Origin of the sequence: Chromobacterium alticapitis (genome assembly GCF_002924365.1) — a bacterium.
In the GTDB taxonomy this organism is placed as follows: Bacteria; Pseudomonadota; Gammaproteobacteria; order Burkholderiales; family Chromobacteriaceae; genus Chromobacterium; species Chromobacterium alticapitis.
In genome coordinates this window covers 1-56,749 of sequence record NZ_PQWB01000026.1, presented here as the reverse complement: position 1 = coordinate 56,749, position 56,749 = coordinate 1, and the positions used below count along the sequence as shown (strand labels likewise).

Sequence of the window (56,749 nt, the reverse complement as noted above, 5' to 3'; positions counted from 1 at the left end):
ACGGCCACTTCATCCGCGCGCGCAAGCTGTTCCTGAAGGCCGACGGCGACGAGGCCATAGACATCGGCCAGGTAGGCGAGATCGAGGCCATCGATCCGTCGCTGGTGTCGTTGCTGGACAGCCAGGACTTCATTCCGGTGGTGGCGCCCATCGGCGTCGGCGTGGACGGCGAGGCTTACAACATCAACGCCGACCTGGTGGCCGGCAAGCTGGCCGAGACGCTGAAGGCGGAAAAGCTGGTGTTGATGACCAATACGCCGGGCGTGCTGGACAAGCAGGGCCAGTTGCTGACCGGGCTGACCGCGCAGCGCATCGACGAGCTGTTCGCCGATGGCACCATTTCCGGCGGCATGCTGCCCAAGATCAGCTCTGCGCTGGACGCGGCCAAGAACGGCGTGCAGGCGGTCCATGTCATAGACGGCCGCGTCAAGCACGCATTGCTGCTGGAAATCCTCACCGCGGCGGGCGTCGGCACCATGATCCGCGCCTGATTCCCGGCTGTGGAGCCCCGCCGCGCGGTGATCTATATTGATGGCATGCCACGGCGCATGCCGCCATGCGGCGCGCCACGGCTCCAACGCACAAGGGGAGGGCAGCATGCAAACCGTAAGACAACTGCTGGACAGCAAGGCCAATCGATCACTGGTCTACGTCAGCCCGGACAACACTGTGTTCCAGGCGTTGCAGGTGATGGCGGAGAGCGACATCGGCGCGGTGCTGGTGATGGAGTCCGGCGACATCGTCGGCATTTTCTCCGAGCGCGACTACGCGCGCCGCATCGTGCTGCAGGGCCGCACTTCGGCCGGCACCAAGGTGCGGGACATCATGACCAGCCGCGTGGTCTACGTGACGCCGCAACAGACGCTGGATCAGTGCATGGCGCTGATGACGGAGAAGCGCATCCGCCACCTGCCGGTGATGGAAGACCAGACGGTGCTGGGCATCTTGTCCATCGGCGATCTGGTGCGGGCGACGATAGAAGAGCAGGAACAGGTGATCAATCACCTAGTCCATTACATCCAGTCCGCCTGAGCCCGCGGCAGCAAGTCACCAAGGCCCGCCGCGCGCGGGCTTTTTGTTTTTGCAGCCTATAGCGGCGCGAGGCGTTGGCGCAGCGCCAGCAGCGCCGGCGCCACTTGTTGCCGCATCGCGGCTTCGTTAAAGGCGAAGGCCGGGCCGCTGGCGTTCAGCGCCATTGCCGGCTGGCCGGGCAGCAGCGCCGGCAGATGCACGCCCACCGCCATCACGTCCGGTTCGTATTCGCCAAAGGATTCGGTATAGCCGCGCGCCGCGTAGTCCGCGCCGGACTGTTCCAGCCGCGCCTTGAGAGCAGGCCAATCCGAGCCGTAGCGCTCGGCCAGCAGCGGCAGCAAGGCGTCGCGTTCGGCCTGCGGCAGGCCAGCGAAATAAGCGCGGCCTATGGCCGTGGTAGCCAGCGGCACGCGGGAGCCGGTGAACAGTTGCACCGATACCCGGGCCTGGCTGCGGCAGCTTTCCAGGTAGACCATGTCGCTGCCGTCGCGCAGCGCCAGGCTGACCGACACGTTATTGGCCAGTGCGAACTCGCGCATCAGCGGCGCGGCGGCGGCGCGCGCGTCGTAGCCGGCCAGCGCCGTGGTGCCCAGCGCCAGCAGCGCCAAGCCCAGCCGGTAGGGGCCGCCGTCGCCCTCCGGCTGCAGATAGCCCAGCCGGGTCAATGTGTAGCTGAGCCGGGATACCGTGGACTTGGGCAGGCCGGTGCGGCGCGCCAGTTCCTGGTTGGACAGCGCGCCTTCGCCGGGGCGGAACGCCGCCAGCACTTCCAGCCCGCGCGCCAGGGCGGTGACGAATTGGCGGTCTTGTTGCATCGAGCTCCCCATTGAGACAAAGAAATTGCCGCATGACGAATAAATCGCTTTACAAGCAGGCGGCAGAGTGTTTAGTCTATTTTGCATGGTGAAATTAAATTCCGCAATGCGGAACTAAGTGGGAGAGGTCAGATGGCAGCAAACTCGCAGCGCGCCGCATTCGCTTGGGAAGATCCCTTGCTGTTGCTGGAGCAGTTGACCGACGAAGAGAAGCTGGCGCTGCAAAGCGCGCAAGAGTACTGCCAGGAGCGGCTGCTGCCGCGCGTGCTGACCGCCAATCGCGAAGAGCGTTTCGACCGCGAAATCATCACTGAAATGGGCGAGCTGGGCTTTCTCGGCTGCACCATAGAAGGCTACGGCTGCGCCGGCCTGTCCCACGTCGCTTACGGCCTGGTGGCGCGCGAAGTGGAGCGCGTGGATTCCGGCTACCGCTCGGCGATGAGCGTGCAATCGTCCCTGGTGATGCATCCGATCTGGGCCTACGGCTCCGACGCGCAAAAAGACAAATATCTGCCCAAGCTCGCCAGCGGCGAGTGGCTGGGCTGTTTCGGCCTGACCGAGCCCGATTCCGGCTCTGACCCGGCCAGCATGAAGACTCGGGCCCGCAAGGTGGACGGCGGCTATCTGCTGTCCGGCAGCAAGATGTGGATCACCAACAGCCCGGCCGCCGACGTGTTCGTGGTCTGGGCCAAGGACGACGAGGACGAAATCCGCGGTTTCATCCTGGAAAAAGGCATGCAAGGCCTGTCCGCTCCGGCCATCCACGGCAAGTTTTCCTTGCGCGCCTCCATCACCGGCGAAATCGTGATGGACGACGTGCTGGTGTCGGAAGAGCAGCTGCTGCCTGGCGTCAAGGGTTTGAAGGGGCCGTTCGGCTGTCTGAACAAGGCGCGCTACGGCATCGCCTGGGGCGCGATGGGCGCGGCGGAGTTCTGCTGGCAGGCCGCGCGCCAGTACACGCTGGACCGTCAGCAGTTTGGCCGGCCGCTGGCCGCCAACCAGCTGATCCAGCTGAAGCTGGCCAATATGCAGACCGAAATCGCGCTGGGCCTGCAGGCCGCGCTGCGCGTGGGCCGTCTGATGGACGAAGGCCGCGCCGCGCCGGAAATGATCTCGCTGATCAAGCGCAATAACTGCGGCAAGGCCCTGGACATCGCCCGAGTGGCCCGCGACATGCACGGCGGCAACGGCATCAGCGACGAATTCCATGTGATCCGCCACGTGATGAACTTGGAGGCGGTCAACACTTACGAGGGCACGCACGATGTGCACGCCCTGATTCTGGGCCGAGCCCAGACCGGTATTCAGGCATTTGCCTGATAAGCCGGCGCGGCCGGATGGCCGGCCGCGCCGTTGATTCCTGTCTGTCCTTTGTAGGCCCGGCTTGTCGCCGGGCCGCTTTTTTTAGCGGGACGACGGATGGCGAAGCGAACAGCTGCGAAGGAGAGCGCGATGGCGGGAGCGTTGGCGGGCATCAAGGTGGTGGATCTGAGCCGAGTGCTGGCGGGGCCGTGGGCCAGCCAGCTGTTGGCCGATCTGGGCGCGGACGTGATCAAGATAGAAAAGCCGGGCAGCGGCGACGACACGCGGCAGTGGGCGCCGCCCAGCCTGCCGGACGGCCGAGCGGCCTATTATCTGTGCGCCAACCGCGGCAAGCGCTCGCTGACCGTGGACATCGCGCAGCCGGCGGGGCAGGAGATCGTGCGCAGGCTGGTCGCCGACGCCGATGTGCTGCTGGAGAACTACAAGCTGGGCGGCTTGAAGAAGTACGGCCTGGATTACGACAGCCTGAAGGCGATCAATCCGCGGCTGGTGTATTGCTCGATCACCGGCTTCGGCCAGGATGGGCCCTATGCCAGCCTGGCCGGCTACGACTACATCGTGCAGGGCATGTCCGGATTGATGAGCATCACCGGTCCGTCCGACGGCGAGCCGCACAAGGTGGGCGTGGCGGTGTCCGACCTGTTCACCGGCCTCTACGCCGCCAACGCCGTGCAGGCGGCGCTGATCGCGCGCGCGCGCACCGGCGCCGGCCAGCATATCGACATGGCCTTGTTCGACTGCTCGCTGGCCATGCTGGCCAATGTGGCGTCCAACTGGCTGGTGGGGCGCAAAACGCCGCCTCGGTTGGGCAACGCCCATGCCAATATCGTGCCCTACCAGGTGTTCGCCGCGTCGGACGGCCATTTCATCCTGGCCTGCGGCAATGACAAGCAGTTCGCCGAGGTGTGCCGGCTGATCGGCCAGCCGCAGTGGGCGCGCGATACGCGCTACGTCAGCAATCCGCAGCGAGTGGCCAACCGCTCACAACTGGTGCCGCTGCTGGCCATGGCCTTCCGCCATCACCCGCGGGAGCATTGGCTGACGGCGCTGGACAAGGCCGGCGTGCCCTGCGGTCCGATCAACGACGTGGCCGAGGCTTTCGCCGACCCGCAGGCGCAGGCGCGCGGCATGGAGCTGGCGATGCGGGATGCCGAGGGACGCGAAGTGCCCATGGTGGGGTGTCCGATCAAACTATCCGGCACGCCAGTCGAGTACAATCTAGCTCCGCCCGATCTGGGCGAACATACTGAGCAGATCTTGCGCGCGCTGGGTTACGCCGAAGGGGACATTGTCGCATTGCGCCACAATGGCACCGTTTAAACGCTTGTTTGATTTTGACGTCTTGCCGTCTTCATAGCATGATGTCAATCAAATCAATAAGTCCCAGCGGGCGCAAAGGAGAAACGGTGCAACGCGAATACATGGAATACGACGTGGTGATCGTCGGCGGCGGCCCATCCGGCCTGTCCGCGGCGATCCGTCTGAAACAGCTGGCGGAGAAGCAGGGCCGCGACATCAGCGTCTGTCTGCTGGAGAAGGGTTCCGAAATCGGTGCCCACATCCTGTCCGGCGCGGTGATCGAAACCGGCGCGCTGACCGAACTGCTGCCCAACTGGAAGGAACTGGACGCGCCGCTGAACACGCCGGCCGTGTCCGACCGCTTCCTCTATCTGACCGAGACCGAATCCATCCAGCTGCCCACGCCGCCGCAGATGCACAACGAGGGCAACTACATCGTCAGCCTGGGCAATTTCTGTCGCTGGCTGGGCCAGCAGGCGGAGAGCCTGGGCGTGGAAATCTACCCAGGCTTCGCCGCGGCTGAAGTGCTGTACCACGCGGACGGCTCGGTCAAGGGCGTGGCCACCGGCGCCGTGGGCACCGGCAAGAACGGCGAGCTGGACGGCGAGCCGGGCATGGAGCTGTGGGCCAAGCAGACCCTCTTCGCCGAAGGCTGTAGAGGCTCGCTGACCAAGACGCTGTTCGAACGCTTCAAGCTGCGCAACGGCGCCGATCCGCAAACCTTCGGCATCGGCATCAAGGAATTATGGGAAGTGAAGCCGGAGCACCATCAGCCCGGCCATATCACCCACACCGTGGGTTGGCCGATGGACACCGCCACCTACGGCGGCTCCTTCCTCTACCATCTGGAAGACAATCTGGTGGCGGTGGGCTTCGTGGTGGGCCTGGATTACCAGAACCCCTATCTATCGCCGTTCGAGGAATTCCAGCGCTTCAAGACCCACCCGGCGATCAAGGGCGTGTTCGAAGGCGGCCGCCGCGTGTCCTATGGCGCGCGCGCGCTGGCCGAGGGCGGCCTGCAAAGCGTGCCCAAGCTGACCTTCCCCGGCGGCGTGCTGGTCGGCGACACCGCCGGCTTCCTCAACGTGCCCAAGATCAAGGGCACCCACACCGCGATGAAGTCCGCCATGCTGGCGGCCGAGGCGGTGTTCGAGCTGCTGGGCGACGAGGCGCAGGCCCAGGGCGGCGAGGCCACGGCGTATTCCGCCAAGTTCAAGCAGAGCTGGGTGCACGATGAGCTGTACAAAGTGCGCAACATCCGCCCGTCCTTCCGCTGGGGCCTGTGGCCGGCCATGATCTACTCGGCCTTGGACACCTTCTTGTTCCGCGGCCGCGCGCCGTGGACGCTGCGCCACAAGCACGCCGACAACGAGGCGCTGCGCCTGGCCAGCGAGTTCAGCCCCATCGCCTATCCGAAGCCGGATGGCGTGCTGACCTTTGACCGCCTGTCCTCGGTGTTCATTTCCAACGCCAACCACAGCGAAGATCAGCCGGCCCACCTGAAGCTGAAGGACGCTTCGGTGCCTGTGGCCATCAACCTGGCCAAGTACGACGCGCCGGAGCAACGCTACTGCCCGGCCGGCGTGTACGAGATCGTCGGCCAGGACGAAGGCAAGCCGCGCCTGCAGATCAACGCGCAAAACTGCGTGCACTGTAAGACCTGCGATATCAAGGATCCGACCCAGAACATCAACTGGGTGACGCCGGAAGGCGGCGGCGGGCCGAACTACCCGAATATGTAATCGAGTGTTTTTATCGCGCGAAGCCGGGTTTTCCCAAGGGGAAACCCGGCTTTTTGTCTTGAGCGCAGGCAAGTCTTGTGAAACAACGGCTTGACGGCGGCCCATATCGTTGGCAGCATGGCCTCATGCTCGAACGAACCGTCTTTTTCGCCCACGCCTATTATTGGTACCGCCCCTCCCGGCGGCGCCAGGGATAGGCTCGGCAAGACAGTACCGAGCGCATACCCGACCATGCCGCCGAATTACCGGCGGCATTTGTGTTTTCCGTTTTGCCAAGCACAAGGGTCTCCGGTAGCGGCCAGTTTTGAAGCCACAGGAGACTGCATCATGACCCCAGACAGAGAAGCCCTCACTCTCGCCCTCAGCGACCATCCGTTCCGCGCGGACCGGCCGCTGTATCCGGTTGCGCTAGCGACCGACGGCGAGTGGCTGGCTTATCGTCCGGGCTCGCCGCGAGGCGCGCCGGCCGATGGCAGCCTGCTGGAGTCCTTGCTGCCGGAAATCCGCCAGCTGGCGCTGCATCTGGCCTTGCGGCGCGGTTTGCCGCCGGGCGCCACGCCGGCCCGCATCGCGGATCCGGCCGATTGGCTGGCGGCCCGTCTGCTGCTGCTGGAGTGGAGGCAGCTGGCCGTGGGCTTGGATGAGCTGGCCTTGCTGGATGAGGCGAACCGTCGCGCCGCGAACTTTGTCGAAGCTGCGGGCTGGACGAGGCTGGCGACGTTGCCGGTATTGTCCGCTCCGGGGCTTGCGCCTGGCGTCTTGCAAGGCTGGAGCGAAACCGCCGCGCCGCAGGGCGGCGTCGTCGCCGGCAGCCGGGCCTTCCGCCGCATTGTGGCCGCGCGTTTGGCGGCCTTGTTCGCGCGTTGACCGATAAGGAGAAGCCGATGGAGCTGGAACTGTTGGACGAGAACGAGCGCAGGCTGAATAATCTGACGCTGACCGTTTACATCCTGCAGGCGGTGAGCCTGCTGGTGGGGGTGACCGGCATCGTCGCCGTGATCATCAACTATGTGAAGCGCGACGAAGTGCGCGGCACGCTGTACGAAAGCCATTTCGAATGGCAGATCCGCACTTTCTGGCTGGCGCTGCTGGGCTATGTGGTGGGCGCGGTGCTGACCTGGCTGCTGGTGGGCTTCGTGATTCTGTTCGCGGTGTGGGTGTGGTACATCTACCGCGTGGTCAAGGGTTTCCTGTACTTCAACGACCGCAAGCCCATGCCCTTGCAATGAAAAGGCGGGCGCCGAGGCGCCCGCAAACGGCTCTGCGCGAACCGGTAAAATGCGGCCGGGTGAGGCCCGGCCTGAATGTGTCTGCGGACATGCTACGCGCGGCGTCGCCGCGGCGCGCCAAAACCAGGCAAACGCTTGTTCCACGTCAAGCCTGGCAGCAAGCCGCCGGCTTTGGCACAATGCCCAACCTCCATCTATACCTGCCATCATGCAAGCCGAAGACCTGATCGCCCTGACGACCCGCGCCATGCCTTTCGGCAAGCACAAGGGCACGCTGATTTGCGAGCTGCCGGGCAATTACCTGAACTGGTTCGCCCGCGAGGGATTTCCGCCGGGCGAGATCGGCCGCTTGCTGCAACTGATGCAGGAACTGGACCACAACGGTCTGACTTATCTGCTGGACCCGATTAGAAAGCGTTAACAATGGCAATCCAATGGTTTCCCGGCCATATGAACAAGGCGCGCAAGGATGTCGCCGAGCGCCTGAAAGATATCGACGTCGTCATCGAGCTGCTGGACGCCCGTCTGCCGGCCTCCAGCGCCAATCCGATGCTGGCGCGCATGGCCAAGGGCAAGCCGCGGCTGATGATACTGAACAAGCAGGACCTGGCCGACCCGGCCGTCACCGAGCAATGGCTGGCCTGGTACCGCGCGCGCAAGCAGACCGAGGCGCTGGGCATGGACGCCGGCGAGCGCGCGCCGGCGCAGCGGCTGATCGCCGCCTGCCGCGCGCTGGCGCCGACCCGCGGCGGCCTGGAAAAGCCGCTGCGCGTGCTGATCTGCGGCATACCGAACGTCGGCAAGTCCACGCTGATCAACAGCATGTCCAGCCGAAAAATCGCCAAGACCGGCAATATGCCGGGCGTCACCAAGAACGAGCAGCGCATCATCCTGGCCGACGACTTCGAGCTGTACGACACCCCGGGCATGCTGTGGCCCAAGATCGAAGTGGAAGAGGGCGGCTATAACCTGGCTGCCAGCGGCGCGGTGGGCCGCAACGCGATGGACGAGGAAGAGGTGGCGCTGGAGCTGCTGAAATACCTGCTGGTCCATTACCGCGCCGAACTGGCCGCCCGCTACAAGTTCGATGTCGAGGCGCTGGACGGCGCGCAGGATTGGCAGGCGCTGGAGCTGATCGGCAAGCGCCGCGGCGCGGTGCTGTCCGGTGGCCGCATCAATATGCAGAAGGCTGCTGAAATCGTGCTGACCGATTTCCGCGACGGCCAGACCGGCCGCATCACGCTGGAGCGGCCGGAAGAATGGCTGGAATGGGAGAAGCGAGCCAAGATTCTCGCCGCCGAGCGGGCCATTCTGCGGGAAGAGAAGCTCAAGGAGAAAGAAGGCCGCAAGCAAGGCAGCCGCTGATGTTGAAGAGCCCGGAGCATCCGGGCTTTTTTCTTTGCGCGCGATGGATCAGGCGATGGTGTCGACGATGCTGCCGTTGAAGCTGTCCGCCACAGCTTCGCCGGCCAACGCCGGATTTTGTTTCAGAATGGTCGCCCAGTCGCCGTTCAGGTCGGAGCCGGCGCCGCTGGCGCCGCCCAGATTCTGCGATACGATCTGTTGATTGGTGCTGTCCTGGGCTGAGACGCCGCTGTCCGGCGACAGCGCGGCGCCTTGCAGCGTGCCGGCGCTGGCGAAGCTGTTCAATAGCCCCGTCGCGTCGTAAGTGGCGAAGTTGTCGCCGACGCCGCCGCCCAGCGTCACCACGGCGCTGGACTCCTGCGCCAGTTGCGCGGCTTCGCTGGCGAGGGCCGCGGTGGCGTTGCCGTTCTGCACCACCGGCGAAGGCACGGTGCCGCCGTTCAGCAGCGCGGCGCTGGCCAATGAAATCTGCGCAGTCTGGCTGATGCTCATGGCGGAACTCCAAGAAAAGCGACTCTATATCCTGCAGTATCGGCGCTTAGGCAGCCCGGCTCAATCGCTCTTAATGCTTGCTAACAAAACAAGGGTTTAGCGCGTCAATAGCCAGGCGCCGGCGGCGGCGAACAGCAGCATCAGCAGTTGCCCGGCCCGCACGCTCCAATGCGCGCCGGCTTCCAGGCAGGCCTGTTCCGGTTTGGCCGGGTTATAGCGCACCGGCACCGCCGCGCCGACGGGATAGCGGCCGGCGGTGTCGCGCGCCAGCGCTTCGCTGCTGCTGAAGCCCGCGTCCGGAATGCGAATCGCGCCGGAGCGGTAGGTTTGGCCGCTGACTTTATATTGATAGCGCACGTCGGCGCGGTATTCGCGCTGCTCGTTGTGATCGCCGCCGCGGCGCAGCCGCCATTCCACCTGGCTGCGTTCGACTGTGCCCATTGTGGACGGCCAATCCTGCGCCGCATTGGCCAATTGGGCCTGGCGCCACAGCCAGCAGAAGCCGGCGACGCCGATGGCGATCAACAACAGGGCGGGAAGCTTGGCCGGCATCAGACCGCAGTGCCGGGCTGTTCGAACCAGCCGGCAAGGATGGCCTGGGCGGCTACTTGGTCTAGCGCCGGTTTCTGCTTGCGTCCCTTTTTGACGCCGGCTTCTTCCAGCAGCTGCTCAGCGATGACCGAGGTATAGCGCTCGTCCACCAGCCACACCGGCAGGCCGAAGCGGCCTTTCAGGCGGTTGGCGAAGCGGCGGGACAGCGCGGACAGCTCATGCTCCTCGCCATCCGGATGCATGGGCAGGCCCACCACCAGTTGTTTGGGCTGCCATTCCGCTATCAGTTTGGCGATGGCGGCGAAGCGCTCGTCGGTGATGGCTGTGTCTATGGTGGCCAGCGGGTGGGGAATGCCGAGCATGGCGTCGCCGACGGCGACGCCGATGCGGCGCTCGCCGAAATCAAAAGCCAATGCGCAACCTTCAAGCATGGCCGATATCCGATGACAGCAGGGCCGGGTCGAAGCCAAGCAGCGCCATGGCCGCGTCGTAGCGCGCCTCGCAGGGCAGTTCGAACAGGATGGACGGCTCGGCCGGCACCGTCAGCCAGCCGTTGTCGGTGATTTCCTGCTCCAGCTGGCCGGCGGACCAGCCGGCATAACCCAGCGAGATCAGCAGCTTCTCCGGCTTTTTGCCTTCCGACACCGCCGCCAGCACGTCTTTGGATGTGGTCAAGGCGATGTCGTCGGTCACCATCAGGCTGGATTGCCAATTGCCGGCCGGCTGATGCAGCACGAAGCCGCGGTCAGGCTGCACCGGTCCGCCGAAATAGACCAGGCCGGTGCGGGTGCCTTCATCGTCCAGCGGCAGGTCGATCTGGTCGAACAGCTGCGCCATGGCGATGCCGGACGGCTTGTTGATAATCAGGCCCATGGCGCCGTGCTCGCCGTGCTCGCATAGATACACCAGCGACTTGGCGAATAGCGGGTCGGCCATGCGGGGCATGGCGATCAGAAAGTGATTGGATAGCGATAGCGATTCCATACGGCCATTATGGCACAACTGGCATGCCCGCTGGCTAGCGGCATTTTGCCGGCGGGCCGCTCAAGCGCGGGCAGCGGCAGCCTGATAAAATGGCCAATTTGCCTTATCTAGCAGCGAGGACGTTTTGCGCCTGACCCATATCAAGCTCGCCGGTTTCAAGTCATTCGTCGACCCCACCAGCATCGCGGTGCCGGGCCAACTGGTGGCGGTGATCGGCCCCAACGGCTGCGGCAAGTCGAATGTGATCGACGCCGTGCGCTGGGTGCTGGGCGAGTCCTCGGCCAAGCAGCTGCGCGGCGAATCGATGCAGGACGTGATCTTCAACGGTTCGTCCAGCCGCAAGCCGGTGTCGCGCGCCTCGGTCGAGCTGGTGTTCGACAACGGCGACGGCCAGTTGACCGGGCCTTGGGGCCAGTACGCCGAAGTGGCGATCAAGCGGGTGCTGACGCGGCAGGGCGAATCCAGCTACTACATCAACAATCAGCAGGTGAGACGGCGCGACATCACCGATCTGTTCCTCGGCACCGGCGTCGGCGCGCGCGGCTACGCGGTGATCGAGCAGGGCATGATCTCGCGCATCATCGAGGCGCGGCCGGAAGAGCTGCGCGCCTATCTGGAAGAAGCGGCCGGCGTGTCCAAGTACAAGGAGCGCCGCCGCGAGACCGAAAACCGCCTGAGCGACACCCGCGCCAACCTGGAGCGCATCGCCGACTTGCAGCAGGAGCTGGAGCGGCAAGTGGAGCGCCTGTCCGAACAGGCCGAAGTGGCCGCGCAATACCACGACATGCGCGGCGCGCTGACCCATAAGCAAAACCTGCTGGCGCTGGCGCGGCGCGAGGAGGCCGCCCGCAATGAGGCGCATGCGCGCGGAGAACTGGCGCGCATCGAAACCGAAGAGGCGGCGCTGGAAGCGGCGGTCACCCACCTGGAAACCGAGCAGGAAACCGTGCGCGAGCAGCACTTCGCCGCCAGCGACGCGGTGCACGAGGCGCAGCAGCGTCTGTTCGAGGCCAATGCCCAGCTGGCGCGGTTGGAGGAAGCGCAGCGCCACCGCGAACAAAGCCGGCAGCGGCTGGAGCGCGACTTGCTGGCCGCCAGAAGCGAGCGGCAGCAGTTGGCCGACAATCGCCAGCAAGTGGAAGCGGAGCTGGACGATTGGCTGCCTAGGTTGGAAGAGGCGCAGCTGCGGCAGGAAGAGGCGCAGATGGCGCTGGAGGACGGCGTGGACGAGCTGCCCACCGCTGAGGCGGGCTTCCGCCAGCTGGATCAGCAGCAGGCGCAGCTGATCGCGCAGCAGGCCAATCTGACGCGCGAGCGCGATCTGTCGCGGCAGAAAATCGAACACTGGCAGCGCGGCATGCAGCAATTGTCCGGCCGCGACGCCGCGCTGACGCGAGAGCTGTCCGATCTGAATCTGCCCGAGCACCATGTGCTGGAGGCCGCGCGGCAAGAGGCGGACAAGGCCAAGGCCGCGTTGGACGCGGTGCGGGCGCGTCTGGTGGCCGACGAGGCCAAGCAGGCGGATTTGGCGGCCGAGCGTGAAAAACTGGACCAGCAACTGGCCGCCAAGCGCACCGAGCTGGCTCGCGCCGAGGCCGAAGCCGCCGCGCTGGCCGCGCTGTTGCAGCGCGAGGCGGCGGACGAGCAACTGGCTGGCTGGCTGGACAAGCAGGGCCTGGCCGACGCGCCGCAGCTGTGGCAGTCGCTGCAGGTGGACGCGCGCTGGCAAGCTGCGCTGGAGGCGGTATTGGGCGAGCGCTTGTCCGCCCGCGCGGCATCCTTGCCTGCAGGCCAGCCGCCGGCGGCGCTGGCCCTGGTGGACGGCAAGCGAGCCGCCGCCGGCGGGTTGCCCGAGCGGGCCTGGCCGGCGCTGCTGACTGAAGTGCGGGCGCAGGCGCCGTTCGACGCGGCCCTGGCGGACTGGCTGTCCGGGGTGTATCTGGCGGATTCGCTCGATGCCGCCTTGGCGCGCCGCGGCGAGCTGGCCGCCGGCGAATGCTGGCTGACGCCGGAAGGCCATCGCGTGGACGCCGTCAGCGTGCGTTTCCACGCCGAAGCCAGCGGCGACGGCCTGATGGCGCGCAAGCGCCAGCTGGACGAGGCCTCGGCCCGAGCCGAGTCGCTGCGGCCGGAAATCGACGCCATGCAGAAGAAGCGCGACAGCCTGCAGAGCATGGGCAATATGCTGGCCGAGGCGGTGCGCGGCCAGAAGGGTTCGCTGACCCGGCTGGAGGCGGAGCTGAACGCCGCCACGCTGGAACACGTCAAGCTGGACCAGGCGGCGCGTCAAGGCGCGGCGCGGCTGTCGGCGATCGAGGCCGAGCGCGGCCGCATCGCCGAGGAACGGCAACACGCCGATGACGGCATCGCCGAAGCCGAATTGATGGGCGAAGAGGCGGCGCTGACCTTGGAAGAGTTGGGCCTGCAACTGGAAGAGGTGAGGCTGGAGCGGCTCAATGCCGAAACCCGGCTGGAACTGGCGCGCAACAAGGCGCGCGACGCCGAGCGCATGCTGCACGAGATCAAGCTGGCCCTGAACAGCGCCGAGCAAAAAGTGGCCGAGCTGTCGCGCCGCGGCCGCGAGCTGGCGGATCGCGACGAGCAGTTGCAAGAGCGGCTGGAGGCTTTGGCCGGCGAGTCGGAAACGGTGGACGAGGCGGTGCCGGAGGAGGCGCTGCAAGAGGCGCTGTCCGAGCGCGAAACTCGCGAGGGCGAGCTGTCCGCCGCGCGTGACAGGCTGAACCAACTGACCGAGCGCATGCGCGAAATCAGCCAGCGGCAGCAGGAGGCCAACGCGGCGCTGCCGGCGCTGCGGGAGGCGCGCTCGGATTGGCTGCTCAAGCACCAGGAAGCGCGGCTGGCGATGGAGCGCTTCGCCGAGGAGCTGGCCCAGGCCGAGGCCGACGAGGCGGTGCTGCTGGCCGATTTGAACGAAGGCGTCAAGCCTAACGCGCTGGCGGCGGAAATCGCCCGGCTGGCGCGCGCGCTGGAAGGCCTGGGCGCGGTCAACCTGGCGGCGCTGCAGGAACTGGACGAGGCGAAGACGCGCGGCGAATACTTGCAGAACCAGTCTGCGGACTTGAATCAGGCGATGGCGACGCTGATCGAGGCCATCGCCAAGATAGACGGCGAAACCCGCGACATGCTGCAGGCCACTTACGACGCGGTGAACGCCAAGATGCGCGAATTCTTCCCCACGCTGTTCGGCGGCGGCCGCGCCGAGCTGGTGCTGACCGGCGAGGACTTGCTGGATGCCGGCGTGCAGATCATCGCCCAGCCGCCGGGCAAGAAGAACAGCACCATCCACCTGCTGTCCGGCGGCGAGAAGGCGCTGACCGCGATGAGCCTGGTGTTCTCGCTGTTCAGCCTGAACCCGGCGCCGTTCTGCCTGTTGGACGAGGTGGACGCGCCGCTGGACGACGCCAACACCAGCCGCTTCTGCGATCTGGTGAAGCAGATGTCCGAACGCACCCAGTTCCTCTATATTTCCCATAACCGCCTGACCATGGAGATGGCCGAGCAGCTGGTGGGCGTGACCATGCAGGAGCAGGGCGTCAGCCGCATTGTGGCGGTGGACATCGTCGAGGCGCTGAAGATGCGCGAAACCGCCTAGATATGGTGTTGACGCGGCGCAAGGTCGGCTGTCAGCCGCGAATGGCATACTGCGCCGCCTGAAGGTTGGGCGGTGGCCTGGTCTTGTCGGGCGTTCCGCCGTTCCTTTCGCATCTACTGGGCGGGACGGCGGACCTCCCCGCCAGCGGGGCATCCGCCTTACGGGCCGTCGCGTGCATGGAATGGATTCATGACTGTAAGCATCAAGCGTTGGGAGCCGGAAAATCCCATTTTCTGGCTCAGCCGGGGGCGGGCCATCGCCCGGAGAAATCTGTGGTTGTCCGTCTTCTCGCTGCATCTGAACTTCAACATCTGGATGATGTGGAGCATGGTGGTGGTCAATTTGCCGGCCGTCGGCTTCTTGATCTCCGGCCAGCAGCAATTCCTGCTGGTGTCCATCCCGCCGCTGGTCGGCGCCTTGATGCGCTTGATCTACTCCTGGGTCTGGAGCTGGGTGGGCGGCGGCCTGTGGCTGGGACTGTCGACGTTGCTGTTGCTGCTGCCGGCCTGGGGCGTAGGGCGGGTGGTGCAGGACATCGCCTCGCCATTCTGGCAGTTGCTGTTGGTGGCCGGCTTGTGCGGCATAGGCGGCGGCGCCAGCGCGTCCCACCTGTCCAATACCAGCTTTTTCTTTCCCCGTTCCGAGAAGGGCTTGGCGATGGGGCTCAACGCCGGGCTGGGTAACCTCGGCGTGTCCGCTGCGCAGCTGCTGATCCCGCTGTGCATACTCTATCCGCTGTTTGGCTACGCGGCCGGCGAGCCTCAGGTGTGGGGGCGCGGCGGGGAGGTGCATTTTGTTTGGTTGCAGAACGCCGCTTATGTCTGGCTGCCGCTGATCGCTCTGGTGGCTCTGGCCTGCCTGCTGTACGCGCATGACCTGCCCAAGTTGCGCATTACGCCGCATGATCAGCTGGACGCGATGCGAGCCAGCCATACCTGGTATATCTGTTTGCTGTACATGGGCAGCTACGGCACCTTCCTGGGGTTTTCCGCCGCTTTTCCGCTGCTGGTGCGCGTCATGTTTCCGCAGGTGGACGCCAGCCCCTATCTGTTCGTCGGTCCCATGGTGTGCGCATTGTCGCGGCCGCTGGGTGGCTGGATGGGCGACCGCGTCGGCGGCGGGGTGGCCACGGTGGCGAGCAATCTGCTGATGGCGCTTGGAACTGTCGGCGTCTATCTGAGCCTGCCATCGGCGGCCAGCGGCGGTTCCTTCTGGCTTTTCCTGGCTATGTTCCAGCTGATCTTCTTCGCCGCCGGCGTCGGCAACGGCTCGTCCTATCAGCTGGCGCCCAAGGTCTTCTTGATACAGGCGGGCCGCGATTCGCAGCGCACTGGCGAAAGCCTGCAGCAGGCCTATGCGAGAGGAGGGCGGCGCGGCGCGTCGGCGATGAATGTCAGCTCGGTGATGGCGGCCTTCGGCGGTTTCGTCATTCCCAAGGCCTTCGGCTCGGCGCTGGACTGGTTCGGCAGTTTCTTGCCGGCGTTCGCGATGTTTTTCGCTTTTTACTTGTTATGCACGGCGCTGGCCTGGTGGCATTACAGCCGGCCTGGCGCAGCGATGCGGTGTTGACGCGAGGACTTGGCCTGGGCTGGGCCTTGCTGTTGTCGGCGCTGGCGCATGGCTTGTTGTTGTGGCTGATGTTTGCGCAGCGCCCTCCCGCGCGTGCGCCGCTGCCGCAGTCCGTGGGCGTGACGCTGGCTTCTCCCCGGGCAGGCGGCGCGGAGGCGAAGATAGCCAGCGGCGGCCATCTGCCTGGGATGGCCAGGCAAGGTGCTCCAAGGGCTCGAGTCGCGACGGGGGCGCCTGAGGCCCAAGCAATGGACGCGCCGCGCGTGAGCGCGGCAATATCGATTGCGGGCGGCGCTGTGGCAGCCTCAGTACCGAAACAGCCACCCGCTTCGACGCATGGCGAGGCCCCAGCGCGAGCGGGAGAGGCTGTGAGCGGCGCGGCGGAATTACCGGGGACGCCGGCCGGCGAGCGGACGGGACATCCCACGGGGGCAAGCGGCGACCATGAGGCTTTATATGCGCCGGCGTATCTGGCCAACCCCAAGCCACCTTATCCGGAGCGCTCGCGGCAACTGGGCGAGGAGGGCGTGGTATGGCTCAATGTGCGGGTAGACGCCAACGGCCGCGCCTTATCGGTGGAGTTGGCGCGCAGCAGCGGTTTCCGCCGGCTGGATCAGGCCGCGCTGGACACCGTCTCCCGCTGGCGCTTCGAGCCGGCCAGGCGGGGCGGCGCGGCCGTAGCCTCCCGGCTATCGCTGCCCGTGCGCTTTGCCGTCGAGCGATAGGGCGGGAGTCAGGCCGTCGTTTCGCTGCCCTGTTGTTCCAGCGCCTGGCTGAAGCTGGCGCGCAGCCGGCCCAGTTCGTTGCAGAAGCTGGACAGGTCTTGTTCGCCGAATTGCTGGAAGGCGTTGTGCATATAGTCCAAGTGGGCAGGGAAGGCCTGGCTGAACAGCTCCTGGCCATATGGCGTGAGCGCCACATATACGCTGCGCCTGTCATTGGGCTGCATGCTGCGCACGACGATGCCTTTGTCCTCAAGGCGGTCCAGCACGCCGGTCAGCGTGCCCTTGGTGATCAGGGTGTGATCGGACAATTCCTTGCAATTCATGCCCTGATTGTTGCCCAGCGTGGTCACCACGTCGAATTGCGGCGGCGTCAGTCCCAGTCGGCGGATATTGAAGCTGGCGAACTGTTCAAAGGCCTGGTAGGTGCGCGACAGCTCGCGTACGACAGGCAGGAAACTGGCTTGAGCTGATTTTTTCATAAGAGTCCCCGTGCTGTTCTAAGCAGTGTTGTACAGGCTAGTACAGGCCTGTGGCAGAGTTACCTCCAATTCTGGCACGCTAAATGTATAAATTCGCCTGTCAGAAATGTCATGTTCATTCCATTCGAATAGGTACGGCTTCCAGGGCGCCAGCCTGGCCGAAAAGCGCATTTCGGGATGACAATGAATTGGAATGCGCTCTTGTCAAGCATTCATGCATTGCCAAATGGTGCGCGGAGACGGGCTTTCGTTATAATGAGCGGGAAATGCCCAAGCATGTCGGGCGGCCGTCTACCCCGGCAAGGGGGAGCGGCGACAGGATAATAGCGGGAAGCCGACTAGCGATAGCGTCCATGGGGACAGGAGTCGGCTTCGGGATTATTCGCCTTAATAGCGGACTGGCTGAATGAGCGAATTGCAGATTGGTGTGTTGATATTGGGCGGCGGCGTGATTGCCCTGGTGTTCGGCTTCAACGTGTTTCAGGAGTGGCGCTTCCGCAAGCGGACGCAGCAGGCCTTCGCGCGTCCGCAAGACGACGTGCTGCTGGACGTTCCCAAGAACAATGTCCGCGACGGCCGCCATGACCGCATGGAGCCGGTGCTGGTGGATGCTGACCTCGACGAGCGGGAGATCGAGCCCGAACCATTCGAGCCGCAGTTGCCCGAGCCGCCTCAGGCCAAGCCGGAGCCTGCGATGGCCGCGGCCTCTCGCCAGGAACCTACGCTGGCGATGCCGGAAGTGCCAGTGGTCGAAGAAGAGGACGAGGACGAGCTGGCGATGGACTCCGCCGATCACCAGGCGCTGGTGGTGGCGATGCTGGACCCGTCGCTGGATTTCATCGCGGAAGTGCTGTTCCACGAGCCGCATGAGTTGGCGGCGATGCCGCGCTTCAATGTGGGCAAGCGCACCCAACTGATAGGCCGCACCGAGCGCGGGCTGTGGAAGGTGGCCGAGGCGCTGCCCGGCACGCGCTACAAGCAGATCAATATCGGCATGCAGATGGTGGACCGCTCCGGCGCGGTGACCGAGCAGGAGCTGGCCTCCTTCTGCCAGCAGGTGTCGCGCTTCGCCGAGGATCACGACGCCGCCGTCAGCTTTCCGCAGCGTCAGCAAAAGCTGGTGGCCGCGCGCGAGCTGGATCGCTTCTGCGCCGACGTCGACGTGTTGATAGGCATCAATATCGTGCCGCAGGCGGCGATCGAGGGCGCGCGGCTGCGCAGCTTCGTCGAGGCCGCTGGCCTGCAACTGGAGCCGGACGGCGCCTTTCATTACCTGGCCGATTCCGGCAATACCCTGTATTCGCTGGTGGCGGCGGACCAGATGCCGTTCACTTACCACACGCTGCTGGACAAGAGCTTCCCGGCGCTGACGCTGCTGTTCGACGTGCCGCGCGTGGCCGGCGGCGTGGACGTGTTCGACCGCGCCGTGCATTTCGCCCATCATCTGGCGCAGGAGTTCGGCGCCCAACTGGTGGACGACAACCGCCGCGCATTGACCGATGCCGGGCTGTCGCGCATCCGCGAGCAGCTGCTGCACATTTACGGCAGCATGGACGACCGGGGCATCGCGCCGGGCAGCGTGGCCGCCTTGCGCTTGTTCGCCTGAGCGAGATAAACCATGATTGCGGGGCCGGCCATGCCGGCCCTTTTGCCGTTCGAGAGTTTCCCCATGACCGCATATGAACCGCGCGCGGCAGAGCTGCGCGAACTGCTGAACCGCTACGGCCGTGAATACTACGTGTTGGACGCGCCGACGGTGCCCGATGCCGAATACGACCGCCTGTTCCGCGAGCTGCAGGCGCTGGAAGAGGCGCATCCGGAGCTGGCAGGCGCCGACTCGCCGACCCGCCGCGTAGGCGGCGCGCCGCTGGCCGAGTTCGACAGCGTCACCCACGCGGTGCCCATGCTGTCCTTGTCCAACGCCTTTTCCGATATGCAGCTGGCCGATCCGGCCGAGCGCCATGCCGAGCTGATCCAGTTCGACGAGCGCGTGCGCAAGGGACTGGATGCGGCCGAGGTCGAATACGCCACCGAGCCCAAGTTCGACGGCCTGGCCATTTCCCTGCTGTACGAAAACGGCGTGCTGACGCGCGCCGCCACCCGCGGCGACGGCGTGGCCGGCGAGCAGGTGACCGAGAACGTGCGCACCATACGCGCCATCCCGCTGCGGCTGGACGGCGCCAATCCGCCGGCGCTGCTGGAAGTGCGCGGCGAAGTGCTGATGCTGAAGCGCGATTTCGAGCGCCTGAACGCGGACCAAGTTGCTCGCGGCGACAAGACCTTCGCCAACCCGCGCAACGCGGCCGCCGGCAGCCTGCGCCAGCTCGATTCGCGCATCACCGCGCAGCGCCGCTTGTCCTTTTTCGCCTACGCCATCGCCCAAGTGGAGGGCGCGGACTGGCCGGACTCCCATGCCGGCGAAATGGTCTGGCTGAAGCAGCTGGGCTTCCCGGTGGTGGAGGAAAGCCTGCGGCCCGTGGTCAAGGGCGTGGCCGGCTTGTCCGCTTACTACGAAGGCGTGCAGGCGCGCCGCGCCGGCCTGCCGTTCGAGATAGACGGGGTGGTGTACAAGGTGAACCGGCGCGTGTTGCAGGACGCGCTGGGCTTTGTCTCGCGCGCGCCGCGCTGGGCCATCGCCCATAAATTCCCGGCCGAAGAGGCGCTGACCGTGGTCGAGGCCATCGAGGAGCAGGTGGGCCGCACCGGCGCCATCACCCCGGTGGCGCGGCTGCAGCCGGTCTTCGTCGGCGGCGTCACCGTCACCAACGCCACCTTGCATAATGAGGACGAGGTGAGGCGCAAGGACGTGCGCGTCGGCGACACCGTGATCGTGCGCCGAGCCGGCGACGTGATCCCCGAGGTAGTGGCCGTGGTGCTGGAGCGGCGGCCTATGAAGCCGGCCGAAGGCGGAGATTTGTTCAGCGCCGGCGAGGCACCGCAATACCCGGCCTATCGCCTGCCGACGGCCTGCCCGGTTTGCGGCAGCCATGTGGCGCGCGAGGAGGGCGAGTCGATCGCCCGCTGCTCCGGCGGCCTGTCTTGCCGCGCCCAGCGCAGCCAGGCCATCCAGCATTTCGCCGGCCGCCGCATGATGGATATAGACGGCCTGGGCGAGCGCTACATCGACAAGCTGGTTGAATACGGCTATGTGAAAGGCGTGGCCGACCTGTACCGGCTGACGCTGGAAGACCTGCTGGAAATGAAGCGCCGCGCCGACGAGGACGAAGGCGTGACGCCGGAGACAGTCAAGGCCGGCAAGGTGGCCAGCAAGTGGGCGGAGAACCTGATCGCGGCGATAGACGCCAGCCGCGCGCCGTCGCTGGCTAGATTGCTGTTTGCGCTGGGCATACGCCATGTCGGCGAATCCACCGCCAAGACGCTGGCTGACTGGCTGGGCAATATGGCGCTGATCCGCCATTGCCCGGCGGCCCTGTTCGCCGCCTTGCCGGACATCGGCGGCGTGGTGGCCGATTCGCTGGCTGATTTTTTCGCCGAGGACAACAATGAAAAGGCGCTGGACGCCTTGCTGGCCGAAGTGAAGCCGGCCGACGAGCATGCACCGTCGCCCAAGCTGCGCGAGCGGCTGGAGGACGCGTCGCTGCTGGCGCGGCTGGGCATTCCCCGGCTGACCGAGGTGCGCAGCCAGCAGTTGGCCGCGCAGCGCAGCCTGGCCTGGCTGGCGCAGAGCGAGCGCCGCGCGCTGCTGGAGCTGGAGTTGCCGGCCGAGGTGGTCAACGCGCTGGCCGATTGGCTGGACGAGCCGGAGCGGCGCGCCGCACTGGGCCGGCTGGCCGGACTGCGCGACGACATCCTGGCCGGGCTGCCGGAAGCGGCCGAGACCGCCGCGCTGGCGCTGGACGGCAAGACCCTGGTGCTGACCGGCACCTTGCCGACCTTGAGCCGGGATCAGGCCAAGGCGCTGATTGAGGCGGCCGGCGGCAAGGTATCCGGCAGCGTGTCGAAGAAGACGCATTACGTGGTGGCTGGCGAGGAGGCGGGCAGCAAGCTCGCCAAAGCGCAGGAGCTGGGCGTCGCCGTGTTGGACGAGGCTGGCCTGCAGAGCTTGCTGGCAGGAAATCGAGGAGAGTGAGATGGCGCTGAAAGCGGTGGCGAAAGCCTGGATGGGGAAGGATTTCGACGAAGGCAACCGCTTGGTCGCCGCAGGCGATTTCCAGGGCGCGATCACAGCCTATGACCGTTGCCTGTTGCAGGATCCGCGCAACTGGCAGGCCCTGGTCAATCGGGCGAATCTGCGGCAGCAGCTTGGGGACTACTCCCGGGCATTGGATGATTACATGGCGGCAGCGGCGTTGAATCCGGCGTCGACGAATATCAAGAGCAATCTGGCAGTGCTGCTGAAAGAGCTGGGCGAGCTGGAGCTGGCCGGCCAGTTGCTGGAGGAGGCGCTGGCGGCGGAACCCAAGCATGTGGACGCCTGGGGCAATCTGGGCGTGGTGCGCCAGCACCAGCTGCGCTACCCGGACGCCATCACCTGTTTTCTGAAAGCGATCGAGCTGGGCGGGCCGACGCCGGCGCGCTGCAACAACCTTGGCAATGTCTGCACCAGCGCGCTCTTGCTGTCCGACGCCGTCGCCGTGCTGCAAAATGGCCTGGCGCAAGCGCCCGATGATGCGAATCTGCAATTCAGCCTGGCCATCGCCTTATTGCTGGCCGGCCGCTACGAGGAGGCCTGGCCTCTGTATGAGGCGCGCTGGCGCTGCATTCTGCAGCCTCGCCACGAAGGGGCGCGCTGGCAGGGCGAGGCCCTGGGCTCGCGCGCTTTGCTGTTGTGGTCCGAGCAGGGCCTGGGCGACAGCCTGCAGATGGCGCGTTTCCTGCCGCGAATTCGCGCTGCGCATCCGGACGCGCGCATCATGTTGGCCTGCCCGGAGACTTTTCATCGCTTGTTCGCCCAGTTCGACGGCATTGAATTGCTGCCGGCGGATGCCGCTCCGGATTACGACTGCCAGTTGCCGCTGATGTCCCTGCCCGGCGTGCTGGGCGTCACGCTGGACAATCTGCCCAGGGAGGTCTACTTGCGCGCTGTCCCGACGCAAACGGCGCAGCTGCCGGATAATGGCTGTCCACGCGTCGGGGTGGTATGGGAGAGCGGCCGCTGGGGCGTCGGCATTGCCGATGCCTGGCGTCAGCATAAGTCTGTGCCGCCGGCTTTGTTCGCCGAGATTTGCCGCGCGCCGGGGCTGGATTTTTATGCCCTGCAGCCGGGCGAACTGCCCGAAGCGCTGCAGGGTCTGGTAAGCCAGCCGGAGATAGGCGATTTCGCCGACACGGCGGCGCTGCTGGAACAGATGGATCTGGTGATTTGCGTCGATACCGCCATCCTGCATCTGGCCGGCGCGATGGGCAAGCCGGTCTGGGCTTTGCTGCGCGCGGAGAGAGGGCCGTTCTATCTGGCCGAGGCGGTCACCGCGCCGTGGTATCCGTCCGTCAGGTTGTGGCGTCAGCCGCAGCCGGGCGACTGGCAGCCGTTGATCCACGGGCTGGCGGAGGCGCTGTCGGTTAGACGGACATTTTGACCTGGAGCGAAGAAGGGCTAGAATGCGGCGCTGTCGATATTGCAAAACGCCATTTGAAGCGGAATCGAGATGAAAAAGATCACTAAAGCCGTGTTCCCGGTTGCAGGTCTGGGCACCCGCTTCCTGCCGGCCACCAAGGCTAGCCCTAAGGAAATGTTGCCCATCGTCGACAAGCCGCTGATCCAGTACGCGGTGGAAGAGGCCATCGCCGCCGGCATCACCGAGCTGATTTTCATCACCGGCCGCAACAAGCGTTCGATCGAAGACCATTTCGATAAAGCTTACGAGCTGGAGACCGAGCTCGAGTACAAGAACAAGCATAAGTTGCTGCAACTGGTGCAGGAAATCATTCCGCCCACGGTCAGCTGCATCTATATCCGCCAGACCGAGGCGCTGGGCCTGGGGCATGCCGTGCTGTGCGCGAGGCCGGTGGTCGGCAACGAGCCGTTCGCCGTGATCCTGGCGGATGACCTGATAGAAGGCGCGCCCAGCGCGATGGAGCAGATGGTGCGTCTGTTCGGCGAAACCCATTCGTCCATTCTGGGCGTGGAGACGGTGGCGCCGGAAGACACCGCTTCTTACGGCATCGTCCAGGTGGAGGCCAATGCCAAGGGCAACCAGCGCGTGCGCCACATCGTGGAAAAGCCGCGGCCGGAAGAGGCGCCATCCAATCTGGCGGTGGTGGGCCGCTACATTCTGACGCCGCGCATTTTCGACAAGCTGGTGAATACCCGCGCCGGCGCCGGCGGCGAGATCCAACTGACGGACGGCATCGCCGCGCTGATGAAGGACGAGCCGGTGCTGGCGCTGCCGTTCAAGGGTACGCGCTACGACTGCGGCTCCAAGCTGGGTTACCTGAAAGCCACCGTCAACTATGGTTTGAAGCATCACGAGGTGTCGGAGGAGTTCTCCGCCTTCCTCCGCGAGCTGAAAATCGACTGACCGTTTTTTCGATTGCGCCGCCCCAGCCGGCGGCGCCGCCTGTTCTGTTAAGGAGTCATCATGCCTAATATTGCCGAAGCCCGTGGTCTGATCAACAGCTCGGATGTGCTGTTCAGCGCGGAAGAAGTCAGCGCCGCCGTAGACCGCATGGCGGTGGAAATCACCGAAAAACTGGGCGAGGAATACCCGCTGGTGCTGTCCGTGATGGGCGGCGCCGTGGTGTTCACCGGCCAATTGCTGCCGCGCCTGGCCTTCCCGTTGGATTTCGACTACGTCCACGTTTCCCGCTACGGCGACAAGACCCACGGCGGCGAGCTGGTGTGGAAGCAGGCGCCGAAGGAAGACGTGCGCGACCGCGTGGTGCTGGTGCTGGACGACATTCTGGACGAGGGCCACACCATGGCCGCCATCCGCGACAAGGTGATGGAGATGGGCGCCAAGGCCTTCTACAGCGGCGTGTTCGCCAACAAGCTGATCAGCAAGGAAAAGCCGCTGCTGGCCGATTTCGTCGGCCTGGACGTGCCGGACCGTTATGTATTCGGCTACGGCATGGACGTGCGCGGTGCCTGGCGCAATCTGCCGGCCATCTATGCATTGAAGTAAGAACTGCCATGTCATAGGCCCGCGAGGCCTGGAAAAACAGCTCTGTCGGCGCATGCCGGCAGGGCTGTTTGTTTATGAGCCAACCCTCCTGTGGGTGTTAATTTGAATTCAAAATGTATTTGATTTGATATCATTTTATGCATTTGACAATTATTTTCCGCTGGTTATACTGACAAAACTTTCTTTTTGGTCAAGTAGAAAGACTCGCTTGCAGGCCAGGCAGCGAGGCTCGGCCAGGCCATTCTCTCGGGGAAAACCATGGGCTACCACTCAGTCACGACTACGATTGCCGAAGACAATTACGCTTTAGGCTGGATCGCGGGGGAGAGAGTCATCATCACGCAATCCTGCATTCTGGGCGAGGAGGGAAGCGAGTGGGAAGGCTCCCCAGTGTTCTGTAAAAGCTATCTGCTGCAACTGATCGCGCTGAGCGTGGAGCACGGCGTGATCGCGCCGGCGGAAATTTCCGCCGCCGTGGGCAGGCGTTGACGCGGACTTTGGCGTCAGGATGGTTCCGATGTGGCCGCGCCTAGCCTGGCCTGCAGCGTGGCGCGGCAAGCCCAGCCTGTTGACGCTGACCGACGTCGCGTTGCGGGATGGACTGATTCATTGCGCCTATCAATTGAAGTTGGCGACGCGCAATCATCACGCGCCGGCCTGGGACGTACTCAAAACGCCTGACGAATTGATGGCCTCTTTCGTGCACGGCTATCTGGGCCAGGCAGAGCGCGAGCTGCTGGCCGCCTGCGACGCATGCAACCAGGCGGTGCGGGCTTGCCGCGACAACGACGGCGGCGAGATCATCCGCATGGCCAGCGGCCAGCAACTGACGATCATGCTGCTCGGTCCGGATGGCTCGCCCCGGCAGTGTTTCACGCTGGGCGATCTGGCCCGCTTCACCGGTCTGTGTCGGCGCTACCGTTCGCCCGGCGAGGTGGAGCGCCTGTTGCAGGGCATTTTCGCCAAGGTGGCGCATGGCTGAGATCCGGCTGTATTCCTCCCCTTTTTCCACCAAGATCAATTACGTGCTGGATTGCCTGGGGCAACCGGCCATCCAGCATGGACGGTTGCGGGCGATAGAAGCCCTGACTCAGGAAAAGGAAAGCACAGTCAATAACTGGCTGTTCAACGGCAAGCTGCCGCGCGAGGGCAAGCGGCTGGCGATATCGGACGCCATCGGCGTGTCCTACGACTATCTATTCGATGACGAGGTGGCGATAGACTGCCCCGCCAAGCCGGAGATTTTCTGGGACGGCAGGCTGTATTGGGTGCCTTTCATCGAGACGGCAAGCGTGTTCGAGCTGCGCGGACGCGAGACTTTCCGCGTGGCGCGCCGCCTGCCCATCATGTTTCCCGGCTTCGACGACCTGGTGCGCAAATATGGCCGGCGGATCTATTTGACCACGCTGGAGGCTGGAGGCTTCGGCGCGTACGTCGAGGCCGGCGCCAGCGTGGTGTATTCGGAAAACCTGCTGTTGGAGCATTTTGGCCTGGTGCTGCATCGCGATGCCGACAGCGGCGAGATTTCCGCCAGGCGGGTGACGCTGCAGGAGGGGGGCGCCTGCCTGGAGTACATGGCGGAAAACGGGGAATTGCTCAGCCGGCCCTTGCGGGAGGGTGAGCAATTATTGTCTATCCTACTGACTTACTCGAGATGATATGTTCAATAAACAAACGCTGGATGTCGAGAAATTCAAGGAATACTGCTTGATCGTCGGCTATTTCGCATCATTGTTCAGTTCCACCTGTTTTTTCTTCGACGCCAAGAAAGTCGAGCTGCTCGGCTATGTGGTGCAGTTGCCGATAGGACTGACGTTCTTCCCGCTGACCTTCGCATTGTGCAATATCGTGCAAGACCGCTACGGCAAGCGCGCGGCCAACAGCCTGGTGGCCACCGCCTTCATCTTCGACACCCTGCTGGTGGCGGGCGGCACGCTGATGGCCTGGCTGGGCGACCGCCATGACTACTGGACCGTGTTCAAGGATCTGTACACCATCATGGCGGCGACCTGGTTCTTCCTGGTGGTCAGTTCGGCGTTCAATATCGCGCTGTACAACTACTTCAAGAAAAAAGACGCGCGGCGGATCTTCGACGTGCTGCTGCGCTTTTTCGTCACCATCACCGCCACCGAGCTGCTGACCTCGCTGATGTCCATGCCTTTGATGTTCTACAAGCACGGTCTGAGCGGCAGCATCGCCATGACCATTCTAGCGGTGGTGGTGTACAAGGTTTTTGCCAATATCGCCATCACCAGCGCTTACGGCGCCTATCACTCATATGCGAAATAGGCTGGTCAGCCCGCCGTCCAGCGGGATGTCCATTCCGGTCATGAAGGTGTTCTCTTCCAGCATGCGGACCACGGACAGCACATCGTCCACGCTGCCGCAGCCGCCGCTGGGGTAGACGCCGCTGTAGTCGCGCAGCTGGCCGCCGTATTTGCGCCGTATCATCGGCGTGTCTATGGTAGCCGGCGAGATCGTGTTGACCAGAATGCGGTCCGCCGCGTGCTCGATGGCGGCTACCTTGCTTAGATTCAGGATGGAGGCCTTGGCCGCGCCGTAGGCCGCGAAGTTCTTCATGCCGATATGGCCGGTGATGCTGGCGATATTGACGATGCGGCCGCCGCCGTGGCGGCGCATGATGTCGATTTCGCCGCGCATGGCGTTGAAGGCGGGCAGGACATTTTGTTGCCAGCATGATGTGAGGTCCGCCGCGTCGAAGTCCAGCAGAGGCTTGCGTTGGCTGGACACGCCGGCGCAGTTGACAGCCAGGTCTATCCGCTCGATGTCGGCGAAGGCCGCGCGGCAGGCGCGCTCATCGGCAAGATCGGCCAGCAGCCGGCTCGCGCCGGCGCAGTCCGCGATGGGTTCTACGTCCATGCCTATGGCTCGGTAGCCGTCGGCGGCGGCGTAGTGTTGCAGCAGTCGCCAACCGATGCCGGAAGCGGCGCCGGTGATCAACGCGGTTTTTGTCATCATCGCTCTCCATTTAAAATGTCATGGGAATGATAATGGCTGCGGCCTTGCCGCGTCAGCCCTCGCGATTTTCAGGCGGCGCGCGGCGGGATGGGGTGCCGCAGCCGCACCGGCCAGCGGTAGACCGCCAGCAATCTCTCCGGCGTCAACGCCGCGCGCGGCGCGCCCTCCGCCGCCAGCCTGCCGCTGTCCAGCAGGGCCACGCGGTCCGCGTATTCCGCCGCCAGCGCCAGATCATGCAGCACTTGCACCACGGTTTTGCCTTGGGCCGCCAATTCGCGCAGCAGCAGCTGCAGCTTGTGCTGGTGGCGCAGATCCAGGTGATTGGTGGGCTCGTCCAGCAGGATGAGCGGCGCCTGCTGCGCCAGGGCGCGGGCGATGGCGGCGCGTTGACGCTCGCCGCCGGACAGCGCATCCAGCCGCTTGGCGGCGTGCGGCTGCAGCTCCACCGTGGCCAGGGCCTCGGCCACTGCGGCGCGGTCCGCGGCGGCATGGCGGGCAAAAGCGCCGAGGTAGGGCATGCGGCCCAGCGCGACGAACTCGCTCACCGTCAGCGGAATGTCCGCCGGCAGATGCTGCGGCACCCAGGCGATGAGACGGGCGCGCTGCCGCGCGTCCATGCGGCTGACGCATTGGCCGTTCAGCCGCACCGCGCCATGGCTGGGCGCGGCCAGTCCGGCCAGCAGCCGCAGCAAGGTGGTTTTGCCCGCGCCGTTGGGGCCGAGCAGGACGCTGACCTGGCCGGCGGGCAGGTCAAGCCGGATGTCGCGCAGCAGTTCGCGGCCGGCTACGGCGTAGCCCAGCTCGCGCGCTTTCAGAGTCATGCGGTTAGCCATGGTTGGCGCTCCCTTGTTGGCGGCGGAACAGCCAGATGAAGAAAGGCGGGCCGGCGAAGGCGGCCATCAGGCCTACCGGCAGGTCCAGCGGCCAGGCGATGTTGCGGGCCAGGGTGTCCACCGCCAGCAGGAACAGCGCGCCGGCCCAGGCGGACAGCAGGATCAGTTTGCGGCGGCAGCCGCCCGCCAGCAGCGCCAGCGCGTTGGGTATCATCATGCCGACGAAGCCGATCACGCCGGACAGCGCCACCGCGCCGCCGGTGGCCAGCGCGGCGCCGGCCGCGGCGAGGCGGCGGGTGCGCGGAGTGTCCACGCCCAGCGAGCGGGCGGTTTCCTCGCCCAGCAGCAGGCAGTCCAGGTCGCGGCCGATGGCGCACAGCAGGGCTATCCCCAGGCCGGCCACCGCGAGGCAGGGCCACAGTTGCTCCGGCTGGGCGGCGCCCAGGTTGCCGGCCAGCCAGCTGCTGGCCGCGCGCAAGGTCAGGTCGTCGGACAGAAACAAAATCAGGCTGGACACCGCGCCGCAGAAGGCGCCGACCACCAGTCCCATCAGCAGCAGGCCGGCCAGGCCGCCCTTGGCCAGACGCGCCAGCATAAGGATCAGCCAAGTGGCGATGAGGCCGCCGCCGAAGGCCGCCAGCGGCAGGGACAGTCCGGCCAGGCCCAGCGCCAGCACGGCGATCACCGCCAGCGCCGCGCCGCCGGAGGTGCCGATCAGGCCAGGGTCGGCAAGCGGGTTGCGGAACAGCGCCTGCAACGCCGCGCCGCTGGCGGCCAGGGCCGCGCCCACGGTCAGGGCGGCGGCGATGCGCGGCAGCCGCAACTGCGTGACCAATGGGTCGGCCAGGTCCGGCCAGGCCAGATGGCCGGCGGAACTGGCCAGCGCCAGCCAGGGCAGGGCCAGGCTGGCAGCAATCAGACCGGCCAACAGCCAGCGCTGAGCGTTCACATCTTCACCATCTGGTCGACGACGACGGGGCTGCCCAGGCCCACCAGCATGGCTTGTTGAGGCTGCATCAGGTAGATGCGGCCCTGCTTGCCGGCCGGCGTGGCGGCGATTTCCGGCCGCTTGGCGAAAGCCTCCTTGCCGCCGTAGGCCGCCGCGGTATGGCTGCCCAGGATGATCACGTCCGGCTTCAACGCCAGCCAGGCGTCGCGGTTCAGCGGTTTGAAACCGGATAGGCCGGCTGCCGCGTTGACGCCGCCGGCGGCGCGGATCAGCGTGTCCGGGGCGGTGTCGCGGCCGGCCGCCAGCGTGCCGTCGTAGCTGACCAGATAGCGCACGGCTCGGCCCGGGCGCGGCTGCATCGCGCGCTGCCAGTCGGCGGCCAGCTTGTCGGCGGCGGCGTCGCGGCCCAGCAGCTTGCCCACCTTGCGGATGGCCTCGGCGAAGTCACGGCCGTCCTCGCGCGGGCTGACTTCCTCGGCGCGCAGCTTCAGCTGTTTCAACTGCGGCCACAGGGTCGGCGGCTGGGCGGCAGCGCTGCCCAGCACCAGGGTCGGCTTCAGGCCGGCGATGGTTTCGGCGTTCAGCGCGCGCGAAAAGCCCACCACCTGGGCATGGGCCAGCTCCGGCTCCTTGCTGCTGCGGTCGCGGCCCACCACCTGGCCGGCCGCGCCCAGCGCGACGACGATTTCGGCGATGTCCGGCGTCACCACCACCAGCCGCTCCGCCGCCAGGGCAGGCAGGGCGGACGCCGCCAGCAGCAGGCCGGCAAACCAGGATTTACGCGACATCGGCTTGCTCCAGCGTCGGCAGCTCGCCCAAGAGCTTCACCCATTCGGCGCGCTCGGCGCGGCCCGGCTTGCGTTCGCCGAAGAAGGTGGCCAGCGATTCGCCGGCCTCGTCGAACAGCTCCAGCGAAGTCACCACGCCGCTGTCGCCCGGCTTGCGGGTGATCCAGGCTTCGGCGATCAGGTCGGTGCGCAGATGCAGATTGAAGTCCGGGTCCAGCACATTCAGCCAGTCGCCCACCACCTGCACATTGCGCACGGCGCCGGTATGGATCTGGATCATGCCGCGGTTGCCGGCGAACACCATGATGGGCGTTTCGGTGGCGGCGGCGCGGCGCAGTAGTTGCTCCACGGCATCTTCGCGCACGCGCCAGGCCTGGCCGGCCGGCGCCAGGCGGAAGCCTTGGCGGCGCGAGACCTGCCAGCGGCGCAGGAAGGCGTGGAAGTGGTGCACGTCGTTCAGTTGCAGCCATTCGGCTTGGAAGGCCGCTAGGTCTATGGCTTCGTCCGCTTGCTCCGGCTCGGCCGGTGCGGCGGGCTCCAGCGCCAGCGCCCCCGCCGGCGCGGCGAAGCGCGCCACCAGCGCGTCGAAGGCGACGACATCGCTGTCTTCGGTCAGATAAACCTTGTGCACCGCTTCGCCGTGGCGGTCGAAGAACTGCAGGCTGCGCTGGATGCCGCGCGGAGTCTCGCTCACTACCGCGAAACCGTGGCGCCAGTGGAACAGGAACATGCGCAGGTCGATTACCGGGTTGAGCGCCAGGCCCACCTTGCCTTCAAACGACACATTGGCGTAGTCGCCCTTGGTTTCGTGGACGCAGGCGTGGTTGCGCGTCAGCGCCATCACGCGGCCCAGGGCGTGCAGTTCGCCCAGGATCTGCGGCCATTCGGGTCTGAGCGGCGTGGCGGCCGGGTCCGCGGCCACCAGTTCGCATTCGCTGACCTGCAGGGCGATGGCGGCGTCGCGCGCGCGCAGGCGCGGTTGGCTGGCTTTGAGCGACTGGTAGCGTTCCCATAGCTGGCTCATGAAATTCTCCTTGGAATGGTGTGATAAGGGTCAGAACTGGTATTCGACGCTGGCGCCGACATTGCGGCCACTCTGGGTGTAGCGGTCCAGCGTCGGGTCATTGGCGGCCATGCCGCGCACGTCGGCGGCTTTCCAGTACTTGCGGTCGAAGACATTGAACACGCCGGCGCGCACCACGGTCTGCTTGGCGGGCTTCCAGTAGGCGGTCAGGTCCAGGGTGGCGTAGCCCGGCGCTTCGAAACCGGCGGTCTGCGCGGAAGATGCGGGCGACAGGGCGACGGCGGCCACGCGCGTGTTGCGGACGGCGGCGCGCAGCAGCGCCTCGCCGCCGAAGCTGGCCTGGTCGTAGCGCAGCCCGGCCACGGCGGACAGCGGCGCGATGGAGGACAAGGACGTGTGGCTGTCCAGATCCTCGCCGTGGGCGTAGGCGATGGAGCCATTGAGCTGCCAGCCCGGGGCGAGGCGCCAGCCGGCGCGGGCCTCGGCGCCCTTGATGTCGACGCGGCCGATGTTTTGGTATTGATAGGTCAAGAGGCCCTGCTGCATACCCAGGCTTTGCTGTTCGATGAAGTCGCGGTAGCGGTTGGCGTAGGCCGTGAGGCCGAAGTCGAAGCGCTCCCACTTGCCCTTGAGGCCGAGTTCCACGCCGCGGCTGGTTTCGGACTTTAAGTTAGGGTTGGCGATCACCTGGTAGCCGTAGGCGCGGTTGACGAAGGCCATATTGGCGTCGTCGAACGGCGGCGCGCGGAAGCCGGACGACAGCTGGGCGAAGCCGGTGTAATGCTCGGCGAACGGGATGCTCAGGCCCAGCTTGGGCGAGAAGGCGCCGTCGCTGAACGAGGGTACGGCCTGGCCGCCGCTGTTGGCATAGGCCTGGTCCGGCTGGGTGCGCATCTTGTAGTGGTCCCAGCGCAGCGATGGCGACAGGGCGATGCCATTGGCGAACTTCATTTCGTCCTGGATGAACAGGCCGATGCGGTCGGACGTGCTGTCCGGGAAGGTCTTGCTGGGGAAGGTTTCGCCGCTGATGACGGTATTGCTCGAGCCGTTGGCCAGGTACTGGGTTTTCATGCGCGGCCGGCTGGTGTCGGTGCGCGACAGATCGACGCCCCATAGCAACTGGTGTTCGGCGGACCGCGCGGCGAAGCGGTGTTCGGCATCCAGGCTCAGACCGAAGATTTTCTGCTCGAAGCCGTAGTTGGAGGCGATGCTGCTGCCGTCGCCGTATCGCGCCAGGCTGTCGTCGGCGTTGTCCAGCTTCTGCTGGTACAGTTTGGCGGACAGACGCTCGAACGGACCCATTTGCTTGCCTTCCCAACCCAGCGACACGCGCTCGCGCTGGGTGCGGTCGGCCGCGGTCTGATTCTGCAATGCGGGCATTGGGCGGCCGCGGGACACATAAGCCGGATACAGCGTGTTCAGCAGATTGGTATCGGTGTCGCGGCGGAAATGCTCCAGCGTCAGCTCCAGCCTTTGCCGCGGGGCCAGCGTGTAGCCGAGCTTGGCCAGCGCGTTGTCGCTGTGCCAGTCCTGCGGATTGGGCGTGGTCCGCGCGACGGAGGCGCTGTCGTTGCGGCCCAGGTTGTCGGCCTGATGGCCGTTGCGGTGGGTGTAGATCAGCATCGCGTCGGCGCGCTCGCCCTTGACGCCGATGGCGGCGCTGCCGCCCCAGCTCTTGTCTGCGGTCGAACCGAAGCTCTTGACGCTGCCGCCGACGCCGGTTTCCTCCGGCACGAAATCGTCCACCGCCTTGGTGCGATAGCCGATGACGCCGCCTATGGCGTCCGAGCCGTACAGGCTGGAAGTGGGGCCTTTGACGATGTCGATGGCGCGCAGCGTTTCCAGTTCGACGAAGTCGCGGCCTGAAATGGCGCCGTTGCCGTTGCCGCCGCCGGCATAGGCTTCCGGCAGCCGCTCGCCGTCTATCAGCATCAGGACGCGGTTGCCGTCCATGCCGCGTATGGTCCAGCCGGCGTTGCCGCGGCGATTCGGGTCGGAGGCGACTTCCACGCCCGGCTCGTACTTGGCGGCATCTGAGATGTCGCGGATCAGCCTGTCGTCCAGTTTGTGGCGCGAGACCACGCTGGCGCTGGGCGCGGTTTCGGCCAGCGGTTTTTTGGTGCGATGGGCCGTCACCTGTACGGTTTCGAGCGATTGCGGAGCGTCTTCCGCGAAGGCCGGCCAGGCGGCTGCCAGGCTCAGCATCAAGGGGGTGGCGCGGAACAGGGCCATGGAAACTCCAGAGTGCTAGTCGTTTCCGCTGGCTGGCTGTCGGCTGGCTTGCGGGGGTTATTTGATCAGTATCAGTTTGCCGTTGCGCGTGAGCTGCAACCGGTACAACTCGCCCTGATGCTCGATCAAGATTTCGCGTCCGCCTCCAAACAGCTGGCGGCTGTGCAGCAGCGGCGCCGCCGGGGCGGGGTCGTTGCGTTCAGGAACAGGGGCGTGTTTTGCGTTCATTTGCTAATGATAACCATTATCATTTAATTGATCAAGATCAAGTCCGCCAGTTCGTGGAGCAGTCTTGCCGCATGGGTGGGCAAAGACCAGAAGCAAGCTCAAGGTAATGCTGCCATCTCGGCGCGCAGGCGCGGATTAGTTGTCCATTTCGGCGCGGATTCGGACATAATCAGGAAAAGCGGCTGGATATTGTCGAACGGTATGGACAAGCGCCATGCGGGAGCCGCTCAGAATGACAAAGGGGAGACGGATATGTTGGCAATCATCGGTGGAAGCGGGCTGGCGCAATTGCCGGTGCTGGAGGTGACGCATCGCCAAGTCGTGCGCACGCCATACGGCGACCCGTCCTGCGCCCTGACCTATGGCAAGCTGGCCGGGCAAAATGTAGTGTTCATCGCCCGCCACGGCTATGGCCATTCGCTGGCGCCGCATGAAATCAATTACCGCGCCAATCTGTGGGCGCTGCATAACCAAGGCGTCAAGGGCGTGATCGCCATCGGCACGGTGGGCGGCATTCGTCCGGACATGGCGCCGGGCCGGCTGGTGGTGCCGCATGACATCATCGATTACAGCTGGGGCCGCAAGCATACTTATTTCGAGGGGCCGGAGCGGCCGGTGGTCCATGCCGAGTTCACTTCTCCTTACGACCATGCCCTGCGCCAGCGTCTGCTGGATGCGATCAAGGCTACCGGCATCAGCGGCGTGCGCGACGGCGTCTACGCCTGCACCCAGGGGCCGCGGCTGGAAAGCGCGGCAGAGATTCTCAAGCTGGAGCGAGACGGCGCCGATATAGTCGGAATGACCGGCATGCCGGAGGCCGCGCTGGCGCGCGAGCTGGCGTTGCCTTATGCCCATCTTTGCCTGGTGAGCAATTGGGCGGCCGGCAAGGGACGCCAGACTCAAGTGGAGTTCGATCCTGCGGTGGCGGCCAAGAGCGTCGAGGCTTTGATGCGTACGCTGGAAGCCTGTTTCGCCGGGTGACGCGCTGAACAAAGGAAGGTTATGGAGTACCCAAAGTCGGATTATAAAGAGTATCCAAAAACGCTGGACCCGGACGACATTTGGGGACAAGTGAGGCGAACCGCCTATGGCAAGCCTATCCCCGAGGATCAGATCCTGCTGATGGTAGCGGCGATGAGATCCGGCTTGCAGCTGTCGTCGGGCGATACATTGCTGGACATCGGCTGCGGCAACGGCGCTTTGTCGCATTATTTGTTCGACGATTGCGCTGGATATTTGGGCATTGATTTCTCGGAATATCTGGTATCGGTGGGGCAGCGTAAATTCCATCGGGCTGGCTTCGATTTCCTTTTTTCCGACGCGTTGAGTTATCTGCGCGGCGAGCCTGACCCGGAGCGCTTCAATAAGGCTATGTGCTTTGCCGTGTTGTCATATATGGATGACAACACGGCAAGCGAAGTGTTGCGCACGCTGAGACAGCGTTTCGTCAACGTGACGCGGGTGTTTCTGGGCAATTTGCCGGACCGCGATTTGGCCATCCATTTCTACCCTTCCGGTATCGACTACAGCCATGACGTAGAGGATCCCGCCTCGCAGATCGGCCGCTGGCGCAATCCTGCGCAGATGGAGGCTTTGGCCGGCGCGGCGGGCTGGCGCCTGAGCGTCAGCCGCATGCCGGATCACTTCTACCAATCGCATTACCGCTATAACGCGGTGTTGGAAATTCTGGGATAGGGAGCAGGAATGCAGAAGCAGAAGGCGGACGATCTGGCCTGTTACGGTGGCCAGCCTTTGTTTGACAGCATACGGTCGATATCGAATCTGGTACGGCCGGACATTGAGACCTTTCTCGCTTACTCGAAGCAGTTTTTTGAGAATGGACAATTCACCGATCATGGCGTAGTCGAGGCCCTGCACGAGCGCCGGTTGGCGGAGTTTCACGGCGTGCGCCATTGCGTGTCGTTTTGCGGTGGTTTCTGGGGCCTGGTGATGACGATGAAAAGCCTGGCTTTGCCGGGGCGTCGCGAAGTGGTCATGCCATCGCTGACCTATCGTCGGCTGGCAGACATTGTGGCCTGGGCCGGGCTGACGCCGCATTTTTGTGAAGTGGATCCGGAACTGCTGTGCATCACGGCGGAAACCGCCGCGCCGCACATTAACGAGCATACCGCCCTGATCCTCGGCGTCCATCCCATCGTCAACTGCTGCGATGTGGATGGATTGGAAGCATTGTCCGAGCGCACAGGCGTTCCTCTGCTGTTCGACGCGGTGGAATCGGTGTACGAGTCGCACCGGGGGCGAAAAATAGGCGCTTGCGGCAGCGCGGAGTGTTTCTCCATGCAGTCGAGCAAGCTGTTTAACGCCTTTGAAGGCGGCTATGTCACGACCAATGACGACGCATTGGCTGAGCGCTTGCGCGCGCTGCGCGATTACGGAGTGGATGAGAGCGGGCAGATGACGATGCCAGGCCTGGGCGTCAGGCAAAACGAAATGCATGCGGCAATGGCGCTGGCGGCGTTGGACGATGTGGAGCGTCAAGTGGATGATAATCGGCGGCGCTATTATGCCTACCGCCGCGGCTTGTCAAGCGTGCCTGGCGTACGGCTGCGCGAGTTCGACGAGAGCGAGCGCTGCGGTTTCAAGAATATCCTGGTGGAATTGCTGGAGGACTGGCCTATCAGCCGTGACGATACAGTCAAACTGTTGAACTCGGAGAAAATGCTGTGCCGTGCCTATTATTCCCCGCCGCTGCATCAGAAAAAAACCGGCTATGACATGATTTTTGGCGATTTGTCGCAAACCGAGCGCCTAGCCCAGCGCTTCATGCTGCTGCCGTGCGGCTACTTCGTCAGCGAAGCGGATATCGAGCAGATCGTCGGCCTGTTGGCCTTCATTTATCAAAATGGGGCGGAAATCCGCGCTAGGGGAGTGCGATGAGCCAGATCGACACCGAACGCCAATTGGCTGTGTTGGGCGGCGCGCCGTTGACAGAGCAGAACGTGCCGTTGGGACAGCATAACTTCCCTGATTGGCATGCCTATGAGGCGGCTTTCCGGGACATCTTCAACCGCCAGTACTACACCAATCATGGTCCCTTGGCGCAGCGGCTGGAAGCCTCGCTGGCGGAATATTGCGGCGTGCGCCACGCGATGTGCACCACCAATGCAGAAATCGCCCTGGTGTTGGCGGCGCAGGCCCTGGGTTTGCGTGGCAAAGTGGTGGTTTCCGCACTGGGACATGCCTGGACGGCGCAGTCTTTGCTATGGGCGGATTGCGAGCCATTGTTCTGCGATGTGGACACGGCCACCGGCGGGCTGGATCTGGGGATGCTGGAGTCTATCCTGGCTGAGGACCGACCCGTCGCCATTCTGGCGATGAATGCCTGGGGCGGCGCGGACAACGCGGCAGCGTTGCGTGAATTGGCGGATCGTCATGGCGTTGCGTTGTATTTCGACTCCGCGCAGTCCTTGGGAGCGAGGACGAACAGTAGACGGTTGGGCGGCAATGGCGCGATGGAAGTATTTTCCTTGCATTCGGAGAATTTGCTGAGCGGGGCAGAGGGCGGAGTGATCTGTACCGACGATGACGCGTTGGCGGCCCATATTCGCAATATCCGCAGCAATTACGGCATGGGCAATGTGATCGTGCCGGTGGTGAAGACCAGCAATGGCCGGTTGTCTGAAGCCCAGGCCGCCGTCGCTCTGCATAATCTACAGCGCATAGACGAATATTTGGCGCGCAATCGCTCCCTGTTCGACAGCTATTCCGCAGCTTTGCGCGGCGTGCCCGGCGTGATGTTGTGGCAGCCGGGCGACGAGACAGCGGAGCCTACGCATCAGAATTTGTTGCTGCGTGTGGACGAGGCGGCATTTGGCTTGAGCGCCGCGGAGTTGGCGCTTGCGCTGCGCGCGGAAAACATCTCGGCCCGAACCGTGCCGGTTTGGCTGCGCAGCCCGGTGTATGCAGATGCCGCCCGCCGCCATTGTCAGGACGAGACGCAGGCAGAAAGATTGGCCCATAGTTTGGTGCAGTTGCCGCTGGGGGCGAGGGTGTCGGTACGGCAGGCCGAAGCCATAGGCCGAGCCATTGCCGCATTGCAGGCTCAAGCCGGCTCGGTGCGAGCGGCGCTGCGCAGGGGGTGAACATGAATGTTGCGATCATGCAGCCCTATTTCTTCCCGTACCTTGGGCACTTCGCCCTGATCGCGCAGGCGGAGAAGTGGGTGGTGTTTGATTTGACCCAATACACCCACAAGAGCTGGATGACCCGCAACCGCGTGTTGCATCCGTCAGGCGGCTGGAACTACATCGCAGTGCCGCTTGCCAATGGCTCCACCGCCATCCGTATCCATGAGGCCAGAGTGCAGGATTTGGCGGCAAGCAAGAATAGTCTGCTGGGCAAGCTTAGCCATTATCGGAAGCGGGCGCCGTTTTACCGTCAGACGGTGGCACTGATCGAGGAGGGCTTTGCCGCTGCGAATGGCAGCGACTCTCTGGTCAATCTGAACTTGCAGACGCTGAAGGCGACCTGTTCTTATCTGGGGCTGCCATTCCATCATGTAGTAGCATCGGCGCGGCATTATCCTGTGCCTGAGGATATGGGGCCGGGAGACTGGGCGCCGCTCATCGCTGAGCAGGAGGGCGCCACGCGCTACATCAATCCATTGGGGGGGCGGGAACTGTTCGAGCGGGCGGCGTTTGCTCGCCGCGGCATCGAGTTGAAGTTTCTGGATTTTCAGCCGATGCGGTATGCGACGGCAGACTTGGCTTTCGAGCCAGGGTTGTCGGTGTTGGACGCGCTGATGTGGAACGCGCCGGCGGAGGTGTTGAAAGCCTTGCGGGAGAATGCGTCGTTGATCGATGCTTGAGTTCAGTTCAGCGCGGCTCTCAGCGCCGCGATGACGCGGGCGATGTCGGCTTCGCCATAACGCTGGTCGCAGGGTAGGGCCAGCGTATGTTCAGCTAGCGCGGCTTCCGTTGCGCTGTCTGCAGCCAGCTCCAGGTCTGGCCAGTATTTGGCGACGAAGATGCGCTGCGCGGCCAATATTTCGCGCAGATCAGGTTTCTCGCAATACAGAGGATAGGCTAGAGGAGAGGCGCCGGCGGGAATCGGCAAGGGATTGAGGTCGCCGAAGGCGGTGTGGTATTGCGCGGCGTTCATTCGCCGTTGCGATCGGGCGCGGGGATAGTCGATGCTGGCCAGCAAGCGCTCCGTTAACTGCGACATGCGTTTGGGTTCCTGGTTTTTGAAAGTGCGACGGGCTTCAAGAATGTGCGGGTAGCCGGCCTCCGGCGAGTCTGCCAGCCGCGTGAGCAATGGTCGAAATCTTTCCAGCGACAGCGTTTCGGTTTCCGCTGGCTGAGGGATGTTCAAAGCGCTGCATAAGTAAGCGCCATCCGGCACCCCAAAAAACTTGCGCGGGGAGTAGATGGTCGCCAGGCAATCCGGAGGGGGCGAGAAGAAGGCTTGCGAAAAGTCCAGTACGACGCGCTCCTTCGGCACTCGTTGCAACAGCGACTCGATTTGTTCGTCGCAAATGCCGTAGTAGTTGACGTAAAGCAGCAACTCGCCGGGCGCGGGGGCTAAATCAATAGGAGGCCGGTAGTTATGGTCTATCGGGTAGAAGCATAGCGACACGCCTGAGCGACGAACCGGCTCCAGCATGGTTGGGCAGATGAAGCGGGGCAACCACAAACGGGAAGGGCGGAGTTGCCGCAGCAGCGCGAGAAGCGAGGCTCGCGCCGATTGCAGCCTCAAGGCGTCGGGATAGAGGTGGCCGAGAGCCGGCGGCAGTTCCAGCTCGAAATAACCGCCGATAGCCGGGAGCGGGCTGACAGACGATTCCATCAGGTCTCCTTTGTCCGGGGGGGATTGCGCACTAAGTTGATGATGAAGTCCTGTTGCTCGTCGCTGAGGTCGGGATAGATAGGCAGGCACAGCACCTGTTCCGCCTTGCGTTTGGCCACTGGCAAAGGCTGTAGCGCGGATGGCTCAGAGTGATAGATGGCGAAATCGCTGATCAGCGGGTAGAAATAACGCCGTGCGAGCACATCGACATCGCGGAAGGCCTGATACAGCCCGTCGCGGTCCAGCGGGTAGGGCGCGGTGATGTAGATTGGAAAATAGGCATAGTTCCACTCCACGTTGTTCGCCACTGGATGAAGAGCGATGCCGGGTACTTGGCTTAGCGCGGCGACATAGCGCTCATAGAGGCGGCGGCGGCGAATGGAGATTTCATCTATATATTGCAGCTGTAGCAGACCCATTGCCGATTGAATTTCGCTCATCTTGCCGTTGATGCCGGCCTCCACTACCGTAATTTCATCAACAAAGCCGAAGTTTTTCAGATGATCGATGTGCTGCTTCATTTCTGCGCTGTGGCAGACGATGGCGCCGCCCTCGAAGGTATTAAACACCTTGGTGGCGTGGAAGCTGAGAATGGAGAGGTCGCCGTCCAGCAGGATGGAGCGTCCGTCCTGCTTGACGCCAAAGCAGTGCGCCGCATCGTAGATTACTTGCAGGCCATGCCGGTCGGCAATTCGTTGGATCGCATCCATGTCGCACGGTGTTCCATAGACATGGACTGGCAGAATTGCGGTGGTGCGCTCAGTGATCAGGGCTTCTATCCGAGCAGGGTCGATATTGGCCGAGTTGGGGTCGATGTCTGCGAAGACCGGACGGATGCCGTTCCACATCAGCGCATGACTGGTGGCGACGAAACTGTATGGACTGGTGATGACCTCTCCTTTGATGCCTAGCGCTTGCAACGCGGTGATGAGCGCGATTGTGCCGTTGGCAAATAAGGAGATATATTCAACTCCGAGGTAGTCCGCAAGGCGGGCCTCAAGCTGGCGGTGGAAGGGGCCGTTGTTGCTCAGTTGTTTGCTGCTCCATATCTGCTCTAGATAGGGCAAGAATTCTTCCAGTGGGGGCAGGAAGGGCTGGGTAACGGGAAGGCGCGAGCCGGGAGATGACATCATGACTCTTCTCCGTGCCGAAAACCGGCGTTCGACTGATTGCTATTATAGTGTGACATACCAGTATATGAAAAGCGAACGTGAGTCATGATTAATAACCTAGTGGTTGATGATGAATTCTATGACTGTCACCTAAGAGCTGTCCACAATTGAATAAAAAAGTTTAGCACTTTTTTAGCGTGCTTTATTGCATGATATCGCTGATGACGTGCGGTTCTGCCTCTAGAGTCAATAAGCTCGGTTGTGCGGAAGTCAAGGAAGTGAATCGATCTGTAGCTCGATTTTTATAAGATGCCTATAGCGTGAGGTGGTCGTGGTTTAGGTTTTTAATATTGGATTTTTATTCCAATATTTCACAGCTTTTTTTATTTTAGCTCCTCCTGTCGAGGGTGTCATTGTATTCGTTTGGCCAGGCTAAGCCATGGGGGTAGTGTGTCTACGAAGAAAACTGTCTTGCAATCAGAAAAATATCCTTATTACATCATTGCACCAGGGTTCAGAGAAACCTCATCAGGTGTTCGAGTGTTGCATCAGCTATGCCATGAACTGAATGCCAGAGGATATGAGGCATATATCACTTCCCTCGAGGTGCGAGAGGGGATGAATACCCCGGCCTTGATGCAAGCTACAATGCGCCGTAATCGGAATAAAGGAATTGAGCCCATTGTCATTTACCCGGAAGTGGTGCATGGGAATCCTTTGAGTGGTGATGTGGTTGTACGCTATATACTAAATAAGCCTGGTTTTATAGGAGGTCCGACCCTATATGACGATGGTGATATATTGTTTGTTTATAATAAGGGTGATTTTCTTCCGCCAGGCATGGAAGCGGAGTTGATGCGCACCCCAGTTTTGGATATTGAAATATTTAATAATAAAAATAATGCGCACGATGCAGTGAGGAAGGGTAAATATGTATATGCTCATCGTTACTGTCAGCAGGGAGGTAACGTTGATGAGAAAATTTTGCAGGAGACCGAACGTCTGGATATGGCAAAGCCTCGCAGCTTGGTGGAACTAGCTGAGCTATTTAGAAAAGCGGAGTGTCTATATAGCTATGAAATGAGCGCGATTTGCACAGAGGCTATGTTGTGTGGTTGCCCAGTCATTTACATGCCAAGCGAGTACCTAACCAAGATTCCCAATCTTGATGCTTTTCATGGAGATGGCTCGGCTTGGGGAAATACACCTGAGCAGATTGAACACGCGAAGCGCTCGGTGGGGAAAGTGTATGAGCATTATGAAAAGCAAGTTCTGGAATTTCCCGAGCAACTAGAGCGCTTCATATCTATCACTCAGCGTGCTGCGGCAGAAAAAACGCATGAAAAAAGGGTGGAGAAGCTACGCCCACGCAGGCCGCGTATTGGCATATTAACTGGTGAATTATTAGACACGGCAAGCTATAACGTACGTCTGGGGGATCCTCTGGCGTTAATGTCACCGGTGTTGGATACTTATTTTTATAAAAATCAAGCTGCTTACAGCTATGAAGGTGAATTTCCTTTTCAGATAGATGGCGAGTTTGTTGAAGTTATGGATATGTTCGTCATCCATCATGGTTTTCCAATTGCTGAATTTCCGGATTTAATTGATCTGATAGTGGAGTCCGAAAAGCCAATTGTTTATGAGGCTGGTGACGGATCATTGATGGCGCGAGTAGAGCCGGCTACTCATTTTTCAGAAGGCGTATCGCGTAAAAACGAGGAGTGGTTATTGCAGCATTGTTCACTCGTCGTTGCGTCGACTGATGCGATGGCTGAGAAAATGCTTAATTATACGAAGAAAGCTATAGCATTTCCTGATTTGATTGCTCGCGATCGCCTTGTTGATCCAATGCCGCGTGGCGAGAAAGTTACAATTGGAATTTCTGGCGACTTCTTCCAAGAAAGTGATTGGGAGATTGTGTCGTCAGCATTGATGCGTATTGGCGAGCTTTATGGGGATGCAGTCAGAATTGTTTTGCTGGGCGATATTCCTCCTGGTTTCGTAAAGCCCAAAAATTGCCTGCAAGTTTCAGTATCAAAGCGCTATGGCGACTATTTAGTGGATATGGCCAAACTGAGTATTGATATTGCACTTGCTCCATTGGGAGGAGGGGATTTCAATGCCTTTAAGTCAGACGCTAAGTGGTTGGAATACTCGGTCATTGGCGCGGCTACGATCGCATCAGATGTACTGACTTATAGATGGTTAAAAGAAAAGGGACTGGCAACTCTGGTAGATGATACCGAAGCAGGCTGGGTTGATGGTGTCTGTAAGCTAATTGATAATCCTGAATTGCGCTCAGGTCAAGCCAATTCGGCGCGTCAATATGTATTGAATAATCGTTTGCTTGAAAATCGGCTGGGAGAGTTATTGGAGAAGTATCTGGAACTCTTGCCAGATCATTTGAAGCAGCTTCCGTTATTACAGCCTGGCCATGTAGTTACCCGTCGTTTGGCAGAAACTGATATCGATGGGTTGACGGCCTATAGAGAATGGCTAGCATCTCATGAGCTGCGAGCGGTGCATGCAGAACAACTGGCTGAGAGAATGGTGATGGCATGGGGCGTTGTGCCCATCTTCAATATTATCATGCTAGCTTCCGCCGGTCGTTTGGCAAGGCTATCGGAAAGTTTTGCTTCGATGGAAAAAATACTCTATCGAAACTGGCGGCTGATCGTGATTTCAGATGCGCCAGAGCCTGATCCTGTTTTTAGTAGTAGCGTCCAATTGGGGTGGTTGCAGCTGGATAGTTTGGAGAATGATCAATTGGTTGTCGATGCGATCAATGGGATCATTGCCGATGTGCCTTCAGATTGGAGCTTGTTGCTGCCTGCCGGAGCGCGTTTGCAGCCAAATGCGCTTGCACGGATAGGAGAGGAAATTAACGCGCATTCTGAATATGCGGCGATATATTTTGACCATGATGTTGTATCCCCAGTTGGACACAGGTTTTGCCCTGCCTTCTTGCCAGACTTTTCGCCAGAATACCTACGCTCCATGGATTATATTGGCTATGCGGTGGCATTCAAAACTGAAAATATTGCCATGCTGGGTGGATTTCAACCTTATCCCAAAGCTCATTGCTATGACGCTTTGCTAAGAGTGTTTGAGAGAGGTGGGGCGGAGTGCATAGGCCATATCGATGACCAACTCATTTCGATGCCATGGCAAGAGAGCAAGCTGGATGTACTAGGAAATGCATCTCGTCAGGTTGCGCTTGAGAATCATATTGTGCGCATGGGCTGCCCAGCTAGGGTCAGTGAAGGTTTTGTACCAGGGACATTCTTTTTTGATTTTCAATTACTAAGCACGCCACTGATATCCATTGTCATCCCTAATAATGGAAGTCTGAAAGACTTAGCAGCTTGTGTCGATAGTTTGTTTGAAGTTACCGGTTATCAGAATTTTGAAGTCCTCATTGTTGATAAAGGCATATCCAAGCCTGGGGCGTTAGAGTATTTCAATAAAATTCAAGATGCCTATCCTGGGCGCATTAAAATAGTTAACTGTGAGGCGACATCTAATCTGTCCATGCAGTGTAATATCGGTGCGCGCAATGCCGCTGGCGAATATTTGTTATTGTTGCGTCATGATTTTGAGATTGCGCAGGATAACTGGCTAGAACGCATGCTGGCAACGGCGCAGCAACCTGGAGTAGGCGCTGTCGGGCCGCGCATACAGGATGTGGAAACTGGCAGTGTGAAGCATGCAGGCTTTGTGCTCGGGATGCCTGGCGACTTGTATTCCGTGGCCGGTAGTGTATTTGAGGGGATGAGCAGTTCGTTGCCTGGTTATATAAACCGTAACGTGACGATGCAGAATTATTCTGCAATTTCCGGGGCGTGCCTGATTGTGGAAAAGAAAATTTATGACGCAGTCAGTGGGATGGATGAGAGTTTCTACGGAGACAGTTTGATCGATGTGGATTTTTGTCTGAAAATTGTCGCGGGTGGTCTGCGCAATATTTATAACCCGCATGTCGAATTGCTGGCTCATCTCGATCATGATGCTGGCGATGGGGCTGTGGAAGCTAAGCTTTCATCAGGACACTTAGCTCATCCATGTAAAGATGCCGAAGTGATGCTTGAACGTTGGGCACCAATTTTACGGCGTGATCCAGGGTATAATCGGCATTTGTCTTTGCGTAGTAAAAATATGGGGATAGAGTTAGATCAGACGGTTGCTTGGGATGTTGATTTACCTAACCGTGTTCGAGTGTTAGGGATCTCTGCTTTTGATGAAGGGACCGAGTATCGTTTGAGTCAGCCGCTTTCTATCTTGCGAGACAATGGAAAGCTTGATGGGGAAATACATCGGACCCTGAACGGTCTCCCATCCGTGGTTGAATTGTATAGGCAGTCACCCAACACCTTGTTGTTGAACGTAGGCATTCACGATGATATATATGAGGCTGTGGCGGCCTATCGTAAGCATCTTCCTGATCTACGCATCGTTTTTGGATTGGATGATTTGGGTAGCGGGACGGCTTGCTTATATGATTATTACGTGGGCCGCCATCCGGATGCCAAACAGCATCTGCAGCAAGTTTTGAAACTATGTGATGCGACGATAGTATCGACTCAGCCACTTGCTGATTTGCTCCAAGATATGGAAGTCGAGACCATTGTGATTCCAAGCAGGCTTTCTCGGGCGACTTGGGATGGGTTGGCGTCTGCGCGTCATCTCCGGGCTAAGCCTCGTGTGGGTTTGGTCGGCACTGGACTCTATGGCGATGACATCGCTTTGCTTGATGGGGTGATCCAAGCGACCTGCCAAGAAGTAGAGTGGGTGTTCTTGGGAAATTGCCCATCGGAACTTGCGCCCTATTTTTCAGAGATGCATCCAACGGCTCATTTTTCCGAGCATGCAAGAAAAATGGCGAGTTTGAATTTGGATCTGGCTGTAGCGCCATTGGAAATCAATCTATTCAATGTGGCCAGAAGTAATATTCGTTTATTGGAACATGGCGCTCTTGCTTGTCCTGTCGTATGCACAGATATCTATCCTTTCCAGACCAATAACGCTCCAGTTTGCCGAGTGTCTAATGATGCAGCGGCATGGATTCGAGCGATTCGCGAGAGAGCTCATGACTGGGCGCTTATGGAAAAAGAAGGCGATGCTCTCAAAAAGTGGGTCAGCGAGCACTATTGGTTGGAAGATCACTGTGATGATTGGTTGAGGACTCTACAAGGGAAGGATTAGGCTTAGCATGTAAGGTGAGGTGCGCGGGCTGATGAATGAATTTGGCTCGTGAATCGCCAGCGGTGTTATGGTCAGATCATGAAGGTCTGGATTAAAATAATTTATTCAGGCGGCTAGCAATTGTATTGTGCGTCAAGCTCTTTCAGTAATGAGCTTCCTTGTTGGATAAAACAAGGGTGTGCATATCGACTATTCGTACGCGTTGCCGATTTCGTTCGGATGCGAGGAGTGTTTTATGGGAAGCACTGTTGATGTCAGGGATGGGGGAGAGGTTTTGGAAGCGATAGAACGTAGAAAAGCGCGCGTTGGCATACTGACTCGTGATATGCCGGACATGGTGTGTTTCCGCTTGCGAGTGCTGGATCCCCTGCAACTGCTGGGAAATTATTTCGATTATCAGTTGCACGAGACTATGGCAGGCAAGGTGTATGAAGGCGAATATCCCTATGCTGACGATGATGCCTTCATCGCGGCCATGGACATGTTTGTGGTGCAACGTGCCTTTCCAATACTGCGCTGCCGGCCCTTGCTGGAGAAGATTGTCGCCTCCGGCAAGCCGATGATCTATGAGCTGGATGATTGGCTGCTGGGTTTGCCGGAGTCGCATAAACAGTTCGGCCTGTTCGAGCAATGTCTGCCGCACATTGAATGGATATTGGGTAAAGCGACCCTGGTGGTGGTGCCGAGCACGCATCTGGAGGAGAAGGTTAGAGCGTTCAATCCCAATGTGTACGTGTTTCCCAACGCGGTTAGCGCGGAGCGCTGGGTCGATCCGCTGCCGCGAAACGAGCAGGTAGTGATCGGCTTTGCCGGCACTTCTACCCGGCAGCGTGAAATGCGGATGATTAACGAGGCGCTATCGCGTATTCACAATGATTACGCGGGGCGTGTGAAGTTTGTGATGTGGGGAAATTGCCCGCCGGAATTGAAGGGCAAGCGCGATGTGCGGGAAGTGGATAGCTACGTTAGCTATGCCGAATATTTCGACAAGCTGGCTTCGTACAGGATAGACATAGGCCTGGCGCCGTTGGTGGCGGACGCGTTCAGCGAGAGCAAGTCTGATCTGAAATGGGTGGACTATGCGATCACTGGCGCGTGTACGGTGGCGTCTGACGTAGGAAGCTATTGCTGGCTGAAAGACAGTGGTATGGCCAGCGTGGTGCCCAACGATGCGGAGTCCTGGTATCAAGCCATCGCCAAGCTGATAGAGGAGCCGGAACTGCGCCGGCAGCAGTTGGAAGCCTCGCGCGAGTATTTGCGCAAGGAGCGCGTGCTGGAGCATGTTGTTGGCCAGTTATATCAAGAGTGGCGTCGCCTGCTGCCTGGAATGGGTTTGCCTGAGCGGCTTGAGCGCCTAGCCAAGCTGGACATGCGCCAGTTGAGTACTTTGTTTGTCGATGACGATAAGCCTTATCGACAATGGGTGGACGTGCACCAGATGCGGGAGGTCCATGCCGAGCAGTTGGCAGAGCGGATGATGACTGTTTGGCGCAAGCAGCCGGTTTTCAATCTGGTTATCTTGGCGCCGCAAGACAAGCTCAAGCATTTGTCCGAGAGCATGACGGCGATGCAGCGTCAGCTGTATCCGCATTGGCGGTTGATCGTGGTGGCGGACAGTCCAGTGCCTGACCCGATTTTCACCAGCGCGCCGCAATTGGGCTGGTTGCAATTGGATGATCTGAGTGATGCGGAAGCCGTCAGCGCGGCGTTGAACGGCATCATCGCCGAGGTGCCGGCTGACTGGGTCTGGTTGTTGCCGGCGGGATTCCGACTCTCGCCGGATGCATTGCTGCGCGTGTCCGAGGCGAGCGATCAACACCCGGATTGGCTGGCCATCTATTGCGACAGCGACGTGGTGTCGCCGATGGGCAGCCGCTTCCTGCCGGCTTTCCGGCCGGACTTCTCGCCAGAGTATCTTCGCTCCATGGATTACATCGGCCATGCCCTGGTGCTGTCGAGCGAGGCTGTGGCCAAACTGGGCGGCTATCAGCCGTATCCGGACGCCTATGGTTACGACATGCTGCTGCGGCTGGTGGAAAACTTTCCGTGCGAAGCGGTGGGCCATGTCGACGACGTGCTGCTGTCCCACCCCTGGGAGCGCGACAACGGCGGCGAGGTGCGTCTCGCTGCGCAGCAGGTGGCCTTGGAGAGCCACGCCAAGCGTTGTGGCTTCCCGGTGAAGATCGGTCCGGGATTGGCAAAAGGAACATTCCATTACGAATACCAGCTGCTGCAGTCCGCGCTGGTGTCGGTGATCATTCCCAATCGAGACAAATTGGAATATCTGGAGCCCTGCGTCGAAAGCCTGTTCGGCAAGACGGCCTACCAGAACTTCGAACTGATCATTGTCGACAATCGTTCGGAGCAGCCGGAAACGCGCGAGTATTATCAGGAAATCATGGCGCAGTGGCCGGGCCGGGTCCGCGTACTGGATTACGACGCGCCGTTCAATTTCTCGGCGCAGTGCAATCTGGGAGCGCAGGCTGCGCAAGGTGATTACATCCTGCTGCTGAACAACGATACCGAGATCGTGCAGCCGCAGTGGCTGGAGCGCATGCTGGCTTGCGCCCAGCAACCCGGCGTCGGCGTGGTGGGCGCGCGCCTGCTGTTTCCGGGCGCTATGCGCGTACAGCATGCTGGTATTGTGCTTGGCATGCCTGGGGGGCTGTACTCGGTGGCGGGACACGCTTTCGTCAATCAGCCTATGGAAGAAGCGGGTTATATGAACCGCATCCAGACCATGCAGAATTACTCCGCGGTGACAGCGGCCTGCGTGTTGGTGGAGAAGCAGATTTACGAGCTGGTGGGCGGCATGGACGAGACGGAGTTCCAGGTCTGCTTCAACGACGTGGACTTTTGCTTGAAAGTGCAAGCGCAAGGCCTGCGCAATGTCTACAACCCTTATGCCGTGGTCTGCCACCATCATGCGCGCAGCATCACGGTCAGCACCACCGATCCGCGGCTGGCGTTGCGGGCGCTTGAGCGCGAGCGCAATGAGCTGGAGGCCTTTCTTCGCAAGTGGGCGCAGCGCCTGAGCCATGATCCGGCGTACAACCGACATCTGTCCCTGGTGGAGCCGACCATGAAAGTGGAGGCGGGTCGTTGCGCGGCTTGGGCGCCGGAGGTGCCGGGCCGCAAGCGGGTGCTTGGCATGCCGGTGCCGGGCGGCAGCGGCGAGTACCGTCTGAGCCAGCCGCTGACTGTGCTGCAGCAACAGGGCAAGCTGGATGGCGAGATTCTGCAGCCGGACAAGGGCATTCTGTCTGTCGTGGAGATGGCGCGCATGGCGCCGGACACGCTGTTGTTGCATGTGGGCATGCAAGACGCGGTGATGGATGCGATGGCAGCTTACCGTGAGTATCTGCCGCAGATGCGGCTGGTGCTGGGCCTGGACGACCTCGTGGGCAGCCTGCCGGAAAAAAGCAATCTACACGACCACTGGCGGCGTAATTACCCCGACGCCAAGGCGCGTCTACGCAAGGTGTTGAAAACATGCAATGCGCTAGTGGTCTCGACCGAGCCCCTGGCCGATTTCGCGCGAAGCATGATTGATGAGATCGTGGTGGTGCCCAATCGCCTGCGAAAATCGGTGTGGGGCGCGCAAACATCTCAACGTCGAGCCGGCAAGAAGCCTCGGGTGGGCTGGGTAGGCGCGGCCCAGCACCGTGGCGACCTGGAGTTGATCTACGAGGTGATTCAGCAAACTTACAATGAGGTGGAGTGGGTATTCATGGGGATGTCTCTGCCGCAGTTCCGGCCATATGTGGAGGAGATCCATCCCTTTGTACGCTTCGATGACTATCCGGGCAAAGTGGCGGAGTTGAATCTGGATCTTGCCGTGGCGCCGCTGGAAATCAATCCGTTCAACGAATCGAAGAGCAATCTGCGTCTGCTGGAATATGGCGCGATGGGCTGGCCGGTGGTGTGCACGGACATCGTGCCGTATCAAACCAATGACGCGCCGGTGTGCCGCGTGCCGAATCAGGCTGCCGCCTGGGTGGAGGCGATACGCGAGCGCGTGCACGATCTGGATGCGGCGGCTAGGGAGGGCGACGCGTTGCGGGCCTGGGTGGATCGCCATTACTGGCTGGAAGAGCGCAACGACGATTGGTTCCGCGTGCTGACCGGCTAAAGACGCGGCATCGGTCTGCGTGGGCAGCCGCTCGGAGCGCGGCGCCCGGCGGCGGCCTGACTCATCAGATGCGGAAAAATGTTTTTGTTCCTAAAGTTCGAAGGACCGCCGCCGATAAATTGAGTAAGCAAGTCTCTTTGCCCACTTAAGCGTATCAGGAGATTCATCATGGCTATTACCGTCAACACCAACGTTGCCTCGCTCGGCGCGCAGATCAATCTGAACAACTCGCAGAACTCTCTGCAACAATCGCTGCAACGCCTGTCTTCCGGCCTGCGCGTAAACAGCGCCAAGGATGACGCCGCCGGTCTGGCGATTTCCCAGACCCTGACTTCCGCCATCCGCGGCAACAACCAGGCGATCAAGAACGCCAACGACGGCATCTCGGTAGGCCAGACCGCTGAAGGCGCGCTGGGCTCCATCGCCAACAACCTGCAGCGTATCCGCGAAATCGCGGTGCAGGCCTCTAACGGCTCCGTCAGCAACACTAACCGTTCGCAGCTGCAGAACGAAGTGGACCAACTGACCCAGGAAATTTCGCGTATCGTGCAGACCACCCAGTTCAACGGCACTTCGCTGTTGTCCGGCGGTTCCGCGCTATCCTTCCAGGTGGGTTCGTCCGGTAGTACCGACAACCAGGTGGCGGTGACCGCTACCGACTTGTCCAGCGGTAACAACGTGCTGTGCGCATACGCCTCTTCTTTGACTGCGACTGGTACGATCAACATCACCTCGCAGAGCGGCGCGTCTGCCATTCTGAGCTCGCTGGACAAGGACATCGCAACGGTTTCCACCGTGCGTTCCACCTGGGGTTCGGTGCAGAACCGCTTCGACGCCGTGGTGAGCAACCTGCAGAACTATGTGCAGAACCTGAGCGCAGCCAACAGCCGTATCGTGGACGTTGACTTCGCCTCGGAAACCGCTAACCTGACCAAGAACCAGATTCTGCAACAAGCCGGTTCCTCCATTCTGAAGCAAGCGAACAGCCTGCCTCAGTCTGCGCTGACGCTGCTGCAATAAGTTATAAATTGATGGTAAGCCAGTCTGCAGCTCCGGTTGGGCAACCGGAGCTGCGGGCACGAGGAGCGTGATCATGCAAATTCCATCCATCCTGTCGCCATCGATTCCGACGACGAGCGCCTCGGTACAGCGCCAACAATTGACTGAGCTGGCGCAGGCATCGAACGGCGATCAGGCTCAGCCGGTGTTGGCTGATTCCTCGCAGGCTGTGACTGCGGCTGGGCAGAGCCAGCAGCAACAGAACCAGGCCGATGTGCTTAAGCAAAGAACTGATCCCAAGCAATTGCAGGAATCTGTATCCCAGCTGAACAATGCGGCATCGGTATACAATAGCTCCTTGCAGTTTTCCGTCGACAAGGACACCGATACAACGGTGGTCAAGGTCGTAGACAAGGAAAACAATAAGGTGATTCGTCAAATCCCATCCGAGGAGGCGCTACGCATCGCCAAAGCGATCGGCGACTTCAAGGGCCTGCTGCTGAAGGACAAAGCCTGATTTAGACCTGTCCTGGCGCAGAGAATAAAAATCATGGAGATAACATGGCCTCCATTTCCGCCACCGTGGGCGCATTGGATGTACAGGGTATCGTCAGTCAACTGATGCAGATCGAGCGTCAGCCTATGGATGCCAGCCAGAAAAAGCTGGATCAATACAACACGCAGTTGAGTACCATGGGCAAGTTGAGTTCGGCCTTGTCCTCGTTGCAAACCTCAATGTCGCAATTGGCCTCAGGCAGTTTCCTGCAGGTGTTCAAGGCCTCGGTCAGCGATAGTTCGATGGGCGCGGTTACAACCAGCAGTGGCGGCATGGCCGGTACTTATCAGGTGTCGGTCTCGAGCCTGGCGACGAATCGGCAGCTAGTTTTCGATCAGGTGGGCGGGCAGGCCATTACCGATTCGAAGGCTGCCATTGCCGGCGCGCCTAACCAATTGACCTTCCAGATCAATGGCAAGGCGCAAACTGTCAATCTGCAGTCTAAGCCAGGCGATATCGTTTCCCTGCAAAGCATTAGCGACAAGATCAATGCTGCCGGCGTAGGCGTGAACGCGTCAGTGGTACAGAATGGCCAGCAATACAAGCTAGTGCTGGCTTCGTCGAATTCGGGAACTGACAATCAGTTCACCATCACCGGTGGCGGCACGGATTCGGGCACGACCAGCGGCTCCACTTTGGCCGGCCTATCGCAAAGCGTGACGGCGGCTGGCGAGTCGCAAAGCGCCAAGAACGCCATCCTGAGCGTGAACGGCGTAGCCTTGACCGCATCCAGCAATAAAGTATCCACTGCCATTCCCGGCGCGGAGCTCGATTTGTACAAGAAGGGCGATTTCACCGTGTCGATGTCGCCTGACAGCGCGGGAGTAGCCAAGAACCTGCAAACTTTCGTGGATGCCTACAATCAGGTGATCAACGAAGTGAAGACTGCGCGGACTGGAACGATGAAGGGCAATGCCTCGATTCTGGACATCCAAACTCGATTGCAGCAGGTGCTGTCGGTAGGCGTTGAAGGTGCGGATCCGGTCAACTCCTATGCCTTCCTGTCGCAGGCCGGCATCGCGTTGCAGAAGGACGGTTCGTTGAAGCTGGATCAAAACGCCTTCAATGACGCTCTGAAAAAGGACAAGCAGGCAGTCAGCAACTTGTTCGGCAACCCCGCCAACACCGGTTTTGCTCAACGCTTCAACAAGACAATCAATGCTATGCTGGGGCCTGGCGATGTGATCGAGACCAGCAAGACTTCGATCCAGTCTAGGGTCAGCACGGAAAAGCAGGTGCAAAACTCTTTGCAGTCTCGTTTGGACACCAAGCAGTCAATGCTGCTGCAGCAATATACTCGCTTGAACTCCACCCTGGCGCAGATGCAGTCCGGCTCCAGCAGCTTGTTCAACCTGATTTCCAGGTAAATTGATAGACGGCGGTTCTGATCGCCTCGCGGTTAAAAAAAGATGGTGACACATGCTGAATTCACGAATGCTCAAGCAGTTCAATCAGGCCTATGCCAATGACGCCTTGAAGGCGGCAGTGTATGGCGCGAGTCCGATTGGTATCGTCGTGATGCTCTATGAAGGGGTGATCAAGGCCGTCATCTCCGCCAGCATAGCCATTGACGCCGGTCGTTTCGATGAGAAGGCACGCATGATTTCCAAGGCGGTGGATATCCTGGAAGGATTGCGCATTGCCTTGGATCTGGGGCAAGGCTCCGAGGCGGCGGTCAATTTGAATGATCTGTACATCTATATGAAGATGCGTTTGGCTCAGGCCAGCCTGAAGAATGACAAAGAAATTTTGTCTGAAGTGAAAGGCCTGATGGAAACGATATTGCCGGCGTGGCAGCAGGTGGATCGCGATTTGGCGGCGGCTCAAGCTGGGGCGAGCGCTGGCTCTTCTGGAGGCTGATTCCGCGATGGGACCAGCATTCGATACCAAACCCTTGGAGTTGGCCGATCTGATTCGTGAGTTGGAGTCTGCTGTTGGGCCGCTGCGGCAAGCCGCCTGCGACAGAGAGAGCTCGCGCTTCTATGAATTGCTGACAAGCAATGAAGAGCGCACTGGCTTGTTGTTGCGGCGGCTGGAGGCAGAGGGGCGTGATCAACTGAGTCCGGAGCATAGATCGGCTCTCAGGCGCGTGCTGGCCTCACGCGAGGAGATTCAGCAACTGGTCGCCGAGTGGGCTGAGCACGTCAAGGATGAGCTGAAGGCGTTGAGTCATAGCGCCAAGCTCAATCGTCGATACAAGGGATGAGGCGGGCCCGCTTCGTAAGCCGGGCCATGGCGTGTCGTTGAGCGGGAAGCGGTTTCGACTTGGGTTGCGCTGCTTTTCGCCATACACTTAAAGTCAATGTGGATGCTCACCCAGGAGGGGATTCCCCATGACCGGCGCCTTCTTTCCATATCTGATGGTCGTGCTGTGGCTCGCGCTGGCAGGGGCCGTCGCTTATCTTTATGGCAGGTTGCGGCGGCTGGAAAGCAAGCGAGACAGTATCAGCTCTCTATATCTGGATCAGCAGCAACAACAAATCAGTGCCTTGCAGCGCGATGTGGTCAGGCTGCAGTCCAAGTTTGAACAGCAGGCAAGCGGAGACGCCGGGTTGAGTCCATATAATCAGGCGATAGAAATGATACGTCAGGGCCTGACCGCTTCCGAAGTGGCTTCGCGTTGCGGTATTTCTCGCAGCGAGGCGGAGTTGATCGTATCGCTTTACCGTAATAGTCCCACCTCATGATTCCATCCTTACCCAACGCCATTTCCACCTCGACGCAGGGTTCGTCGCCAACACTGAACCAGCTGCGGACCTCTGTGGATGGCAGCCGGTTGCTGCAGGCGCTCAGCCAACCTGACAGCTTGCCGTCGCTGATGGTGGGCGAGCTGCTCACGGCCAAGGTGGCGGATCAACTGGGTAATAATCAGCTGGCGGTGCTAATCAAGAACGCGCTGTTCACGTTGAGTCTGCCTCCGGGCGCCAATCCTTCCGGCGATACCCTGAATCTCAAAGTGGTATCGCTGTCCCCGGCGCTGACTTTCGCCATGCAGGAGGGCGGCAAGGAAGCATCCTTGCCGCAGGACGGCTCGGTTGCGGTCAAACTGAGCGTGGCGTCGCGTTATCTGACCACGCTGCTCAATGCCGGAGACTCCAACGCCGCGGTCAATTCTGGCAAGACGCTGCAACTGGATGCTGGTGCCCAGAAGCCGGAGCAGTTAGCCAAGCAACTGCAGCAGGACGTGAAGCAGAGCGGACTGTTTTACGAGTCGCATCTCAAGGATTTCAGCAATGGCCTGCACGCGCTGGAGCAACTGAAGCAGGAGCCGCAGGCCAAGCTCACGTTGTCGATGCAGGCACTGGACGATGGGCAGAAGAGCGCGGCGGCCAAGCCTCAGTTGCAGGAGCTAGGACATCTGGTGCAGCGGCAGCTCGATGGATTGGAGCAACGGAATGTGCAACTGCAGGGCTTGGCTTGGCCGGGACAGCCGATGCAGATGGAAATCCAGCGGGAGCCGATGGAGAATGAGCGAAAAGGCGACGGCAGCGAGGACATTCCTGTATGGAGCACCAGTTTGTCGCTGAACTTGCCGGCCTTGGGCGGGATGGGCGTGCGCGTGCGCTTGGTGGGACAGTCGGTGCAGGTGTCGTTCAAGGCCGAGGACGACGATGCGGGACAATTGATACGCCAGCATGCGACGCGTTTGCGCGACGGCATGGCGGCGGCTGGGCTGACCTTGGCCGGCTTGGCGGTGAATCAGAATGAACCAGCAGCAGAATGACGACAAGCGCCGCTCCGCGGTGGCGCTATCCTATCAGGATGGCCAGCGGTCGCCGCGGGTGGTGGCGAAGGGTTATGGCCAGGTCGCGCAGCGCATCATCGAGTGCGCTCAGGATGCCGGCGTATTCGTGCATGATTCCCCGGAGTTGGTCTCCCTGTTGATGCAGGTGGACTTGGACAAGCACATTCCTCCCGAACTTTACCGCGCTGTCGCGGAAATCCTCGCTTTTGTCTATTACCTGGAGCATCAGGCAGGCGCCTCGCAGGCTGAGTTCGAAAACCCGATCGAGCGCCGTTCGCCGGTCAGCAATCCCTGAGCGCCGCTGGCGCCGCCGGGCGCAATCGCCTATGCTCTGCCGATTACGACCTCACGCTTGGAGAGTGGCATGCGAATCGGTTATATCGGACTCGGCATCATGGGGCGGCCCTGCGTCCTCAATTTATTGAAAGCGGGACATCAGGTTCGCGTGTGGGCCCGCAACCGCGATAGCGCGCAAGCTTTGCTGGACGCCGGGGCGGAGTGGGCGGATAGTCCGGCCGAGCTGGCGGGCCTGGTTGAGGTGCTGGTGAGCAATGTCTCCGATACGGCGGATGTCGAGCAGGTGTTATTGGGCGAGAGTGGCGCGGTCCATGGCGCGAAGCCCGGCTTGGTGTGCGTGGACATGAGCACCATCGCGCCCAACGGCGCGCGCCGCATCGCGGCTGCGTTGGCGGAAAAGGGCGTCGACTTCCTGGATTGCCCAGTGTCGGGCGGCGAGATTGGCGCGGTCAACGGCACGCTGACCATCATGGCGGGCGGCCGGGTCGAGGCGCTGGAGAAGGCCAGGCCGGCCTTGCAGGCCATGGGCCAGACCATCACTCACATCGGCGCCAGCGGCGCCGGACAAGTGGCCAAGGCATGCAATCAGATCGCGGTGGCGGTAGGCGTGGCTGCGGTGGCGGAAATCGTCAAACTGGCCCGCGCCTGCGATGTGGATCCCGCGCCGGTACGCGCCGCGCTGCTGGGCGGTTTCGCCCAGAGCCGCGTGCTGGATGTGCATGGCCAGCGGATGATAGACGACAATTACGCGCCGGGCTTCAAGGCCAAGCTGCACGCCAAGGACATGCACATCGTAAGCGATACCGCGCGTGACCAGGGCATCAGCCTGCCGGCGGCGGAGCGCGCCATGCATTTGATCGATCAACTGGTGGCGCAGGGCGACGGCGAATTGGATTCGTCGGCGATCGCCAAACTGATCTGGCAACAGAACTGAGGGACAGCAAGAAAAACGGGCCGCGTCATAAACGCGGCCCGTTTTCCATGATCGAGGGCGCTGCTTAGCCGCCGATGCGGTCCTTCAGCGGCTTGCTGGCGACGAAGGCCACTTTGCGCTTGGCCGGAATCTGGATGGTTTCGCCGGTCTTGGGGTTGCGGCCGGTACGGGCGGCGCTTTCCTTCACCTTGAACTTGCCCGCCATGATGCTCAGCTCGCCGTTGTCGGCCAGGGTATCCAGCAGAACTTCGTCGAAGGCGCCCAGCACGCGCAGTACATCGGCCTTATTCAGGCCGGACTTGTCGGAGAGGATGGCAATCAGTTCGGCTTTGGTCATGGTGTGCGTCTTTCGCGAAGAGTGTAAACCACCATTTTCTGCGATTTTGCCTTGCTGATAAAGGTGAAAAAGCAGGATACGATTATAAATGCTTTTGCAATGTCGCTTCGGGCATACGGATAAGGGGGCGAGGCGGGGAAAACAGCGCTTGCAGAGGCCTCTGCTTGGTCGAGAGAGCGCTTGACCGGCCAGGGGGTTCTCGATGCCCCAATGCGCCCGCGCCGCTTGCGCCAACGCTTCGGCGCTCAGCTTGCGCGAACTGATGTAGCAGCGGCGCTCCCACTGCCCCG

General features: G+C 61.6%; 53 protein-coding genes (1 of these 53 cut by a window edge). 37 read left to right on the top strand and 16 right to left on the bottom strand.

The genetic code is table 11. The features are described 5' to 3' along the window. Together argB and C2I19_RS07445 are read left to right on the top strand one after the other, a co-directional pair. Window positions 1–491, top strand: partial view of an acetylglutamate kinase gene (gene argB / locus C2I19_RS07450; RefSeq protein ID WP_103902074.1) — the 3' portion only. Its footprint begins 379 nt before the window's first position; 491 of the gene's 870 nt are visible here — the last part of the coding sequence; its start codon lies beyond the left edge, outside the window; it ends in the stop codon at window positions 489–491. 106 nt (window positions 492–597) lie between these two features. Then, complete coding sequence (locus tag C2I19_RS07445) at window positions 598–1,032, top strand: CBS domain-containing protein (RefSeq protein ID WP_103902073.1); 435 nt, start codon at window positions 598–600, stop codon at window positions 1,030–1,032. 56 nt (window positions 1,033–1,088) lie between these two features. Here C2I19_RS07445 and C2I19_RS07440 read toward each other — a convergent pair whose 3' ends face one another. Then, window positions 1,089–1,847 carry an IclR family transcriptional regulator gene (locus C2I19_RS07440; RefSeq protein WP_233201136.1) on the bottom strand — a complete coding sequence of 253 codons (759 nt, stop codon included), beginning with the start codon at window positions 1,845–1,847 and terminating at the stop codon, window positions 1,089–1,091. Between the two features lie 132 nt (window positions 1,848–1,979). On the opposite strand from C2I19_RS07440, the gene C2I19_RS07435 reads away from it, so the two are divergent. The 7 genes from C2I19_RS07435 (at window position 1,980) to ylqF (ending at window position 8,805) form a co-directional block, all read left to right on the top strand. Next, window positions 1,980–3,167 carry an acyl-CoA dehydrogenase gene (locus tag C2I19_RS07435; protein ID WP_103902071.1) on the top strand — a complete coding sequence of 396 codons (1,188 nt, stop codon included), beginning with the start codon at window positions 1,980–1,982 and terminating at the stop codon, window positions 3,165–3,167. 132 nt (window positions 3,168–3,299) lie between these two features. Next, window positions 3,300–4,490: a CaiB/BaiF CoA transferase family protein gene (locus tag C2I19_RS07430; RefSeq protein WP_103902070.1), complete on the top strand. Its 1,191-nt coding sequence runs from the start codon at window positions 3,300–3,302 to the stop codon at window positions 4,488–4,490. Between the two features lie 101 nt (window positions 4,491–4,591). Next, the gene (locus C2I19_RS07425) at window positions 4,592–6,211 is read left to right on the top strand and encodes an electron transfer flavoprotein-ubiquinone oxidoreductase (RefSeq protein ID WP_103902089.1); all 1,620 of its coding nucleotides are present in this window, start codon (window positions 4,592–4,594) and stop codon (window positions 6,209–6,211) included. Between the two features lie 327 nt (window positions 6,212–6,538). Continuing rightward, a complete protein-coding gene (locus C2I19_RS07420; protein ID WP_103902069.1) occupies window positions 6,539–7,078 on the top strand; it encodes a hypothetical protein in 540 nt (179 codons plus the stop codon). Between the two features lie 17 nt (window positions 7,079–7,095). Then, window positions 7,096–7,440 carry a DUF4870 family protein gene (locus C2I19_RS07415; RefSeq protein ID WP_199181104.1) on the top strand — a complete coding sequence of 115 codons (345 nt, stop codon included), beginning with the start codon at window positions 7,096–7,098 and terminating at the stop codon, window positions 7,438–7,440. Between the two features lie 208 nt (window positions 7,441–7,648). Further along, window positions 7,649–7,861 (top strand): DUF3820 family protein, encoded by a 213-nt coding sequence (locus C2I19_RS07410; RefSeq protein ID WP_103902068.1) that lies wholly within the window; start codon window positions 7,649–7,651, stop codon window positions 7,859–7,861. Between the two features lie 2 nt (window positions 7,862–7,863). Further along, window positions 7,864–8,805: a ribosome biogenesis GTPase YlqF gene (gene ylqF / locus C2I19_RS07405; protein ID WP_103902067.1), complete on the top strand. Its 942-nt coding sequence runs from the start codon at window positions 7,864–7,866 to the stop codon at window positions 8,803–8,805. 48 nt (window positions 8,806–8,853) lie between these two features. Here ylqF and C2I19_RS07400 read toward each other — a convergent pair whose 3' ends face one another. From C2I19_RS07400 to C2I19_RS07385, 4 genes are all read right to left on the bottom strand, one after another. Beyond that, entirely contained in the window at window positions 8,854–9,297 is a 444-nt protein-coding gene (locus C2I19_RS07400) for a hypothetical protein (RefSeq protein ID WP_103902066.1), read from the bottom strand. Window positions 9,298–9,393: 96 nt separating this feature from the next. Further along, entirely contained in the window at window positions 9,394–9,849 is a 456-nt protein-coding gene (locus tag C2I19_RS07395) for a DUF3592 domain-containing protein (protein ID WP_103902065.1), read from the bottom strand. Next, window positions 9,849–10,280, bottom strand: a complete 432-nt coding sequence (gene ruvX, locus C2I19_RS07390; RefSeq protein WP_103902064.1) for a Holliday junction resolvase RuvX — start codon at window positions 10,278–10,280, stop codon at window positions 9,849–9,851. The genes C2I19_RS07395 and ruvX overlap by 1 nt, the downstream gene beginning before the upstream one ends. Continuing rightward, window positions 10,273–10,833: a YqgE/AlgH family protein gene (locus C2I19_RS07385; protein WP_103902063.1), complete on the bottom strand. Its 561-nt coding sequence runs from the start codon at window positions 10,831–10,833 to the stop codon at window positions 10,273–10,275. Before C2I19_RS07385 ends, ruvX begins: the two co-directional genes overlap by 8 nt. Window positions 10,834–10,957: 124 nt before the next feature. Here C2I19_RS07385 and smc point away from each other — a divergent pair, with 124 nt between their 5' ends. The 3 genes from smc (at window position 10,958) to C2I19_RS21980 (ending at window position 16,740) form a co-directional block, all read left to right on the top strand. Beyond that, window positions 10,958–14,446: a chromosome segregation protein SMC gene (gene smc / locus C2I19_RS07380; RefSeq protein WP_103902062.1), complete on the top strand. Its 3,489-nt coding sequence runs from the start codon at window positions 10,958–10,960 to the stop codon at window positions 14,444–14,446. Between the two features lie 189 nt (window positions 14,447–14,635). Next, a complete protein-coding gene (locus C2I19_RS07375; protein ID WP_103902061.1) occupies window positions 14,636–16,015 on the top strand; it encodes an MFS transporter in 1,380 nt (459 codons plus the stop codon). Window positions 16,016–16,383: 368 nt separating this feature from the next. Continuing rightward, entirely contained in the window at window positions 16,384–16,740 is a 357-nt protein-coding gene (locus C2I19_RS21980) for an energy transducer TonB (protein ID WP_158253655.1), read from the top strand. 8 nt (window positions 16,741–16,748) lie between these two features. On the opposite strand, the gene C2I19_RS07365 is transcribed toward C2I19_RS21980, so the two are convergent. Continuing rightward, complete coding sequence (locus C2I19_RS07365) at window positions 16,749–17,219, bottom strand: MarR family winged helix-turn-helix transcriptional regulator (protein WP_103902059.1); 471 nt, start codon at window positions 17,217–17,219, stop codon at window positions 16,749–16,751. A 406-nt stretch (window positions 17,220–17,625) separates the two neighbouring features. Between C2I19_RS07365 and C2I19_RS07360 the strand changes: the two genes are divergently transcribed. The 9 genes from C2I19_RS07360 (at window position 17,626) to C2I19_RS07320 (ending at window position 26,590) form a co-directional block, all read left to right on the top strand. Then, the gene (locus C2I19_RS07360) at window positions 17,626–18,825 is read left to right on the top strand and encodes a cell division protein ZipA C-terminal FtsZ-binding domain-containing protein (protein WP_103902058.1); all 1,200 of its coding nucleotides are present in this window, start codon (window positions 17,626–17,628) and stop codon (window positions 18,823–18,825) included. A gap of 63 nt (window positions 18,826–18,888) precedes the next feature. Then, on the top strand, window positions 18,889–21,309 hold the full coding sequence (gene ligA, locus C2I19_RS07355; protein ID WP_103902087.1) for an NAD-dependent DNA ligase LigA: 2,421 nt from the start codon (window positions 18,889–18,891) through the stop codon (window positions 21,307–21,309). Window position 21,310: 1 nt separating this feature from the next. Then, entirely contained in the window at window positions 21,311–22,756 is a 1,446-nt protein-coding gene (locus C2I19_RS07350; RefSeq protein ID WP_103902057.1) for a tetratricopeptide repeat-containing glycosyltransferase family protein, read from the top strand. A gap of 69 nt (window positions 22,757–22,825) precedes the next feature. Continuing rightward, entirely contained in the window at window positions 22,826–23,698 is an 873-nt protein-coding gene (galU, locus tag C2I19_RS07345; protein ID WP_103902056.1) for a UTP--glucose-1-phosphate uridylyltransferase GalU, read from the top strand. 60 nt (window positions 23,699–23,758) lie between these two features. Further along, on the top strand, window positions 23,759–24,301 hold the full coding sequence (locus C2I19_RS07340; RefSeq protein ID WP_103902055.1) for a hypoxanthine-guanine phosphoribosyltransferase: 543 nt from the start codon (window positions 23,759–23,761) through the stop codon (window positions 24,299–24,301). Window positions 24,302–24,559: 258 nt separating this feature from the next. Next, window positions 24,560–24,790: a hypothetical protein gene (locus C2I19_RS07335; RefSeq protein ID WP_103902054.1), complete on the top strand. Its 231-nt coding sequence runs from the start codon at window positions 24,560–24,562 to the stop codon at window positions 24,788–24,790. Between the two features lie 28 nt (window positions 24,791–24,818). Beyond that, the gene (locus C2I19_RS07330) at window positions 24,819–25,283 is read left to right on the top strand and encodes a hypothetical protein (RefSeq protein WP_103902053.1); all 465 of its coding nucleotides are present in this window, start codon (window positions 24,819–24,821) and stop codon (window positions 25,281–25,283) included. Next, window positions 25,276–25,959, top strand: a complete 684-nt coding sequence (locus C2I19_RS07325) for a hypothetical protein (protein ID WP_103902052.1) — start codon at window positions 25,276–25,278, stop codon at window positions 25,957–25,959. The genes C2I19_RS07330 and C2I19_RS07325 overlap by 8 nt, the downstream gene beginning before the upstream one ends. Window position 25,960: 1 nt before the next feature. Next, complete coding sequence (locus C2I19_RS07320) at window positions 25,961–26,590, top strand: VUT family protein (RefSeq protein ID WP_103902051.1); 630 nt, start codon at window positions 25,961–25,963, stop codon at window positions 26,588–26,590. Here the strand turns inward: C2I19_RS07320 and C2I19_RS07315 are convergent. The 7 genes from C2I19_RS07315 to hemP all read right to left on the bottom strand — a co-directional run bounded on the left by C2I19_RS07315 (window position 26,576) and on the right by hemP (window position 33,334). Then, on the bottom strand, window positions 26,576–27,280 hold the full coding sequence (locus tag C2I19_RS07315) for an SDR family NAD(P)-dependent oxidoreductase (RefSeq protein ID WP_103902050.1): 705 nt from the start codon (window positions 27,278–27,280) through the stop codon (window positions 26,576–26,578). The genes C2I19_RS07320 and C2I19_RS07315 overlap by 15 nt on opposite strands. 68 nt (window positions 27,281–27,348) lie before the next feature. Next, window positions 27,349–28,101 carry an ABC transporter ATP-binding protein gene (locus C2I19_RS07310; RefSeq protein WP_233201135.1) on the bottom strand — a complete coding sequence of 251 codons (753 nt, stop codon included), beginning with the start codon at window positions 28,099–28,101 and terminating at the stop codon, window positions 27,349–27,351. Between the two features lie 4 nt (window positions 28,102–28,105). Beyond that, the gene (locus tag C2I19_RS07305) at window positions 28,106–29,062 is read right to left on the bottom strand and encodes a FecCD family ABC transporter permease (protein WP_233201134.1); all 957 of its coding nucleotides are present in this window, start codon (window positions 29,060–29,062) and stop codon (window positions 28,106–28,108) included. Beyond that, window positions 29,059–29,850, bottom strand: coding sequence for a heme/hemin ABC transporter substrate-binding protein (locus C2I19_RS07300; RefSeq protein ID WP_103902048.1), 792 nt, complete (start codon window positions 29,848–29,850; stop codon window positions 29,059–29,061). The genes C2I19_RS07305 and C2I19_RS07300 overlap by 4 nt, the downstream gene beginning before the upstream one ends. Then, a complete protein-coding gene (locus C2I19_RS07295; protein ID WP_103902047.1) occupies window positions 29,840–30,874 on the bottom strand; it encodes a hemin-degrading factor in 1,035 nt (344 codons plus the stop codon). Before C2I19_RS07295 ends, C2I19_RS07300 begins: the two co-directional genes overlap by 11 nt. Window positions 30,875–30,904: 30 nt before the next feature. After that, window positions 30,905–33,106, bottom strand: a complete 2,202-nt coding sequence (locus C2I19_RS07290) for a TonB-dependent hemoglobin/transferrin/lactoferrin family receptor (RefSeq protein ID WP_103902046.1) — start codon at window positions 33,104–33,106, stop codon at window positions 30,905–30,907. Window positions 33,107–33,163: 57 nt separating this feature from the next. Further along, complete coding sequence (gene hemP / locus C2I19_RS07285; RefSeq protein WP_103902045.1) at window positions 33,164–33,334, bottom strand: hemin uptake protein HemP; 171 nt, start codon at window positions 33,332–33,334, stop codon at window positions 33,164–33,166. Between the two features lie 252 nt (window positions 33,335–33,586). Here hemP and C2I19_RS07280 point away from each other — a divergent pair, with 252 nt between their 5' ends. The 5 genes from C2I19_RS07280 to C2I19_RS07260 are packed head-to-tail and all read left to right on the top strand — an operon-like array spanning window position 33,587 to window position 38,162. Beyond that, complete coding sequence (locus tag C2I19_RS07280) at window positions 33,587–34,315, top strand: S-methyl-5'-thioinosine phosphorylase (RefSeq protein WP_103902085.1); 729 nt, start codon at window positions 33,587–33,589, stop codon at window positions 34,313–34,315. Between the two features lie 21 nt (window positions 34,316–34,336). Continuing rightward, on the top strand, window positions 34,337–35,029 hold the full coding sequence (locus C2I19_RS07275) for a class I SAM-dependent methyltransferase (protein WP_103902044.1): 693 nt from the start codon (window positions 34,337–34,339) through the stop codon (window positions 35,027–35,029). 9 nt (window positions 35,030–35,038) lie between these two features. Next, window positions 35,039–36,232 carry an aminotransferase class I/II-fold pyridoxal phosphate-dependent enzyme gene (locus tag C2I19_RS07270; RefSeq protein WP_103902043.1) on the top strand — a complete coding sequence of 398 codons (1,194 nt, stop codon included), beginning with the start codon at window positions 35,039–35,041 and terminating at the stop codon, window positions 36,230–36,232. Then, window positions 36,229–37,437, top strand: coding sequence for a DegT/DnrJ/EryC1/StrS family aminotransferase (locus tag C2I19_RS07265; protein WP_103902042.1), 1,209 nt, complete (start codon window positions 36,229–36,231; stop codon window positions 37,435–37,437). Before C2I19_RS07270 ends, C2I19_RS07265 begins: the two co-directional genes overlap by 4 nt. Window positions 37,438–37,439: 2 nt before the next feature. Next, window positions 37,440–38,162, top strand: coding sequence for a WbqC family protein (locus tag C2I19_RS07260; RefSeq protein WP_199181103.1), 723 nt, complete (start codon window positions 37,440–37,442; stop codon window positions 38,160–38,162). Between the two features lie 2 nt (window positions 38,163–38,164). On the opposite strand, the gene C2I19_RS07255 is transcribed toward C2I19_RS07260, so the two are convergent. Together C2I19_RS07255 and C2I19_RS07250 are read right to left on the bottom strand one after the other, a co-directional pair. Next, window positions 38,165–39,142 (bottom strand): aspartate aminotransferase family protein, encoded by a 978-nt coding sequence (locus C2I19_RS07255; protein WP_103902040.1) that lies wholly within the window; start codon window positions 39,140–39,142, stop codon window positions 38,165–38,167. Continuing rightward, a complete protein-coding gene (locus C2I19_RS07250; RefSeq protein WP_103902039.1) occupies window positions 39,142–40,275 on the bottom strand; it encodes a DegT/DnrJ/EryC1/StrS family aminotransferase in 1,134 nt (377 codons plus the stop codon). The genes C2I19_RS07255 and C2I19_RS07250 overlap by 1 nt, the downstream gene beginning before the upstream one ends. Before the next feature lie 429 nt (window positions 40,276–40,704). On the opposite strand from C2I19_RS07250, the gene C2I19_RS07245 reads away from it, so the two are divergent. From C2I19_RS07245 to C2I19_RS07195, 11 genes are all read left to right on the top strand, one after another. Then, entirely contained in the window at window positions 40,705–45,459 is a 4,755-nt protein-coding gene (locus C2I19_RS07245; RefSeq protein WP_146056756.1) for a glycosyltransferase, read from the top strand. 235 nt (window positions 45,460–45,694) lie between these two features. Then, window positions 45,695–49,591 carry a glycosyltransferase gene (locus tag C2I19_RS07240; protein ID WP_233201133.1) on the top strand — a complete coding sequence of 1,299 codons (3,897 nt, stop codon included), beginning with the start codon at window positions 45,695–45,697 and terminating at the stop codon, window positions 49,589–49,591. Window positions 49,592–49,759: 168 nt separating this feature from the next. Then, entirely contained in the window at window positions 49,760–50,611 is an 852-nt protein-coding gene (locus tag C2I19_RS07235; RefSeq protein WP_103902037.1) for a flagellin N-terminal helical domain-containing protein, read from the top strand. Between the two features lie 73 nt (window positions 50,612–50,684). Further along, window positions 50,685–51,107, top strand: a complete 423-nt coding sequence (locus tag C2I19_RS07230) for a flagellar protein FlaG (RefSeq protein WP_103902036.1) — start codon at window positions 50,685–50,687, stop codon at window positions 51,105–51,107. A gap of 44 nt (window positions 51,108–51,151) precedes the next feature. After that, window positions 51,152–52,513 carry a flagellar filament capping protein FliD gene (fliD, locus tag C2I19_RS07225; RefSeq protein ID WP_103902035.1) on the top strand — a complete coding sequence of 454 codons (1,362 nt, stop codon included), beginning with the start codon at window positions 51,152–51,154 and terminating at the stop codon, window positions 52,511–52,513. Between the two features lie 67 nt (window positions 52,514–52,580). Then, on the top strand, window positions 52,581–53,006 hold the full coding sequence (gene fliS, locus C2I19_RS07220) for a flagellar export chaperone FliS (RefSeq protein ID WP_233201132.1): 426 nt from the start codon (window positions 52,581–52,583) through the stop codon (window positions 53,004–53,006). A 34-nt stretch (window positions 53,007–53,040) separates the two neighbouring features. Continuing rightward, window positions 53,041–53,352: a flagellar protein FliT gene (locus C2I19_RS07215; RefSeq protein WP_158253654.1), complete on the top strand. Its 312-nt coding sequence runs from the start codon at window positions 53,041–53,043 to the stop codon at window positions 53,350–53,352. A gap of 127 nt (window positions 53,353–53,479) precedes the next feature. Further along, a complete protein-coding gene (locus C2I19_RS07210) occupies window positions 53,480–53,833 on the top strand; it encodes a DUF2802 domain-containing protein (RefSeq protein ID WP_103902032.1) in 354 nt (117 codons plus the stop codon). Continuing rightward, entirely contained in the window at window positions 53,830–54,870 is a 1,041-nt protein-coding gene (gene fliK / locus C2I19_RS07205) for a flagellar hook-length control protein FliK (RefSeq protein ID WP_103902031.1), read from the top strand. The genes C2I19_RS07210 and fliK overlap by 4 nt, the downstream gene beginning before the upstream one ends. Beyond that, window positions 54,851–55,186 (top strand): EscU/YscU/HrcU family type III secretion system export apparatus switch protein, encoded by a 336-nt coding sequence (locus C2I19_RS07200; RefSeq protein WP_103902030.1) that lies wholly within the window; start codon window positions 54,851–54,853, stop codon window positions 55,184–55,186. Before fliK ends, C2I19_RS07200 begins: the two co-directional genes overlap by 20 nt. A 69-nt stretch (window positions 55,187–55,255) precedes the next feature. Then, window positions 55,256–56,122: an NAD(P)-dependent oxidoreductase gene (locus tag C2I19_RS07195; protein ID WP_103902029.1), complete on the top strand. Its 867-nt coding sequence runs from the start codon at window positions 55,256–55,258 to the stop codon at window positions 56,120–56,122. A gap of 64 nt (window positions 56,123–56,186) precedes the next feature. Here C2I19_RS07195 and C2I19_RS22950 read toward each other — a convergent pair. Further along, on the bottom strand, window positions 56,187–56,749 hold a 563-nt coding region (locus tag C2I19_RS22950; RefSeq protein WP_439647041.1), incomplete at its 5' end, for an HU family DNA-binding protein.

Coding starts and splice junctions, on each gene's coding strand:
- C2I19_RS07350 (WP_103902057.1), top strand. CDS start 21,311: ATGGCGCTGAAAGCGGTGGCGAAAGCCTGGATGGGGAAGGATTTCGAC.
- C2I19_RS07265 (WP_103902042.1), top strand. CDS start 36,229: ATGAGCCAGATCGACACCGAACGCCAATTGGCTGTGTTGGGCGGCGCG.
- C2I19_RS07340 (WP_103902055.1), top strand. CDS start 23,759: ATGCCTAATATTGCCGAAGCCCGTGGTCTGATCAACAGCTCGGATGTG.
- fliS (WP_233201132.1), top strand. CDS start 52,581: ATGCTCAAGCAGTTCAATCAGGCCTATGCCAATGACGCCTTGAAGGCG.
- C2I19_RS07280 (WP_103902085.1), top strand. CDS start 33,587: ATGTTGGCAATCATCGGTGGAAGCGGGCTGGCGCAATTGCCGGTGCTG.
- C2I19_RS07320 (WP_103902051.1), top strand. CDS start 25,961: ATGTTCAATAAACAAACGCTGGATGTCGAGAAATTCAAGGAATACTGC.
- C2I19_RS07415 (WP_199181104.1), top strand. CDS start 7,096: ATGGAGCTGGAACTGTTGGACGAGAACGAGCGCAGGCTGAATAATCTG.
- C2I19_RS07330 (WP_103902053.1), top strand. CDS start 24,819: ATGTGGCCGCGCCTAGCCTGGCCTGCAGCGTGGCGCGGCAAGCCCAGC.
- C2I19_RS07195 (WP_103902029.1), top strand. CDS start 55,256: ATGCGAATCGGTTATATCGGACTCGGCATCATGGGGCGGCCCTGCGTC.
- C2I19_RS07360 (WP_103902058.1), top strand. CDS start 17,626: ATGAGCGAATTGCAGATTGGTGTGTTGATATTGGGCGGCGGCGTGATT.
- C2I19_RS07440 (WP_233201136.1), bottom strand. CDS start 1,847: ATGCAACAAGACCGCCAATTCGTCACCGCCCTGGCGCGCGGGCTGGAA.
- C2I19_RS07375 (WP_103902061.1), top strand. CDS start 14,636: ATGACTGTAAGCATCAAGCGTTGGGAGCCGGAAAATCCCATTTTCTGG.
- galU (WP_103902056.1), top strand. CDS start 22,826: ATGAAAAAGATCACTAAAGCCGTGTTCCCGGTTGCAGGTCTGGGCACC.
- ylqF (WP_103902067.1), top strand. CDS start 7,864: ATGGCAATCCAATGGTTTCCCGGCCATATGAACAAGGCGCGCAAGGAT.
- C2I19_RS07200 (WP_103902030.1), top strand. CDS start 54,851: ATGAACCAGCAGCAGAATGACGACAAGCGCCGCTCCGCGGTGGCGCTA.
- ruvX (WP_103902064.1), bottom strand. CDS start 10,280: ATGCTTGAAGGTTGCGCATTGGCTTTTGATTTCGGCGAGCGCCGCATC.
- C2I19_RS07335 (WP_103902054.1), top strand. CDS start 24,560: ATGGGCTACCACTCAGTCACGACTACGATTGCCGAAGACAATTACGCT.
- C2I19_RS07385 (WP_103902063.1), bottom strand. CDS start 10,833: ATGGAATCGCTATCGCTATCCAATCACTTTCTGATCGCCATGCCCCGC.
- C2I19_RS07275 (WP_103902044.1), top strand. CDS start 34,337: ATGGAGTACCCAAAGTCGGATTATAAAGAGTATCCAAAAACGCTGGAC.
- fliD (WP_103902035.1), top strand. CDS start 51,152: ATGGCCTCCATTTCCGCCACCGTGGGCGCATTGGATGTACAGGGTATC.
- C2I19_RS07240 (WP_233201133.1), top strand. CDS start 45,695: ATGGGAAGCACTGTTGATGTCAGGGATGGGGGAGAGGTTTTGGAAGCG.
- C2I19_RS07400 (WP_103902066.1), bottom strand. CDS start 9,297: ATGAGCATCAGCCAGACTGCGCAGATTTCATTGGCCAGCGCCGCGCTG.
- C2I19_RS07435 (WP_103902071.1), top strand. CDS start 1,980: ATGGCAGCAAACTCGCAGCGCGCCGCATTCGCTTGGGAAGATCCCTTG.
- C2I19_RS07445 (WP_103902073.1), top strand. CDS start 598: ATGCAAACCGTAAGACAACTGCTGGACAGCAAGGCCAATCGATCACTG.
- C2I19_RS07420 (WP_103902069.1), top strand. CDS start 6,539: ATGACCCCAGACAGAGAAGCCCTCACTCTCGCCCTCAGCGACCATCCG.
- ligA (WP_103902087.1), top strand. CDS start 18,889: ATGACCGCATATGAACCGCGCGCGGCAGAGCTGCGCGAACTGCTGAAC.
- C2I19_RS07325 (WP_103902052.1), top strand. CDS start 25,276: ATGGCTGAGATCCGGCTGTATTCCTCCCCTTTTTCCACCAAGATCAAT.
- C2I19_RS07430 (WP_103902070.1), top strand. CDS start 3,300: ATGGCGGGAGCGTTGGCGGGCATCAAGGTGGTGGATCTGAGCCGAGTG.
- C2I19_RS07315 (WP_103902050.1), bottom strand. CDS start 27,280: ATGATGACAAAAACCGCGTTGATCACCGGCGCCGCTTCCGGCATCGGT.
- C2I19_RS07255 (WP_103902040.1), bottom strand. CDS start 39,142: ATGGAATCGTCTGTCAGCCCGCTCCCGGCTATCGGCGGTTATTTCGAG.
- C2I19_RS07260 (WP_199181103.1), top strand. CDS start 37,440: ATGAATGTTGCGATCATGCAGCCCTATTTCTTCCCGTACCTTGGGCAC.
- C2I19_RS07395 (WP_103902065.1), bottom strand. CDS start 9,849: ATGCCGGCCAAGCTTCCCGCCCTGTTGTTGATCGCCATCGGCGTCGCC.
- C2I19_RS07300 (WP_103902048.1), bottom strand. CDS start 29,850: ATGTCGCGTAAATCCTGGTTTGCCGGCCTGCTGCTGGCGGCGTCCGCC.
- C2I19_RS07235 (WP_103902037.1), top strand. CDS start 49,760: ATGGCTATTACCGTCAACACCAACGTTGCCTCGCTCGGCGCGCAGATC.
- C2I19_RS07365 (WP_103902059.1), bottom strand. CDS start 17,219: ATGAAAAAATCAGCTCAAGCCAGTTTCCTGCCTGTCGTACGCGAGCTG.
- C2I19_RS07210 (WP_103902032.1), top strand. CDS start 53,480: ATGACCGGCGCCTTCTTTCCATATCTGATGGTCGTGCTGTGGCTCGCG.
- C2I19_RS07290 (WP_103902046.1), bottom strand. CDS start 33,106: ATGGCCCTGTTCCGCGCCACCCCCTTGATGCTGAGCCTGGCAGCCGCC.
- C2I19_RS07230 (WP_103902036.1), top strand. CDS start 50,685: ATGCAAATTCCATCCATCCTGTCGCCATCGATTCCGACGACGAGCGCC.
- C2I19_RS07295 (WP_103902047.1), bottom strand. CDS start 30,874: ATGAGCCAGCTATGGGAACGCTACCAGTCGCTCAAAGCCAGCCAACCG.
- C2I19_RS07270 (WP_103902043.1), top strand. CDS start 35,039: ATGCAGAAGCAGAAGGCGGACGATCTGGCCTGTTACGGTGGCCAGCCT.
- C2I19_RS07410 (WP_103902068.1), top strand. CDS start 7,649: ATGCAAGCCGAAGACCTGATCGCCCTGACGACCCGCGCCATGCCTTTC.
- hemP (WP_103902045.1), bottom strand. CDS start 33,334: ATGAACGCAAAACACGCCCCTGTTCCTGAACGCAACGACCCCGCCCCG.
- fliK (WP_103902031.1), top strand. CDS start 53,830: ATGATTCCATCCTTACCCAACGCCATTTCCACCTCGACGCAGGGTTCG.
- C2I19_RS07425 (WP_103902089.1), top strand. CDS start 4,592: ATGGAATACGACGTGGTGATCGTCGGCGGCGGCCCATCCGGCCTGTCC.
- C2I19_RS07310 (WP_233201135.1), bottom strand. CDS start 28,101: ATGACTCTGAAAGCGCGCGAGCTGGGCTACGCCGTAGCCGGCCGCGAA.
- C2I19_RS07250 (WP_103902039.1), bottom strand. CDS start 40,275: ATGATGTCATCTCCCGGCTCGCGCCTTCCCGTTACCCAGCCCTTCCTG.